Annotated in this window: 48 protein-coding genes and 1 other RNA gene (2 of these 49 cut by a window edge); 23 read left to right on the top strand and 26 right to left on the bottom strand. The window is 35.8% G+C overall.

Features of this window, described 5'->3' with window-relative positions; genetic code table 11:
- Positions 1–1,615, top strand: the 3' portion of a protein-coding gene (locus G9Q29_RS04195) for a PAS domain S-box protein (protein WP_166133656.1). The gene continues 4,427 nt to the left of window position 1, outside the view; only the last 1,615 of its 6,042 coding nucleotides appear in the window; its start codon lies off the left edge, out of view; it ends in the stop codon at positions 1,613–1,615.
- A gap of 119 nt (positions 1,616–1,734) precedes the next feature.
- Here G9Q29_RS04195 and G9Q29_RS04200 read toward each other — a convergent pair whose 3' ends face one another.
- From G9Q29_RS04200 to G9Q29_RS04215, 4 genes are all read right to left on the bottom strand, one after another.
- Positions 1,735–2,346, bottom strand: coding sequence for a methyltransferase domain-containing protein (locus G9Q29_RS04200; protein ID WP_166133658.1), 612 nt, complete (start codon positions 2,344–2,346; stop codon positions 1,735–1,737).
- Between the two features lie 106 nt (positions 2,347–2,452).
- Positions 2,453–3,871, bottom strand: a complete 1,419-nt coding sequence (locus G9Q29_RS04205) for an MBL fold metallo-hydrolase (protein ID WP_166133660.1) — start codon at positions 3,869–3,871, stop codon at positions 2,453–2,455.
- A gap of 79 nt (positions 3,872–3,950) precedes the next feature.
- A complete protein-coding gene (locus G9Q29_RS04210) occupies positions 3,951–4,736 on the bottom strand; it encodes a sulfite exporter TauE/SafE family protein (RefSeq protein ID WP_166133662.1) in 786 nt (261 codons plus the stop codon).
- A gap of 32 nt (positions 4,737–4,768) precedes the next feature.
- Entirely contained in the window at positions 4,769–5,401 is a 633-nt protein-coding gene (locus tag G9Q29_RS04215) for a Crp/Fnr family transcriptional regulator (RefSeq protein WP_166133664.1), read from the bottom strand.
- A gap of 285 nt (positions 5,402–5,686) precedes the next feature.
- Between G9Q29_RS04215 and G9Q29_RS04220 the strand changes: the two genes are divergently transcribed.
- Both G9Q29_RS04220 and G9Q29_RS04225 read left to right on the top strand, forming a co-directional pair.
- Complete coding sequence (locus tag G9Q29_RS04220; protein WP_166133666.1) at positions 5,687–5,998, top strand: rhodanese-like domain-containing protein; 312 nt, start codon at positions 5,687–5,689, stop codon at positions 5,996–5,998.
- 43 nt (positions 5,999–6,041) lie between these two features.
- Positions 6,042–7,622: an NADP-dependent glyceraldehyde-3-phosphate dehydrogenase gene (locus tag G9Q29_RS04225; RefSeq protein ID WP_166133668.1), complete on the top strand. Its 1,581-nt coding sequence runs from the start codon at positions 6,042–6,044 to the stop codon at positions 7,620–7,622.
- Between the two features lie 80 nt (positions 7,623–7,702).
- On the opposite strand, the gene G9Q29_RS04230 is transcribed toward G9Q29_RS04225, so the two are convergent.
- Together G9Q29_RS04230 and G9Q29_RS04235 are read right to left on the bottom strand one after the other, a co-directional pair.
- Positions 7,703–8,764: an AMP-binding protein gene (locus tag G9Q29_RS04230; RefSeq protein WP_166133669.1), complete on the bottom strand. Its 1,062-nt coding sequence runs from the start codon at positions 8,762–8,764 to the stop codon at positions 7,703–7,705.
- 31 nt (positions 8,765–8,795) lie between these two features.
- Positions 8,796–9,716: a CPBP family intramembrane glutamic endopeptidase gene (locus G9Q29_RS04235; protein WP_166133671.1), complete on the bottom strand. Its 921-nt coding sequence runs from the start codon at positions 9,714–9,716 to the stop codon at positions 8,796–8,798.
- Between the two features lie 101 nt (positions 9,717–9,817).
- Here G9Q29_RS04235 and G9Q29_RS04240 point away from each other — a divergent pair, with 101 nt between their 5' ends.
- Positions 9,818–10,165, top strand: coding sequence for an ArsC/Spx/MgsR family protein (locus G9Q29_RS04240; RefSeq protein ID WP_166133673.1), 348 nt, complete (start codon positions 9,818–9,820; stop codon positions 10,163–10,165).
- Positions 10,166–10,259: 94 nt separating this feature from the next.
- The gene (locus G9Q29_RS04245) at positions 10,260–12,716 is read left to right on the top strand and encodes an outer membrane beta-barrel family protein (protein ID WP_166133675.1); all 2,457 of its coding nucleotides are present in this window, start codon (positions 10,260–10,262) and stop codon (positions 12,714–12,716) included.
- Positions 12,717–12,826: 110 nt separating this feature from the next.
- Here the strand turns inward: G9Q29_RS04245 and G9Q29_RS04250 are convergent, their stop codons facing one another.
- Positions 12,827–12,997: a hypothetical protein gene (locus tag G9Q29_RS04250; RefSeq protein WP_166133677.1), complete on the bottom strand. Its 171-nt coding sequence runs from the start codon at positions 12,995–12,997 to the stop codon at positions 12,827–12,829.
- Positions 12,998–13,214: 217 nt separating this feature from the next.
- On the opposite strand from G9Q29_RS04250, the gene fumC reads away from it, so the two are divergent.
- Positions 13,215–14,612, top strand: a complete 1,398-nt coding sequence (fumC, locus tag G9Q29_RS04255) for a class II fumarate hydratase (protein ID WP_166133679.1) — start codon at positions 13,215–13,217, stop codon at positions 14,610–14,612.
- 53 nt (positions 14,613–14,665) lie between these two features.
- On the opposite strand, the gene G9Q29_RS04260 is transcribed toward fumC, so the two are convergent.
- Together G9Q29_RS04260 and G9Q29_RS04265 are read right to left on the bottom strand one after the other, a co-directional pair.
- Complete coding sequence (locus G9Q29_RS04260; RefSeq protein WP_166133681.1) at positions 14,666–15,694, bottom strand: LLM class flavin-dependent oxidoreductase; 1,029 nt, start codon at positions 15,692–15,694, stop codon at positions 14,666–14,668.
- Positions 15,695–15,892: 198 nt separating this feature from the next.
- Positions 15,893–17,095, bottom strand: coding sequence for an NAD(P)-dependent oxidoreductase (locus G9Q29_RS04265; RefSeq protein WP_166133683.1), 1,203 nt, complete (start codon positions 17,093–17,095; stop codon positions 15,893–15,895).
- A gap of 246 nt (positions 17,096–17,341) precedes the next feature.
- On the opposite strand from G9Q29_RS04265, the gene G9Q29_RS04270 reads away from it, so the two are divergent.
- The 6 genes from G9Q29_RS04270 to katG all read left to right on the top strand — a co-directional run bounded on the left by G9Q29_RS04270 (position 17,342) and on the right by katG (position 23,281).
- Positions 17,342–18,541 (top strand): serine hydrolase domain-containing protein, encoded by a 1,200-nt coding sequence (locus G9Q29_RS04270; protein WP_166133685.1) that lies wholly within the window; start codon positions 17,342–17,344, stop codon positions 18,539–18,541.
- A gap of 76 nt (positions 18,542–18,617) precedes the next feature.
- Positions 18,618–19,014, top strand: a transfer-messenger RNA (tmRNA) gene (ssrA, locus tag G9Q29_RS04275).
- A gap of 283 nt (positions 19,015–19,297) precedes the next feature.
- A complete protein-coding gene (locus G9Q29_RS04280) occupies positions 19,298–19,606 on the top strand; it encodes a DUF202 domain-containing protein (RefSeq protein WP_166133687.1) in 309 nt (102 codons plus the stop codon).
- A 138-nt stretch (positions 19,607–19,744) separates the two neighbouring features.
- Positions 19,745–20,308, top strand: coding sequence for a YeeE/YedE family protein (locus G9Q29_RS04285; protein ID WP_166134606.1), 564 nt, complete (start codon positions 19,745–19,747; stop codon positions 20,306–20,308).
- Between the two features lie 10 nt (positions 20,309–20,318).
- Positions 20,319–20,792, top strand: coding sequence for a DUF6691 family protein (locus G9Q29_RS04290; protein ID WP_166133689.1), 474 nt, complete (start codon positions 20,319–20,321; stop codon positions 20,790–20,792).
- 236 nt (positions 20,793–21,028) lie between these two features.
- Positions 21,029–23,281 (top strand): catalase/peroxidase HPI, encoded by a 2,253-nt coding sequence (gene katG, locus G9Q29_RS04295; RefSeq protein ID WP_166133691.1) that lies wholly within the window; start codon positions 21,029–21,031, stop codon positions 23,279–23,281.
- 169 nt (positions 23,282–23,450) lie between these two features.
- Here katG and G9Q29_RS04300 read toward each other — a convergent pair whose 3' ends face one another.
- From G9Q29_RS04300 to prfB, 3 genes are all read right to left on the bottom strand, one after another.
- Positions 23,451–25,079: an acyl-CoA carboxylase subunit beta gene (locus G9Q29_RS04300; RefSeq protein WP_166133694.1), complete on the bottom strand. Its 1,629-nt coding sequence runs from the start codon at positions 25,077–25,079 to the stop codon at positions 23,451–23,453.
- Between the two features lie 162 nt (positions 25,080–25,241).
- On the bottom strand, positions 25,242–26,243 hold the full coding sequence (gene lpxD / locus G9Q29_RS04305; RefSeq protein WP_166133696.1) for a UDP-3-O-(3-hydroxymyristoyl)glucosamine N-acyltransferase: 1,002 nt from the start codon (positions 26,241–26,243) through the stop codon (positions 25,242–25,244).
- Between the two features lie 194 nt (positions 26,244–26,437).
- Positions 26,438–27,533 (bottom strand): peptide chain release factor 2 gene (gene prfB, locus G9Q29_RS04310; RefSeq protein WP_166133698.1). Its coding sequence is split into 2 segments (ribosomal slippage): positions 26,438–27,469 and positions 27,471–27,533, totalling 1,095 coding nucleotides; the frame shifts between segments, so codons are not numbered across the junction.
- Between the two features lie 191 nt (positions 27,534–27,724).
- On the opposite strand from prfB, the gene G9Q29_RS04315 reads away from it, so the two are divergent.
- A complete protein-coding gene (locus G9Q29_RS04315; RefSeq protein WP_166133700.1) occupies positions 27,725–28,747 on the top strand; it encodes a threonine aldolase family protein in 1,023 nt (340 codons plus the stop codon).
- 79 nt (positions 28,748–28,826) lie between these two features.
- On the opposite strand, the gene G9Q29_RS04320 is transcribed toward G9Q29_RS04315, so the two are convergent.
- Complete coding sequence (locus G9Q29_RS04320; protein ID WP_166133702.1) at positions 28,827–29,147, bottom strand: YbaB/EbfC family nucleoid-associated protein; 321 nt, start codon at positions 29,145–29,147, stop codon at positions 28,827–28,829.
- Between the two features lie 70 nt (positions 29,148–29,217).
- On the opposite strand from G9Q29_RS04320, the gene G9Q29_RS04325 reads away from it, so the two are divergent.
- Both G9Q29_RS04325 and G9Q29_RS04330 read left to right on the top strand, forming a co-directional pair.
- Positions 29,218–31,353 (top strand): S9 family peptidase, encoded by a 2,136-nt coding sequence (locus G9Q29_RS04325; protein ID WP_166133704.1) that lies wholly within the window; start codon positions 29,218–29,220, stop codon positions 31,351–31,353.
- 70 nt (positions 31,354–31,423) lie between these two features.
- Positions 31,424–32,464 (top strand): PLP-dependent cysteine synthase family protein, encoded by a 1,041-nt coding sequence (locus G9Q29_RS04330; protein ID WP_166133706.1) that lies wholly within the window; start codon positions 31,424–31,426, stop codon positions 32,462–32,464.
- Between the two features lie 128 nt (positions 32,465–32,592).
- Here the strand turns inward: G9Q29_RS04330 and G9Q29_RS04335 are convergent, their stop codons facing one another.
- From G9Q29_RS04335 to G9Q29_RS04345, 3 genes are read right to left on the bottom strand one after another with little or no spacing between them, the layout of a single operon-like run.
- Entirely contained in the window at positions 32,593–33,303 is a 711-nt protein-coding gene (locus G9Q29_RS04335; RefSeq protein WP_166133708.1) for a YebC/PmpR family DNA-binding transcriptional regulator, read from the bottom strand.
- A 55-nt stretch (positions 33,304–33,358) separates the two neighbouring features.
- Entirely contained in the window at positions 33,359–33,685 is a 327-nt protein-coding gene (locus G9Q29_RS04340) for a DUF2752 domain-containing protein (protein ID WP_166133710.1), read from the bottom strand.
- A 12-nt stretch (positions 33,686–33,697) separates the two neighbouring features.
- Complete coding sequence (locus G9Q29_RS04345) at positions 33,698–34,057, bottom strand: TM2 domain-containing protein (protein ID WP_166133712.1); 360 nt, start codon at positions 34,055–34,057, stop codon at positions 33,698–33,700.
- A gap of 50 nt (positions 34,058–34,107) precedes the next feature.
- Here G9Q29_RS04345 and G9Q29_RS04350 point away from each other — a divergent pair, with 50 nt between their 5' ends.
- The gene (locus G9Q29_RS04350) at positions 34,108–35,010 is read left to right on the top strand and encodes a hypothetical protein (RefSeq protein ID WP_166133714.1); all 903 of its coding nucleotides are present in this window, start codon (positions 34,108–34,110) and stop codon (positions 35,008–35,010) included.
- 79 nt (positions 35,011–35,089) lie between these two features.
- Here G9Q29_RS04350 and gcvT read toward each other — a convergent pair whose 3' ends face one another.
- Positions 35,090–36,172, bottom strand: a complete 1,083-nt coding sequence (gene gcvT, locus G9Q29_RS04355; protein WP_166133716.1) for a glycine cleavage system aminomethyltransferase GcvT — start codon at positions 36,170–36,172, stop codon at positions 35,090–35,092.
- 240 nt (positions 36,173–36,412) lie between these two features.
- Here gcvT and G9Q29_RS04360 point away from each other — a divergent pair, with 240 nt between their 5' ends.
- Together G9Q29_RS04360 and G9Q29_RS04365 are read left to right on the top strand one after the other, a co-directional pair.
- Complete coding sequence (locus G9Q29_RS04360) at positions 36,413–37,207, top strand: HipA family kinase (protein ID WP_166133718.1); 795 nt, start codon at positions 36,413–36,415, stop codon at positions 37,205–37,207.
- Positions 37,185–37,568, top strand: coding sequence for a DUF3037 domain-containing protein (locus G9Q29_RS04365; RefSeq protein ID WP_166133720.1), 384 nt, complete (start codon positions 37,185–37,187; stop codon positions 37,566–37,568). Before G9Q29_RS04360 ends, G9Q29_RS04365 begins: the two co-directional genes overlap by 23 nt.
- A gap of 14 nt (positions 37,569–37,582) precedes the next feature.
- Here the strand turns inward: G9Q29_RS04365 and G9Q29_RS04370 are convergent, their stop codons facing one another.
- The 4 genes from G9Q29_RS04370 to thrA all read right to left on the bottom strand — a co-directional run bounded on the left by G9Q29_RS04370 (position 37,583) and on the right by thrA (position 42,978).
- Complete coding sequence (locus G9Q29_RS04370; protein ID WP_166133722.1) at positions 37,583–38,089, bottom strand: GNAT family N-acetyltransferase; 507 nt, start codon at positions 38,087–38,089, stop codon at positions 37,583–37,585.
- Between the two features lie 91 nt (positions 38,090–38,180).
- Positions 38,181–39,476, bottom strand: a complete 1,296-nt coding sequence (thrC, locus tag G9Q29_RS04375) for a threonine synthase (protein ID WP_166133723.1) — start codon at positions 39,474–39,476, stop codon at positions 38,181–38,183.
- Between the two features lie 72 nt (positions 39,477–39,548).
- Entirely contained in the window at positions 39,549–40,469 is a 921-nt protein-coding gene (locus G9Q29_RS04380) for a homoserine kinase (RefSeq protein WP_166133725.1), read from the bottom strand.
- 61 nt (positions 40,470–40,530) lie between these two features.
- The gene (gene thrA / locus G9Q29_RS04385) at positions 40,531–42,978 is read right to left on the bottom strand and encodes a bifunctional aspartate kinase/homoserine dehydrogenase I (protein WP_166133727.1); all 2,448 of its coding nucleotides are present in this window, start codon (positions 42,976–42,978) and stop codon (positions 40,531–40,533) included.
- 624 nt (positions 42,979–43,602) lie between these two features.
- Between thrA and hutH the strand changes: the two genes are divergently transcribed.
- Genes hutH through G9Q29_RS04400 form a run of 3 tightly spaced genes read left to right on the top strand, consistent with a single transcriptional unit; the run spans position 43,603 to position 47,194 of the window.
- On the top strand, positions 43,603–45,117 hold the full coding sequence (gene hutH / locus G9Q29_RS04390) for a histidine ammonia-lyase (protein WP_166133729.1): 1,515 nt from the start codon (positions 43,603–43,605) through the stop codon (positions 45,115–45,117).
- Positions 45,118–45,166: 49 nt separating this feature from the next.
- Positions 45,167–45,811, top strand: coding sequence for a DUF47 domain-containing protein (locus tag G9Q29_RS04395; RefSeq protein WP_166133731.1), 645 nt, complete (start codon positions 45,167–45,169; stop codon positions 45,809–45,811).
- 30 nt (positions 45,812–45,841) lie between these two features.
- On the top strand, positions 45,842–47,194 hold the full coding sequence (locus G9Q29_RS04400) for an inorganic phosphate transporter (RefSeq protein ID WP_166133733.1): 1,353 nt from the start codon (positions 45,842–45,844) through the stop codon (positions 47,192–47,194).
- A gap of 108 nt (positions 47,195–47,302) precedes the next feature.
- Here the strand turns inward: G9Q29_RS04400 and G9Q29_RS04405 are convergent, their stop codons facing one another.
- The 3 genes from G9Q29_RS04405 to G9Q29_RS04415 form a co-directional block, all read right to left on the bottom strand.
- The gene (locus G9Q29_RS04405; RefSeq protein WP_166133734.1) at positions 47,303–47,806 is read right to left on the bottom strand and encodes a DUF421 domain-containing protein; all 504 of its coding nucleotides are present in this window, start codon (positions 47,804–47,806) and stop codon (positions 47,303–47,305) included.
- Positions 47,807–47,889: 83 nt separating this feature from the next.
- A complete protein-coding gene (rimK, locus tag G9Q29_RS04410) occupies positions 47,890–49,272 on the bottom strand; it encodes a 30S ribosomal protein S6--L-glutamate ligase (RefSeq protein ID WP_166133736.1) in 1,383 nt (460 codons plus the stop codon).
- Positions 49,273–49,405: 133 nt separating this feature from the next.
- Complete coding sequence (locus G9Q29_RS04415) at positions 49,406–51,952, bottom strand: ATP-dependent Clp protease ATP-binding subunit (protein WP_166133738.1); 2,547 nt, start codon at positions 51,950–51,952, stop codon at positions 49,406–49,408.
- A 256-nt stretch (positions 51,953–52,208) separates the two neighbouring features.
- Here G9Q29_RS04415 and gyrA point away from each other — a divergent pair, with 256 nt between their 5' ends.
- Positions 52,209–54,851 carry a DNA gyrase subunit A gene (gene gyrA, locus G9Q29_RS04420; RefSeq protein WP_166133740.1) on the top strand — a complete coding sequence of 881 codons (2,643 nt, stop codon included), beginning with the start codon at positions 52,209–52,211 and terminating at the stop codon, positions 54,849–54,851.
- A gap of 38 nt (positions 54,852–54,889) precedes the next feature.
- Positions 54,890–56,158: a tetratricopeptide repeat protein gene (locus G9Q29_RS04425; protein ID WP_166133742.1), complete on the top strand. Its 1,269-nt coding sequence runs from the start codon at positions 54,890–54,892 to the stop codon at positions 56,156–56,158.
- Positions 56,159–56,231: 73 nt separating this feature from the next.
- On the opposite strand, the gene G9Q29_RS04430 is transcribed toward G9Q29_RS04425, so the two are convergent.
- Positions 56,232–57,320, bottom strand: a complete 1,089-nt coding sequence (locus G9Q29_RS04430) for a PAS domain-containing sensor histidine kinase (RefSeq protein WP_166133744.1) — start codon at positions 57,318–57,320, stop codon at positions 56,232–56,234.
- Positions 57,321–57,540: 220 nt separating this feature from the next.
- Positions 57,541–57,671: the final stretch of a hypothetical protein gene (locus G9Q29_RS04435; protein WP_166133746.1), read on the bottom strand. It continues 715 nt past the right edge of the window; the window shows 131 of its 846 coding nt (coding positions 716–846); the start codon falls outside the window, past its right edge; the stop codon is at positions 57,541–57,543.

The raw sequence follows: 57,671 nt of genomic DNA on the forward strand, positions 1-57,671 counted from the left end.
TACGCAGTCAAAGCAGTCCGATCTTATGCTCTTTAAAAGTGAAGAACGTTACCGCGGACTGATTAGCAATTTAGATGCCGGAATCATTGTTCACGCTCCTGATACTTCAATCATTGTGTGGAATCAAAAGGCAGCTGAGTTATTAGCTTACGATGTAGACTCCTTGAAGGGAATGAAGGCGAGTAGTCCGATTTGGAAGTTTTACGATGAAAACAATGATAAAATGACATTGGAATGGTATCCGGTAAATCAAATTATTGCCTCTAAAAAACCGCTTAAAAACTTTAAAGTCGGCTTAGAACTGTCTGATTCTGGCGCCATAACTTGGTTGCTGGTCAATGGTTTTCCTGATTTTGATATACACGGTAATTTGGTTGAGGTTATTATAAGTTTTATCGATATCACAGAGCAAAAAATACTTGAGATGGAATTGCTGAAGGCCAAAGAACAAGCCGAAGCAGCAAATAAAGCTAAAACAGATTTCTTAGCCAATATGAGCCACGAAATACGGACACCATTGAACGGAATTATAGGATTTACGCACCTATTAATGAAATCTAATTTAAAGAAAAATCAGGCAGAATACATGACAACCGTAAATGAGTCCGCAACCTCACTTATGGATATTGTAAATGACGTTTTGGATTTTTCTAAAATTGAATCTGGAAAATTAGAATTGACCATCGAAGAAGTTAATATTGTTAAGTTAACTACTCAGGTTATTAATTTGTTTAAAATTCAAGCGAGCAGGAAGAACATCCAGTTAATACTAAATATCGATAAATTAGTTCCGCAATATATTTTAGCCGATTCCGTTCGACTGAAACAAATTTTGGTAAATCTCTTGAGTAACGCTATTAAGTTTACCCACTTTGGCGAAATTCGTTTAGACATAAACAAAGTAGAATCTTCGGGGCAAAAGTGGTCTACTATAAAATTTTCCGTGAAGGATACTGGAGTCGGAATTAAAACTGATAACAACAAGAAAATCTTTAAATCTTTTGTACAAGAAGATAATTCGACCAATCGAAAATTTGGAGGTACAGGACTTGGTTTAGCAATTTCAAACCAGCTTCTGGCCTTGATGAATAGCAGGCTTCAGTTGATAAGTACTTTTGGTGAAGGAAGTGATTTCTTTTTCGAAATTAAATTTAAAAAAGCCAAACATAAAAAAAATGAAGCAATAGCAATTCAAAAATCTATTGACGAAAATACAACTATTCCTCAATTTGAATTATCAGATAAAAAGATTCTCATTGTTGAGGATAATAAAATAAATATGATGTTAGCTAAAACGTTAGTGAAACGGATTATTGAAAATTGTCTCGTTTATGAAGCCAAAGACGGTAGCGAGGCGATTGAAATTTCTCGTAATTACAAACCCGATCTTATTTTGATGGACATTCAAATGCCAAACAAAAATGGATATGAGGCTACAGCCGAAATTCGACAAATAGAGGGCTACAAAGATGTTCCAATAATAGCCATTACTGCAGGAATCATGGTTGGTGACAAGGAAAAATGTTTTGAAGCTGGCATGAATGATTATTTACCAAAGCCAATTATACAAGCTGATTTAGAGAAAATGTTGCACTTGTGGTTAACCAAGGAATAATTAAAAAACGGATAAAAACTGTTTACTTGCAGTTCTTATCCGTTTTTTTATCTATTGAGAGTAGAAGTTATAAATGATACTTGCTAGCGAACAATAAACTGATTTTAAAAGTACAAACCTTAATTTTTTCTAAGAAAATGAATAAAAACTTCCGCATTAGCTCTTGGCTGAATTGAATTCTTGGCTTTTTCAAGGCTAATGATATTAAAATCTGATTCAAATAAACCTTGGTATTCCATTTTGCTTCCGCCAAAAGGAGGTCCTGATTCAAATTCTCGGTCAAACAACAATCCAAACAATGCACCGTTTGAAGCAAGTAATTCTTTCATTTTTGAAACATACAAGGGTCTGTTTTGCGGAGGCAACGCACAAAAAAAAGTTTGCTCCAGAATATAATCATAACGGCCTTGATGTTCGAAAAAATCTCCTAAAATTACTTGAATTTCTGGGTCATTTTTGAATTTTTCCTGTAAACTATCGACTAATGTAGGTGCAATATCTATTAATGTAATGGCTGTAAATCCTTGTTCAAGCAAATAAATGGCTTCATAACAATTCCCACAACCCGGAATCAAAATTTTAGCATTTTTTTCAGCAATAGAGTATATAAATTCCTGAATAGGCGGTGCAACTTGACCAATATCCCATTGGGTATTGTTTGTTTGGTAACGATTGTCCCAATAATTTTTGTTTAGTGTTTCATTCAAATCAGTCTCTTTTGATTCACTCATTAAATTCAATTTTAATTTCGTTTTGTAGCGTGATTTCCAAATTACTTAAAATATGAAAATCACACAAATAAGTGTTGAGGTTCATGGCAAAATTACCTTTGCTGAATTAGTTTTGAAGTATTTTACTTTGACAAACAAAATCAGTTTTTGGAACCTCAGTTTTTGCAATAGCGTTAAATCCTCCTTCAATTTCAGTAAAGTTTCTAAATCCTCTTGCTTCTAAAATTGATGCCGCTATCATACTGCGGTATCCGCCTGCACAATGAATAAAAAAGTGTTGTTTTGGGTCAATATCTTCAATCCAATCATTAATAGCGGCGAGTGGTTTGCTGTAGGCGTCTGTTACGTGTTCCGCTGCATATTCTGTTGCTTTTCGAATGTCAATTACTTTGCTTTCGCCTATAATTACTTGCTTTGCAAATGTGTCGGCAGTAATTCTATTGATGGTATCGGTTTCTTTTCCTGCAGTTACCCAAGACTCAAAACCTCCTGCCAACTGGCCTACCAAATTATCAAAACCTACGCGACTCAATCTGGTAACAGTTTCCTCTTCTTGACCCACCTCGCAAATAATTAAAATAGGTTGTTTAACATCGGCAATCATCGATCCTACCCACGGAGCAAAGTCACCATCAATACCAATATTAATCGATTGCGGAATAAAACCTTTGGCAAAATCACCATTTTTACGAGTATCCAGTAGTAAAGCTCCAGTGTCAGAGGCTGCAGTTTCAAACTCATCGGCCGTAAGTGCTCTCATACCTAGGTTTAAAACATTTTCAAAGCTCTCGTAACCTTGCTTGTTCATTGCTACGTTCATACCAAAATAGGCCGGCGGTGGTAACAAACCATCTGTAACTTCTTGAATAAACTCGGCTTCCGTCATGTTCGCACGCAATGCATAATTGGTAGCTTTTTGGTTTCCAATGGTCGATACTGTTTCTTTACTCATATTTTTGCCACAAGCGCTACCTGCACCATGCGCCGGATACACAATCACATCATCAGGCAAAGTCATGATTTTTGAACGTAAAGATTGATATAATGTGGCAGCCAATTGTTCTTGTGTTAAATGCGCCGCTTTTTGGGCCAAATCAGGTCGGCCAACATCGCCAATAAACAATGTATCACCTGAAAAGAGCGCGTGCTCTCTACCGTTTTCATCTAAAAGCAAATAAGAAGTACTCTCCATCGTATGTCCTGGCGTGTGCAATACTTTGATAGTTACATTTCCAAGAGGGAATAATTGCCCGTCAGCAGCTGAAATGGCTTCAAAAGCAGTTACTGCCTGTGGACCGTAAACAATAGGCGCTCCTGTTTGCTTGCTTAAGTCCAAATGTCCCGAAACGAAATCAGCGTGAAAATGGGTTTCAAAAATATATTTTAATGCTACGCCATCTCTTTGCAAACGGTCTAAATACGGTTGCGTTTCACGCAGTGGATCAATGATTGCTGCAACTCCATTTGAGGTGATGTAGTAGGCCCCTTGCGCCAAACATCCGGTATATATTTGTTCAATTTTCATAATAGTATGTTTTATTTGAGTACAAATGTACTTTTGTTTTTTTGTAATAAAAGTGATAATTGTTACAGTTGTATATTTTTTAGAAAAAAAGTTCTCTGGTAATAATGTACGCGCCCATGATTAAAACAAACCAACCAAAAATAGGTTTGAGTTGTGCTCCATTTATCTTTTTTGAAATTTGAATTCCAATCAGCATCCCAACAAAAGCCATCGCGGCAATCACTAATAATAGTCGATAATCAATTGCAGTCCCGATATACAAATCGCCCGCAAACCCGATACTAGAGTTGATAAAAATAATCAGTAAGGAAGTTCCAACAGCTTGTTTCATTGGTAAATTAGCAAAAAATAATAAAGCAGGAATAATCAAAAATCCGCCTCCTGCTCCTAAGAAACCGGTCACGATGCCCACAACAAAACCTATGACGCCTAATTGTATGTAATTTGTTTTTAAACCTTCAGGAATGGGTTTGCTTTTTCGAATCATTGCTATCGCTGCCGCCATCATTAGAATCGAAAAAACAATCATGATTAAATCGTTTTTAGAAACTTGATAAGTTGCTATTGTAAAAAGGGTAGTAGCAATTTGCGGAAAAATCACTTCTCGAATAATTAAAATAGAAAATACAGATGGTATTGCAAAGTACAAAGCTGACTTGAGTTGTAAGTTGCCCAATTTATAATGGCTAATACAGCCTAATAAGGATGTAACCCCTACGATAAATAAGGAGTATGTAGTTGCTAGTTCGGGATCAATTTGAAACAAATAGACCAATATTGGTATTGTTAATATTGATCCGCCACCACCAATTAAACCCAACGAAAGTCCGATAATTATTGATGCTAAATAGCCAAAATATTCCATAATAAGTTAAAAGTGAGAAGAAGCAATGAATGTTATTTTTTAGAAAGCAATTCGATGTTATTGCGATGTAATTTCAGCAAACCTCTTTGTTCCATCTTTTTTAAAAGTCTTGAGATAACTTCTCTTGATGTGTTTAAGTCAGATGCTATTTCTTGATGAGATAATTTTAGCTCATTCCAGCCACAAGAATCTGCATGACGCTGCAAGTAGAATTCCAAACGTTCATCCATGGCTCTAAAGGCAATACTATCAATTACCTCTAAAACTTCTTCAAATCTGTTTCGATAGGTTTCGATCACGAATTCGTACCAAGAGCGGTGCTGCATCATCCATTTGTTCATAACTGCTAGCGGTATAGTGATTAGCTCGACTTCATCAACTACTTTGGCCATTATTTGGCTTTTTTCATTTCTGGTGGCGCAAATCATTGATAACGCACAAGCTTGACCAGGATGTAAATAGTACATAAAAAATTCGCCACCATCTTGGTCTTCACGATAAATTTTTACGGTGCCGCTCACAACCAATACCGTATTTTTAATGTACTGACCAGTTCGCATTAAAATACTACCTGCTTCTTGTGTTTGGTAAGAAGCTTCTTGGTCTACGGCAGCGAGTAAGTCAGGCGAGAATTGCGGAAAAATTGTTTTTAAAGGAACAATCATCTGTTGTTAATTTTAATTTTTGATGATGGTAAAAGTACTTTATAAAATAGAAAATAGTAGATGATTTGGATATATTTTTTAAGCTAACTACTTTATTTTTAAGTAATTAATTTTGTATGTCCTATCGATGAAATAGGGTGTTTTGCTAATTTTAAAACCGATTTCGGCTATAGTATTGATTGTAATACGGTTGCGAAATCGTTTTCTTGTTTTTATTATCTAATTAACAAAAGCCACGATAACTGTTACTTAAAAACGTCGTATTTTTACAAAAAAAACATCATTATGAATTTAACACAAGAAGATTGGGTAGCTCAGTTTGAAGCTGAAGAAAATGCGGTAATACTTGACGTAAGAACTGCTGATGAGTTTAACGAAGGTTTTATCGCAAACGCTATTAATATTGATATTCACAAAGGTCAAGGTTTTATTGACGCTGTTGAAGAATTGGATAAAGATAAAAATTACTATGTTTATTGCCGTTCCGGAATGCGTAGCGCCAAAGCTTGCGAAATCATGAATCAATTAGGTTTTGAAAATGCGTACAATTTACTAGGAGGAATCTTAGATTGGGAAGGCGAAGTGGTAGAGCCTTAAACTACTACAATAGCTAATTAACTAACCACAAAACACCAACTAAATGAATACAATTCCTGAAGAATTTCAGATTAAAGCTTTATTGAATCAAGATACCTATTTGATCAACGGCGAATTAAAAAAGTGGGAAGGACAAACTTCACCTGTTTTTTCTACTATCTCTTCGACCGATGCTTATGGACCCACACTACTTGGTTCTATTCCGTTTATGAGTGAGGCAGAAGCTAACGAGGCAGTGCAAGCTGCAAGTGAAGCTTATAATAACGGACAAGGACTTTGGCCAACGATGAAAGTTGCTGACCGAATTAAGTGTATGGAGCGATTTGTTGAACAAATGAAAACCACTCGTGCCGAAGTTGTAAAATTATTAATGTGGGAAATTGGTAAATCATTGGGCGATTCTGAAAAAGAATTCGATCGAACAGTAGAATATATTTACGATACTATTACAAGTTTAAAAGAGCTCAATACTCGTAGCGCCTTTTTCTCGAAAGTGCAAGGTATTAACGCCATGGTACGCCGTGGTCCTCTCGGGGTAGTATTGTGTCTCGGTCCGTACAATTATCCTTTGAATGAAACATTTTCATTATTGATTCCCGCGTTAATCATGGGAAATCCGGTAATTTTCAAGCCTGCGAAACACGGTGTACTATTAATTTCTCCACTTTTAGAGGCTTTCCGAAATAGTTTTCCAAAAGGAGCTATAAACATTGTTTACGGTCGCGGTCGAGAGGTAGCTTCTCCAATAATGAAATCCGGGAAAGTTGATATTTTAGCTTTGATTGGCAATAGTAAATCAGCGATTGCCTTACAAGATCAACATCCCAATAAAAACAGATTGCGACTTATTTTAGGACTCGAAGCCAAAAATCCAGCGATTGTTTTACCTGATGCCGATTTGGATTTAGCGATTCAAGAATGTATTTCAGGCTCATTATCATTCAACGGACAACGTTGTACCGCACTCAAAATTATTTACGTTCACGAGTCTATTTCAGCAGAATTTAACAAACGCTTTGCAGCAAAAGTAGATGCGCTTGCCTTTGGAAACCCATGGGAAAAAGGAGTGTTTCTGACACCATTACCTGAAAAAGATAAACCTGCTTACATTCAAGAATTAATTGATGATGCTATAGCAAATGGGGCTTCCATCATTAATGAAAAAGGAGGACAAACAACTCCAAATGCGATATTTCCAGCCGTACTTTTTCCTGTAAATAAAGCTATGCGGGTGTATCATGAGGAACAATTTGGTCCTGTAGTTCCAATTATGACTTTTAGTGAAATTCAAGAACCACTTAACGATATGGCCGAATCAAATTACGGTCAGCAAGTAAGTTTATTTGGTAAGGATATTACAACGATAGCACCTTTGATTGATGCATTGGTAAATTTAGTTTGTCGTGTAAACTTAAATAGTTCTTGCCAAAGAGGTCCCGATGTGTTTCCGTTTACCGGCCGCAAAGATTCGGCAGTGGGAACTTTGAGTATCCATGATGCTTTGCGTTCGTTTTCAATACGAACTTTTGTAGCATCAAAAGACAATGCTTACAATAACGAGATCCTTCAAGAATTACTCAATAGTAAGGAATCCAACTTCATCAACACGGATTATATTTTGTAAATCAAGGGTTTTGAATTAAATAACAAAACATCTGAAAAGAAATCAAATAATATCTGGTTTTACTTTCAGATGTTTTTGTTTTATGCATTCTTCTCGTGGAGAATCTGAGTTATAACTTCTTTTCTTTTTACTTTTCCGCTTTCTGTTTCTAGAAATTGTGAAACAAAAAGAAAGTCTTTAGGTTTTTCGTAAGTACTTAAAGTTTCAAAAACATTAAGTGGAATTTCTCTTGATTCACCTTCAATGACAAGAATTAATTTTTCTCCCAAAGTAGCATCAGGGATTCCTGCTACAAAAAAGCGGTCTTTTATTTTTGAGGCGAGCTTTGTTTCAATTTGTTCGGGAATCAATTTAATTCCCCCGCTATTGATAATGTTATCTGCTCGACCTAATAAAATGAATTCTTTTTTATTTAAAATTTCAACCAAATCATTAGTTATCAAAACTTCTGAAGAAACTAGTGGCGCGTCAATCACCAAACAATCTCTTTGATCTTGACTAATAGTAACATTTGGTAAAACGGAGAAAGAAGTAGCGCCCACACGCTTAGCAGCAATATGCGAAACCGTTTCGGTCATTCCGTAAGTTTCAAAAATTTGCGTAGGCAATTTGGCAACCAAACTTTCTAGTTCTTGATTCATTTTGGCGCCACCCACGATTAGTTTTTTTACTTTTCCCAAACTATCTATTGAATTTTGTACCTGTAATGGTACCATAGCCGCAAAATGATAGGTTGTGGTGTTTTTAGCAAGAGGAGTACTGTTTGGTGTTACAAGATCGAGGTCAAGCCCCAAAATAAAACTACGCACCAACATCATTTTTCCAGCAATGTATTGTGTTGGAAGGCAATGCAAGGCTTTATTTCCTGGACTTAAATCAAAATAAGCCCCGGTAGCTAAAGCAGATTGCACCATTGCTGATTTTTGAACTTGTATTAATTTGGGAGTACCTGTTGTGCCAGAAGTACTCACTTCTAAATAAGGTTTCGCATCAAACCAATCTAATATAAAGGAGCCAATTGCTTGTTCATACGGATCACCTTCTTTAATAAAACTATACGCTACTCGGCATAAATCATCTCGATCCAGATGAAATCCATTTAATTTAAAAAGAGGATGTACTTTTTGATAGGTTGCGATCATAGCTTAAGATGGTTTAGGTTCTTTACCAAAGTTAGTCATTTAAAATTTTCCCTGTTAATTTTTCTTTCCAATTGGTCCATTGGTATTTTTTACCAAAAACAAATAATAGTATAGGATAGATAATAAGAATAGGTAAAATCACATCAAAGCCAGCAGAAGGATCAGAGACATCCTTAAAAATGGAGTTGGTTTGAAAGGCTGACCAGTCAGAGGTTACTAACAACGCGCCGATGAGGTTGTTGGCCGCATGAAATCCCAAAGCCAGTTCCATGCCTTCATCCATTAAGGTGATGATCCCCAAGAATAATCCGGTGCCAATGTAGTAAACCATAATAATTGGACCCATCTGCGTTACTTCGGGGTTAAACCAATGCATGCCACCAAATATTATAGAAGTAAGAAGCAGTGGAAACCATTTATTTTTTGATAAAGTAGCAAAGCCTTGCATTAAATAACCTCTAAAAATATACTCTTCGGTGCTGGTTTGAATAGGAATTAGTAGCGCGCCAATAATTACCAAAAAGGCAAACGGTAGAGGATTAAAGTTCCATTTAAAATCTTCAGGGTATAAAAAATAGGAGATTAATGTGGTAACAATGGTAATCGAAGCCCAAACTGTAAATGATAAGGCAACACGTTTCCAATCTACTTTTTTGCGCGAAGTGGTAACTGATAAAAAGGATTGATTATGATAAAAACGAACCAATAAGTAAAGCGCTGCTAGCACAATTGCGAAAGGAATCAAAAGAAAAAATAGTGTTGTATTCGAATCGAAATAATGCATCATTCCTTTTTCAGAAGTAGGAAACGGAAGGTTGTTTGATTGCGAGTCAATAAAAAGCGCTCCTACAAATAACAACTGCCCAATAAATGATACAATTATCAATATCAGAGAACCCAGCATGTAGCCCCAAAATGAATTTTTTTTTTGTATTCCTTGTTCGATGTACATACAATTAAGTTTAATTATTTCTTAAATAAGTTTAACAAATGCTACTTTTGTTACATTAAATAATCAGAATTTTTCCATTAATTATTTTAAAAGTATATCTCATGATAAAAGTTTTTCATAATGTCCGTTGCGGTAAGTCTAGAACATGTTTGGCTGTATTGACATCTAATAATATAGATTTTGAAGTTGTTAATTATTTACAAGAAGCGCCAACTTTTCAAGAATTAGAAGCAATCCTTTTAAAGTTAAATTACAAACCCATTGATTTGATTCGACAAAAAGAGAAAATTTGGATAGAAAACTTCAAAGGAACTGAAATGACTGATGAGGCTATAATTCAAGCAATGGTACAATATCCCATTTTAATCGAACGTCCGATTGTAATTGATCGTAACAAAGCTATTGTGGGACGTAATGAAAAATTGCTCCAAGATTTTTTAGCAATTTAAGTACGTATTTTTTTATTAACATTTTTTTGTGATTCTCCTTATTAAACCATTAATCGGTTTAGTCATCTAAAAAGCGTAACCAAAGTTTTAAAAAATGAAAAAAATCAAATCCGTTTTAATTCTTGTTCTTGTTTTTACATCGCTCTTCACTTTTGCACAACCGGGCGCTGCAGGATCAAAAATTAAAATATCAGGTAAGGTTGTCGAAAAAGTAAGCAAGCAGCCATTAGAGTACGCAACTATTACCTTTATGCTACCCAATGATCCGAAACCAGTAGCTGGTGGAATCACCAATGCAACAGGTCAATTTGACATTGAGGTAAAACCAGGAGTGTATGATATAAAAATTGAATTTATATCTTTCAAATCCAATGACATCAAACAAAAAAATCTTCAAAAAAGTACTAATCTTGGAGTTATTAGCCTTGATGAAGATGCCAATCAGTTGAATGAAGTAGTTATTAGAGCTGAAAAAACAACTGTCGAAATTAAACTTGACAAAAAAGTATACAGTGTAGGGAACGACCTTATGGTAAAAGGAGGTACTGTAAGTGATGTACTTGATAATATTCCATCAGTATCTGTTGATGTAGAAGGAAATGTAAGCTTACGCGGAAACGAAAATGTACGTGTTTTAATTGACGGACGACCTTCGAATGCAATCAATATCTCTGAGGCATTACGTTTGATTCCAGCAGATGCCATCGAAAAAGTTGAGGTCATCACGAACCCATCTGCACGTTATGATGCTGAAGGTGGAGGAGGATTATTAAACATCATCTTGAAAAAGGGAAAAAATCAAGGATTGAACGGAACTGTAATTGCTTCTGTAGGAGATCCTGCTAATTATGGTTTGAGTGGTACTTTAAATTATAAGTCTAAAAACTTTAATCTTTTTACTACACAAGGATACAACGATCGTAATAATCCAGGAAACGCAATCACAAACACGGATTATTTGAACGACAACAACCAAATTACAAATTCTGTAAATGAATCTCGTACTAACGAAAGATTGAGCAAAGGATATAATGGAAATTTTGGTGTAGAATGGTATTTGAACGAAAGCACTTCTTGGACAAATTCATTTAACTACAGAAAAAGCAACGGAGACAACACCGATAATGTATTCCAAGATTATATTAATGGGGATGGATCTTTTAATTACCGCAGAAATCGTATCAACATAGAGGGAAGCGACAATGAAAGTGTTGAATTCTCTTCGAACTTCATTAAGAGATTCAAAAAAGATGGTCACAAATTAACTATTGATGGATCGTTCTCAACGAGTGATGAGTTCAATGATGCTTTGATTACGGATACTGCAACAAATACTAGTGACGTAAAATTTGATACTACATTGAATGATCAAAAACAAAGTAGAAACTTGATCCAAATGGATTATGTTCTTCCCTTGGGAGAAGCTAGTCAATTTGAGGCAGGATATCGTGGCGATTTTTCAGAATTATTGACCGATTATAGTGTGCTTAATGATGGGGTTTCTAATCCGAACTTTACTAACATGTTGCAATACAAAGAAAAAGTAAATGCTTTGTACACGCAATACGGAACCAAGTTTAACAAGTTTTCTGTTTTATTAGGATTGCGTTTTGAAGATTCAAACATCAACATCAATCAGTTGGCTACCGACGATTTTAATACAAAAAAGTACAATAACTTTTTTCCAAGTGCCTTTTTTACTTACGAGATATCGGACAAAAGTAGTGCCTCTGTAAGTTACAGTCGTAGAATTCAAAGACCAAGAGGACGTTTGTTAAATCCGTTTAGCAACTTGTCAAGTAACATCAACATCTTTGTTGGTAATCCTGATTTAGATCCAGCATTTACAGATGCGATTGATTTTGGATACATCAAAAGATGGGAAAAATTGACTTTTAATACTTCTTTGTATTTAAATAAAACAAGTGATGTATTTCAATTTGCAAGAAGAGAATCAGGTGATTTTGTAAATGGTATTCCTGTAACAATAAGCTCACCAATCAATTTAGCCACAGAATACAGAGCAGGTTTTGAATTTACTTTGAATTATTCTCCATACAAATGGTGGAAATTAAATGGGAATTTTAACTTTTTCAGAAATGAAACACAAGGGGTGTTTACTTACACCAGTTTTTCAGGTGATGAGGTTGTACAAGATTTTAACAACGTAGCTACGTCATGGTTTACAAGAATTACTTCAAAAATTACTTTACCATATAAAATCGATTGGCAAACAAATGCAACTTACAATGGTCCTCAAAATAATGCTCAAGGCAGAAGTTTAGGCGTATTTGCAGCTAACTTAGCATTTAGTAAAGATGTTTTAAAAGACAAAGGTACGCTGTCATTTAACGTAAGTGACGTGTTTAATTCTCGAAAAAGAATTATGGAAACTAACTTGCCACAATTTGCAAATTCGTTCAGCGAAATGCAGTGGAGAGTACGTCAAATCAACTTATCATTTACGTATCGTTTCAATAAAGCGAAAAACGAGCGTGATAAGCCAGAGCGCAAAATGCAAGGTGACGGCGAAGGCGATTACCAAGGATAAAACAGAAAGGACTCATGAAAATGAGTCCTTTTTTTTATTCTTGTAAATTAGATTGAAACCCAAAAAAAAAGGACACCCATTGGATGTCCTTTTTTATAATAACAAAAAGCTTATGCTGATTGTTCTTGCTTCTTTTTTGCTCTTTTCTCTTTAAAAGCTTCCCAACTAGCTCCGCCAACCCAATAGGATACGAAACCAACAAGAAAAAACATTAACCAAAAACCTATAGTTAGTATGGTCAAGAAAAGTAAAAAGCCTAAATACTGTGAAAATTCAAACATGTTTTCCGGAATTTTGAATGTTGCTACAAATGTAAGTTTAATTCTTTGTGATAGCAATAATTTTTAATAAAAACTGATGACAATTTTCAACCTTACAATAAATAGCGTAACTTACTTTCTTGAAAAATTAAAACGACTTTGGTTTGTTTTTAATATGCTGAATTGATGAATTTTAACTTTGTTTAAGCTTCAATAACGTAACTAAAAAATAATTGAAATGAAGTACCGAATTGAAAAAGATACCATGGGCGAGGTAAAAGTACCTCATGATAAATACTGGGGTGCCCAAACAGAGCGCTCGAAGAACAATTTTAAAATTGGACCAATTGCCTCAATGCCCATTGAAATTATTGAGGGATTTGCCTATTTGAAAAAGGCGGCAGCTCATGCTAATTTTGACTTGGGGGTTTTATCAGAAGATAAAAAAGAGGCTATCAGTGCTGTTTGCGATGAAATTTTAGCGGGTAGTTTAGCTGACCAATTTCCACTTGTGATTTGGCAAACAGGCTCTGGAACGCAAAGTAATATGAATGTAAACGAAGTAATAGCCAATCGAGCACAAGTCTTGGCGGGTTTACAAATTGGTATTGATGAACCTTTTGTAAAAGCAAATGATGATGTGAACAAATCGCAATCTTCAAATGATACTTTCCCCACGGCAATGCACATAGCAGCTTATAAAATGGTGGTTGAAAAAACAATTCCTGCGGTGCAGCAACTTCGCGATACTTTGCACAATAAAGCCATTGCGTTTCGCGACGTTGTCAAAATAGGTCGAACACACTTAATGGATGCAACACCGCTTACTTTAGGACAAGAACTTTCGGGTTATGTAGCACAATTAAATTTTGGAATTAGAGCCTTAGAAAACACATTGGATCATCTCTCTCAAATAGCACTAGGAGGTACCGCTGTAGGAACGGGCTTGAATGCGCCTGATGGTTATGATATAAAAGTTGCTGATTATATAGCACAATTTACAGGTCATCCGTTTGTAACCGCTACCAATAAGTTCGAAGCTTTGGCTGCACACGATGCGCTGGTAGAAAGCCATGGCTCACTAAAACAATTGGCTGTTTCTCTAAACAAAATTGCAAATGATATCCGATTGTTAGCATCGGGACCGCGATCTGGTATTGGAGAATTATTTATTCCAGAGAATGAGCCTGGTTCCTCAATTATGCCGGGAAAAGTGAATCCAACGCAATGCGAAGCTTTAACATTGGTGTGCGCTCAGGTTTTAGGTAATGATGTTGCTATAGCTATAGGAGGCATGCAGGGGCATTACGAGTTGAATGTTTTTAAACCCATGATTGCTGCTAATTTTTTACAGTCAGCGCGATTGTTAGCCGATGCTTGTGTGTCATTTGATGTGCATTGCGCTCAAGGTATAGAACCTAATTACCAAAGGATTGCTGAGTTGGTTAACAATTCTTTGATGTTGGTAACTGCTTTAAATACTAAAATTGGGTATTACAAATCAGCAGAAATTGCGCAGTTGGCACATAAAAACGGAACTACTCTAAAGGAGGAAGCTGTTCGATTAGGATATGTCACCGCGGAAGAATTTAACGAATGGGTTCGACCAGAAGAAATGGTGGGTAAATTAAAATAGTCTTCTTTATAAGATTTTTTGGCTCAAGAATAAAAAAAGAAAAATCTTGTACGCTACAGTACAAGATTTTCTTTTTTTGAAGTAATTATTGATACTGCAACTGTTTTCATAAGATGCATACTTTTTATTTTTGCATCAAAATCATATATCGGACTCGTAATCATGAGCTCATTTATTTGTGTATATTGTATAAATTGTTGCAGTTCGCGCGCAATTTTCTCAGGACTTCCCACAAAAGAGCAGGCTGTCATTTGATCTACATGAAATTTTTCTACTTCGCTCATTTGATCATTAATACCTTCAACGGGCGGTTGCAAGGGTTTGCGGTCGTTTCGAATTAAGTTCAAAAACATTTGCGTTAAACTTGTGGCAAGTTTTGCCGCTTCTTCGTCTGTATCAGCAGTGACTGCATTAACGCAAGCCATCATTTTGGGTTTTTGTAAATACGCTGAAGGTTCAAAATGGTCTCGGTAATACTGAAAAGCTTGATGCATGAGTTTTGGAGCAAAATGACCTGCAAATGCGTACGGAAGTCCTTTAGATGCTGCTAATGCGGCGCTGTCTAAACTGGAACCTAAAATCCAAATGGGTACAGAAACACCTTCTGCAGGAAACGCTCGTACTTTTGCGGAAGCATTATTTACATTAAAAAAGTCTTGCAAAGCCGTTACGTTTTCTGGGAAACGTTGCGATTGTTCTACAAAATCTTTACGAATGGCCTGCGCTGTTAAACCATCGGTGCCCGGTGCTCTACCTAATCCTAAATCAATACGGTTGGGATACAAAGTGGCTAATGTTCCAAATTGTTCAGCTACAATCAGTGGTGCATGGTTGGGTAACATGATTCCGCCAGAACCTACGCGGATCTTTTGCGTTTGTGAAGCTATATGACCTATTAAAACTACGGTTGCTGAACTGGCTACGTGTGCCATATTGTGATGTTCCGCCAGCCAAAAGCGCTTGTAACCCAATTTATCGGCTGTTTGAGCTAGTAGTTTAGTTCTCTCTAAAGTTGAAGTAGCGTTGCTATCCTCGGCAATAATTGCCAATTCTAAAATCGAAATAGGAAGGGATGCTGACATTGTATTTTTTTACAAAATTAAGCAATACTTCCCTTTGCAAGTCTTTACGGATTGTTAATTGAATGGTAATTGTTACGATAACTATTTGAAAAAAAATAACCTGTAATCAAAGACTACAGGCTAATAAGTATGAATTTTATTATCGATTTTATTTCGAAGCGTATTAAATATGAGTTACCAATATACGTAAGAATCTGTTTATTGACCGTCTACATAATCTTGCAAATAGCTAAATCTCTCGGTCAATTTGCCGTTTTGAGTAATTTGTGCACGTTGTAAAATACCGTCTTTATCTCCATCAAAGAAAGCTGGAATCACATTATCTAGAAACATTTGCCCAAATCCTTCGCTAGCATCTTTTGGCAATTCACAAGGCAAATTATCAACTGCCATAACCACTATCGCACCCGGATGAAAAACATCGACTTCCTTGTTTTCTAGCGGCAAGTAGCCGTACAAAGGTTCCGCTATTGTTGAGGCACGCAAAGTACAAGCAATTGGTCCGTTCACATCGCAGGAAACATCAGCTACAATTTTGATTTTACAATCTTTTGAATTTAACATTTCTTGTGTCAAAATCATTGGAGCTTCATTGGCATGAAAATGTCCTGAAATATAGATGTCAGAAACAGTGGTAAATCGTTCAAAATTGGTTTCGTATTCAGTTGGGTTTTGGTAAAAATCAAAATAATCCAAAACTTGGCCGTCTTTTCGTTTATTGTAATCTAAAACATCAATTTGCGTATAAACAGCTTGAGTGTAATTTTTAGTCAAATAATTTTCTACGGTTACCGATTTGATTTTCATGGCATCGAGTATTTCTTTCGCACCGCTTCCTACTTTTCCGCTACCGGTAATTACAAATTTAATAGGAGGTAAAATCACACGTTTCAGTTGTGCAATCAGCGCTTCTTTTCCCGAAAGGGTTTCTGCTTTAGGTAACTTGAACAATTCAAATTTGATTCCGAAAGCACGAATTCCGTTGTACGCACCAACCATGCCAGCATAGCGACCAAAACCTATTAGCCTTTGGTTTTTAGCATTCACGATAGTTTCGTGGTCAAACAAAGAAATGTTTTCTTTCAATATGGTTTGTAGCAAATTTCTATTGTACGGCTGTTTTTTAATAGTATGCGAAAAAAAGAAATACGATTTATTAGGAATTAGTGCTTCAACAGGAACTTCTTTTACTCCCAACAAAACATCGCAAGTACTAAGATCAGTACCAACTTCGATTCCGGCTTGTTCATAGGCTTCGTCTGTAAAAATGCGACAATCTGAACTTTCAACAAGAATTTCTATGCTTGGATATTGATTTTTTAATTTTACTAATGCCTCTGGAGAAAAAACAACTCTACGATCTGCTGGTTTTTTTCTTTCTTTTATGATTCCAAACTTCATTTTATAAGTTTTTTCTAAATTATAATATAACTTTAATAATTCAATTTGTTACAAATATAACAAATACCCTTTCTCTTTTAATTTTTTTTCGAAAAATTCGATAGTTTTTATTCAAGTATGCACTGATGTACAATTTAGTAGCATTCCAAAAGTCTTTTACTACTGATAAAATACTGTTAAGGTTTAAAAAAAAGAAGGAGCAAAAACAGACTGATTCTATATATTTGTCTTTCTAGTTATACCACAATGAATTTTATTAAAAACGCAAATATACTACATATATCACTCCTTTTTTTGATTTTTGGATCTTGTGCCAAAGAGAAAGTAAAGGTAGAATTACGAGACGATCAATTGCCAAAAAATAGGTTGCCAATAATGAAACCTTTGGCAGCAGCTGAGCCAAAACTTATGGCTTCGTATGTAAATGTGAAGCGTGCTGAAATCGATTCTTTTTACAAAAAAAACTGGCCCAATCAAACTGCAAATGGAAGCTTTTTGGTAGCCAAAAATGGTCAAATCATTTACGAGAAATATGAAGGTTTCTCCAATTTTAGAGATGAAACTGTTATTACAGCAAATACTCCTTTGCATATTGCATCTGTAAGCAAGGTGTTGACGGCCACTGCAGTATTAAAATTGGTTAACGCCAAAAGGTTGAGTTTAGATCAAAAAGTAAATACCATTTTAAAGTCTTTTCCTTATCCAGAAGTGACAGTGCGTACCTTGCTGAATCACCGTAGCGGATTGCGTAACTATGCTTATTTTACCGATCGTGATAAATCGGTTTGGGACAGGCATAATACCTTGACTAATACAGATATTTTGACCATTATGGCAACTAAGGATATCGGTTTAGAGTTTGCAACTGATACTCGTTTTGCGTACTGCAATACCAATTATGCAATGTTAGCGCTAATTATAGAAAACATTACAAAATTGTCTTACGAGGAGGCTATGAAAAAAATTATTTTCGAACCACTAGGTATGAAAAACACTTATGTTTTTGATTACGAGCGTGATAAAGAAACTGCTGTCACTTCGTATAAAGGCAATAAAGTAGAAATAGGAAAGGATTATCTTGATGCAGTGTACGGAGATAAAAATATTTACTCTACGCCACGTGATTTATTGAAATTTGATCGTGCTAGGAGCAGTGCTCAGTTTTTGTCGAAAGACCTAAACAAACAAGTCTATCAACCTTATAGTAATGAGCGAAAGGGAACTAAAAATTACGGACTTGGTATCAGAATGATTAATTGGGAGACGGGACAAAATTTTTATTTTCACAATGGTTGGTGGCACGGGAACACGTCATCTTACATTACTTTAACTAAGGAAGGCGTCACCATCATTGCACTTTCAAATAAGTTTACACGCAAAACGTATGATGTTAGAAAACTGGCTACATTATTCGGAGATTATCCGTTTAATTTTCAGGACGAATAAATAAAAAGGCACTATTTTTGAGATAGAAGATTATAAAAAAGTGTACATTTGCACTCACAAAAAAAATGAGAAAATTGGGGTCGACTGGTTTTGACAGCAAGTCGAATTGATAAGTAAGCACGTCGAGCATTGAGGCCTTGCTCGTAAATATAAGATCTTACACTTTTACACGGCGAAAATAACTACGCTTTAGCTGCATAATCCGAATTATAGTACGATTACGCCACGTTCCTATCAGATAGGAAAGCTGGATTCTCCTTGAAAGCCTTGGTTTGTGGCGTTCAGTACAGGGGAACCGTAAAAATAAACCTAGATTTCCATGAGCTTCGGGTGGATTTCGACATTAAGAAGATAAGTAGGGTGTGGTTGTTTCTGGCCGAGCACACTATCGAAAATTCAATCAGGAAATAAGCGCGTAGAAAGCTTTTTAGTTGCTTGTTTGGACCCGGGTTCGATTCCCGGCGACTCCACAAAAAAAAACCGTAAGAACTTCATTTGAAGTGTTACGGTTTTTTTTATTTGTATTTTCCAGATATCTCACCAGCACTTTTTTTGTCTTGATCTCCTTTTTATGGTATTCTGGGATCAATTTTTGCATCAGTCTTTTCCAAATCCTTCCATTTTTATTTCACAATTATTGCCTCTGTAACATTTGTCACTGTGAGTGTTTTATATGGCTCTTACTTTTGTGTCAGATGAAAAACAGGTTTAATCTCTTGCGAGCAAATTAGCATCCAATTTTAAATAAGTACCACGATGAATTCAGAACAAAAGAAAAATAAAGATCTCATTTTACGAGAAAAACTAGCACTTCAGCGCACAACGTTGGCTAATCAATCTACTTTTTTGTCATTTATGCGAACGGCTATGTATTTTTTAATAGCAGGTTTAAGCCTTAAAAATTTAATTACAGTTCCAAATAGTTTTTATATCGAATTGGGCTTGTTTGCCTGTTCATTGATCATTTTTGTATTCGGAATTGCAAATTATTTTGTTCATCGCAAGTCAATTGCTAACAATAAAAAACATGTAGGTGATTACCAACTTGAATATTTAAAACTTTAAGAATGACTGTAAAGTATTCTTGTGGAAAATTAACCTGAAATGAGTCTTTAAAAAAGGAGTTATGTGACAAAAGTAACAGAACGTTTCTTCTATTAACTCAACCTTTGTCAAAAATAATTTATGATTAACACTATGGAAATTTTAGAATTTATTAAACAACCTTGGCCTTGGTATGTCGCTGGCCCGCTGATAGGCTTAACTGTTCCCGCTTTATTGCTAATTGGAAACAAATCATTCGGAATTAGCTCTTCATTGCGCCATGCATGCGCTATTTGTGTGCCAGCAAATATTCCTTTTTTTAAATACGATTGGAAAAAGGAAATTTGGAATTTGTTTTTTGTGTTGGGAATTGTGCTTGGAGGCGTAATTGCCTTTTTTGGACTTTCAAATCCAGATCCTATTCAAATTTCCTCATCATTACAAACCAATCTAGCGCAATACGGTATTACTGAAATTAGCGGCATGCTTCCTGAGCAATTGTTTTCATGGAATAATTTGTTTACAGTTCCTGGTTTTGTGGTTTTGGTGCTTGGAGGATTTTTTGTTGGTTTTGGTTCGCGCTACGCGGGAGGCTGCACAAGTGGTCATGCTATTTCGGGCTTATCTAATTTGCAAGTAGCGTCTTTAATTGCAACCTGTTGCTTTTTTATCGGTGGTTTGCTGATGGTTCATTTTATTCTGCCTTTTGTTTTAACTCTTTAATTTTAGTAACATGAATAACTTTAAAAATACTACACCTATTTATAAGGAGCAGGACAGCAATCGTGGTAGCTTTTTAAACTCTTTAAAATATTTAATCGTCGGGACACTTTTCGGAATTGTTTTTATCAAAGCCGAAATCATTAGTTGGTACCGCATTCAAGAAATGTTTCGCTTTGAATCTTTTCACATGTACGGTGTAATTGGTAGTGCAGTAGTAGTAGGAATGCTTTCTGTATTTATTATCAAAAAATATGAAATCAAAACATTTTCCGGTCAGCCAATTACATTTCAAGACAAGCCCTTTCACAAAGGTCAAATTATAGGCGGATTACTATTTGGTTGCGGTTGGGCACTTACGGGAGCTTGTCCAGGTCCTTTATTTGCACAAATAGGTAGCGGTGCCACTGTGATGTTAGTTCCTCTTTTAGCTGCTATTTTTGGTACTTGGGTTTATGGACTTTTAAAAGAACGTCTGCATTATTAATTGATATTCTCATGTCAACTGCTTTCTTTAGCATAAAATACAAGCTTCCATAGTTGATTTCGAATTGTAACTAAAATTTAGTTTATCTATTTGATTCAAAGGTAGAAAGAGATGTTTTACATCGGTCTGAAGTATGGTTTTTTTGTTGTGTTATAGTTTTTATCTATTGAAATTTTAATTAAGCTCAAATTTTTTTAGGTAAATTTGAAATTAGAAAATTAAAAATCAAACATATTATGGAAAATAATTCAAGACCTACCTCTTACAATGTCAATGGAGAGAGTAAATGTCCTTTCTCTGCTGGTGCAAATGCGCCTAAGCAAAGCGAACGTAATGGCAAAATCAATCGCGATTGGTGGCCAAATCAATTAAACCTGAATATCCTTCGTCAGAATGGAGTGGCTTCAAACCCGATGGGAGAGCACTTTAATTACGCTGAGGCATTTAAATCAGTTGATTTAGAGGTTTTAAAAAATGATATTAAAGAAGTAATCACAACTTCACAAGATTGGTGGCCTGCTGATTATGGCAGCTACGGTCCGTTCTTCATTCGTTTGGCTTGGCATAGTGCAGGTACCTATCGTATTGCCGATGGTAGAGGTGGAGCAGGTTTTGGTACACAACGTTTTGCACCATTAAACAGCTGGCCAGACAATGCTAACTTGGATAAAGCTAGACTATTATTATGGCCAATCAAACAAAAATACGGGAACAAAGTATCTTGGGCAGATTTAATGGTTTTAGTAGGAAACTGTGCGCTTGAGGTAGCTGGTTTTAAAACTTTCGGTTTTGCAGGAGGTCGTGTTGATGTTTGGGAACCACAAGAAGATATTTATTGGGGACCTGAAAAAGAATGGCTTTCATTAAGTACAGAACCACACAGCCGTTACTCTGGCGATCGTGAACTTGAAAATCCGTTAGCAGCAGTGCAAATGGGATTGATCTACGTGAATCCAGAAGGACCGGATGGAAATCCAGATCCACTGTTGGCAGCTAAAGATATCAGAGAGACTTTTGGTAGAATGGCTATGAATGACGAAGAAACAGTTGCTCTTATTGCGGGTGGACATACTTTAGGAAAAACGCACGGTGCTGCTGATCCAAATAAATATGTTGGAGCAGAGCCTGCAGCTGCCTCTATGGAAGAGCAAAGTTTAGGTTGGAAAAACACTTACGGGACTGGAAACGGTGCGGATACAATTACCAGCGGATTAGAAGGTGCATGGACAACCACTCCTGCAACTTGGAGTAACAATTACCTTGAAAACTTATTTGGTTACGAATGGGAATTAACTAAAAGTCCAGGTGGAGCACACCAATGGAAACCAGTTGGTGATGCAGGAGCAGGTACAGTTCCTGATGCGCACGACCCAAACAAAACGCATCAGCCGTTTATGTTAACTACTGATTTATCTTTAAGAGTAGATCCAGCTTACGAAAAAATTTCAAGACATTTCTTAGCTAATCCAGATGCTTTTAATGATGCTTTTGCAAGAGCTTGGTTCAAATTGACACACCGTGACATGGGACCAAAAGTTCGTTATTTAGGACCAGAAGTTCCTGCTGAAGAGTTAATTTGGCAAGATCCAGTTCCCGCAGTTAATCATGCTTTAATTGATGCTGAAGATGAAGCAACTTTGAAAGCAAAAGTTTTAGCTTCAGGATTGAGTATTTCTGAATTAGTAAGCACGGCATGGGCTTCAGCATCTACATTTAGAGGTTCTGATAAGCGTGGTGGAGCTAACGGAGCACGTATTCGTTTAGAGCCACAAGTAAACTGGAAAGTTAACAATCCAGCACAATTGCAACGTGTTTTACAAACTTTAGAAGGAATTCAAAATGAATTTAACGCGGCGCAAACTACTGGGAAACATTTATCAATTGCTGATTTAATTGTTTTGGCTGGAAATGCCGCAATTGAAAAAGCAGCTGCGAATGCAGGGCACGCAATTACAGTTCCTTTTGCAGCTGGTAGAACAGACGCTTCTCAAGAACAAACAGACGTAGAGTCGTTTGCAGTTTTAGAGCCACAAGCGGACGGATTTAGAAATTATGTGAAAACTAAATACACTGTTTCTGCAGAAGAAATGCTTATTGACAAAGCGCAATTATTGACTTTAACTGCGCCAGAAATGACAGTTTTGGTTGGTGGATTACGTGTATTAAACACTAATTTTGATCAATCTCAAAACGGAGTATTTACTAAAAAAGTAGATGCTTTAACTAATGATTTCTTTGTAAACCTATTGGATTTAGGTACTACTTGGAAAGCGGTTTCTGAGTCTGATGATGCCTTTGTAGGTAGCGATCGTATCGCTGGCGGAATCAAATGGATCGGAACAAGAGTTGATTTGATTTTTGGTTCTAACTCAGAATTAAGAGCACTTGCCGAAGTATATGCATACAGTACAAGTCAAGATAAATTTGTAACTGATTTTGTTGCAGCTTGGACTAAAGTAATGAATCTTGACCGTTTTGATTTGGTTTAGATTTTGAATTTAATTTGTTAGAAAAGTGAGTTGGAAACAACTCACTTTTTTGTTTTAAAAGGATATTTAATCGATTTTTAAATTGTTTAGTTCCATAAAAAAAGCCCGACTGTAAATCGGGCTATTTTGTTTTATGTATTTTTGCTATCAGCAATTAAGTCAATGTGATTTACACTTGAATTACGCCCAAGTTAAACGCTTTTTCAATAGGAGCGTGGTTGGCCGCTTCAATTCCCATAGAAATCCAAGTTCTGGTATCGAGAGGGTCAATGATAGCGTCTGTCCATAAGCGTGAAGCTGCGTAGTAAGGAGAAACTTGTTCGTCATAACGTGCTTTGATGGTGTCGAATAGTTCTTTTTCCTTGGTTTCGTCTACCAATTCACCTTTTGCCTTGAGCGATGAAGATTCAATTTGAGCTAAAACTTTAGCTGCTTGCGTTCCACCCATTACCGCTAGTTCAGCGCTTGGCCAAGCAAAAATTAATCGAGGATCATAAGCTTTACCACACATGGCATAGTTGCCAGCACCGTAGGAGTTACCTACAATCACTGTGAATTTTGGAACAACAGAGTTAGAAACGGCATTAACTAATTTAGCACCGTCTTTGATGATTCCGCCGTGCTCGCTTTTCGAACCCACCATAAAACCGGTAACATCTTGTACAAATACCAACGGAATTTTCTTTTGGTTACAATTAGCAATAAAACGAGTAGCTTTGTCAGCGCTATCAGAGTAAATCACTCCTCCAAACTGCATTTCGCCATTTTTGGTTTTTACTACTTTGCGTTGATTAGCTACAATTCCAACTGCCCAACCGTCAATGCGGGCATAACCTGTGATGATGGTTTGTCCGTAACCATCTTTGTATGTTTCAAATTCAGAGTTATCGACCAAACGGTGAATGATATCCATCATATCGTACTGTTCGCTGCGCGCTTTTGGCAACAAACCGTAAATTTCATTTTCGTCAAATTTTGGTTTTTCTGGAGTAATACGGTTGTAGCCAGCTTTGTCAAAATCACCAATTTTATCGACTATTTTTTTAATTCTATCCAAAGCATCTTTATCGTCTTTGGCTTTATAATCAGTCACACCTGAAATTTCACAATGTGTTGTTGCACCGCCCAAAGTTTCATTATCGATGCTCTCGCCAATGGCAGCTTTTACTAAATAACTGCCTGCCAAAAAGATACTTCCAGTTTTATCAACAATCATAGCTTCGTCACTCATGATTGGTAAGTACGCGCCACCTGCTACACAACTTCCCATAACTGCAGCGATTTGTGTAATACCCATACTGCTCATTTGCGCATTATTTCTGAAAATACGGCCAAAATGTTCTTTATCTGGAAAAATTTCATCTTGTAATGGCAGATAAACACCGGCACTATCTACAAGGTAAATGATTGGTAATCTGTTTTCCATTGCGATTTCTTGTGCGCGAAGATTTTTCTTTGCTGTAATTGGGAACCAAGCACCCGCTTTTACCGTGGCATCATTGGCAACAACCACGCATTGTTTGCCTTTGATATAACCAATTTTTACCACCACACCTCCTGATGGACATCCGCCGTGTTCTTTGTACATTCCTTCGCCTACAAAAGCTCCAATTTCTAAACTTTTTGCTTTCGGGTCTAACAAATAATCAATGCGCTCGCGGGCTGTCATTTTGCCTTCGCTATGTAATTTTTGAATGCGTTTTTCGCCGCCGCCAAGTTTAACAATGCTTAATTTTTGGCGCAAAGCAGATAACAAAAGTTTATTGTGGTCTTCGTTTTTATTGAAGTTCAAATCCATGGTCAATTATAGTTATAAAAGTTTGTGCTAAAATACAAAAAGGAACTTAATTATTAGTATCAATGTCGTGTTCTAGTGAAAAAAATAGCGTGTTTGATTGCTATATAAACAAAAAAACAGAAGCGAACTTCTGTTTTTTTATGGATATGATAAAAAAAATAATTATTTATTTTTAGATTCGTTAACGAGTCTTTTTAAGATGGCCCATTGTTTTAAGGCATCTCTAGCCTCAACCGCAGGGTAACCCAACATTGTTTTGCCGGCAGGAATATCGCCAGTTACACCAGATCCAGCACCAACAATAGCACCATCACCAATAGTTGTATGGTCTTTTATCGATGCGCTTCCTCCAATGATTACGCCGTTTCCTAAGGTTACAGATCCAGCCAATCCGCTGTTTCCGGCCATGATACAAAATTTACCAAGTTTACTGTTATGACCAATTTGTACCAGATTATCAATTTTACATCCATCACCAAGAACGGTAGAGCTAAATTTTCCGCGGTCAACACAAGAGTTGGCGCCAATTTCAACATTATTACCAATGATGACGTTACCAATTTGTGGAATTTTTACCAAACCCCGTTGTGGATCAGGTCGAAAACCAAAACCATCAGCACCAATTGTTGCATTCGGATGAATAATACAGTCGTTACCAATATGACAGCGCTCTCTTACCACCGTACCCGACCAAATTACGGTGTTTTTACCTACAGTTGATTCGTCTAAAATCGTTACGTTTGGATAGATAGTTGAGTTGTCGCCAATTATTACATTAGGTCCTATGTAACATCCAGCGCCAATCTTTGCGCCATTACAAATTTGTGCGGTAGCGTCAATGGTTGCAGTATGATGTATGCTAACTGCAAACACTGGGGTTGGCGGAGCAAAAAGTTCTAAAACTTGTGACATGGCTAAGTCGGCATTTTTTACTTTGATAAAAGCACGATTATCACCTGGTTCGATGCTAATATCTTCATTTACAACAGCAGCACAAGCCTTTGAGGTTGCCCAAAATTTTTCGTATTTTTTGTTTCCTATAAATGAAATCTCCGTAGTGCTGGCAGCTTCTAATTGTTCAGGAGCAGTAATGCTTGTTAGGGTTGACCCAACGATTTCTCCGTTAAGAATTTCGTTTATTTCGTTAATTGTATAGGATTTCATTGAAAAATTGGAAGTTTTTGAGTTAAATATTTTTCAAATAAAAGAATTTACCCGTAGTTATCCTAATTAATCTTAGATTTTACCACGCTAAGCCATTTATTGGATTGTGATTCAAGTTTTATAAATGCATTTTTGATTTTCTTTTTTTAACTAAAAAATCCTATAAAAAAAAGTTTTTTATAGGATTTTAAAATTTATTCTTCTTTTTGTCCCATCATCATGAGATAGGCTTTTAGGAACTCATCAATTTCACCATTCATGACGCCATCCACATTGCTTGTTTCGTAGCCAGTCCTGACGTCTTTGACTAGTTTGTAGGGTTGCATCACGTAGTTTCGGATTTGTGAGCCCCATTCAATTTTCATTTTTCCGGCTTCAATATCTGCACGTTGCGCTTGTTTCTTTTTCAATTCAATTTCATACAATTGAGAACGAAGCATTTGCATGGCTCGTTGTCTGTTATCTTGCTGTGAACGCGTTTCTGAACATTGAATTTGAATACCGGTTGGTTTGTGAAACAGTTGTACTTTCGTCTCTACTTTATTCACGTTTTGCCCACCAGCGCCACTTGAGCGTGAGGTAGTAATTTCAATATCCGCAGGATTGATTTCAATTTCAATACTATCGTCAACAAGCGGGTACACGTAAACGGATACAAATGAAGTATGTCGTTTGGCGTTACTATCAAAAGGCGAAATACGTACTAAACGGTGTACGCCGTTTTCTCCTTTCAGATAACCAAATGAATAATCGCCCTCAAATTCTAAAGTTACTGTCTTGATTCCAGCGGCTTCTCCTTTTTGAAAGTTCAGTTCTCTGATTTTATAACCGTATTTTTCGCCCCACATCATGTACATACGCGTAAGCATTTCGGCCCAATCACAACTTTCAGTTCCACCAGCACCGGCTGTAATTTGAATTACGGCACTTAGTGTATCACCTTCGTCAGACAGCATATTTTTGAATTCGATGGCCTCAATATGTGCCTCTGTTTTGTTGTATTGCTCGTCTAATTCTTCTGTAGAAAGTTCTCCTTCTTTATAAAAATCATAGGCTAACTCTAATTCGTCGGTCATTTCAACCGCTTTATTGTAGTCTTCTATCCATTTTTTTTTGTTTCGAAGATTTTTTACCAAAAGCTCAGCCTCTTTAGGATTGTTCCAAAAATCGGGAGCAAATGTTTTTTCTTCTTCGTTAGATATTTCAATTAGTTTCGCATCAACGTCAAAGATACCTCCTCAACGCACCAAGGCGCTCCACAATACCTTTTATTTGTTCGGTAGTTGTCATAAAAATTAGTGTACTAGGTTGTTATTTAATCATTTTACCTCGCTACGTTTTTGCTGTGTAATATTAGTTCAGATTTAACGGAACTTATTGGAAATAACAATTCGTATTGTGTAAATTTGTGCCACAAAAATAGGAAAATTATGCGACGGTGCAATTGTAAGTGCTGCACCGTGTCTAAATAAAAATATATTATGGAAATAAATTTAATAAGCGATACGATTACAAAACCGTCTCGCGAAATGCTAGTGCACATGTTAAACGCAACTGTGGGAGACGATGTATACAAGCAAGATCCTACAGTTATTGCTCTTGAAGCCAAGGTAGCAGCCATGTTTGGTATGGAGGCTGGTCTTTTTTTTCCTTCGGGAACGATGGCTAACCAAACGGCTATTAAATTACATACGCAACCAGGCGAGCAATTAATTGCCGACAAATATGCACATGTTTATCATTACGAAGGTGGTGGAGTTTCCTTTAATAGCGGTGTATCCTGTTGTTTGCTTGATGGAAAACGCGGAATGATTACAGCAGATCAAGTGGCAGCAGCGATTAATGATCCTGAATTTTACCACAGCCCGTTAACGAGTTTGGTTTGCGTTGAAAACACAACCAATAAAGGGGGTGGAGCTTGTTATGAAATTGAAGATTTACAAAAAATTCAAGCAGTTTGCAAAGCTAATAATTTGAAATTCCATTTAGATGGCGCGCGAATTTGGAATGCATTGGTAGCTAAACGACAAGATCCTAGAGCTTTTGGGCAAATTTTTGATACGATTTCAGTGTGTTTGTCAAAAGGTTTGGGTGCTCCAATTGGTTCAGTGCTTTTGGGTGACAAAGCAACAATTCATCGTGCTTTACGTATCCGTAAAATATTTGGTGGAGGAATGCGCCAAGTAGGTTATTTGGCTGCAGCCGGAATTTATGCTTTAGATAATAATATTGAACGTTTGGCCGAAGACCACCGCAGAGCTAAAGAAATTGCTGAGGTATTAAAAAGGGTAAGTTGGGTAGCTTCTGTAGAGCCAGTAGAAACGAATATTTTGATTTTTACTTTGGTTCCGAATGTAATCGAGAAGAATTTAATCGAACTGCTAAAGCAGAAAAATATTTTAATTAGTTCAATGGGGCATGGTAAACTACGTATCGTAACCCATTTAGATTATAAAGAAGTAATGCATACTTATGTTCTTGAAACACTTCAAAAATTAGTGTAAAGCTAATTCAAGAATTTTTTAAAGTTTAAGGTTTACCGTTTTTATTGATTTCAAAAAATGGTAAACCTTAAACTTTTTTTTACTTAAACAAATTATCCATTCCTGGAATCATCGGCATATCCATTTTTGCCACAGCATCCAATTCGGCTTCATTAACTTGAGAGGCTTTTGCGATAGCTTTGTTTAAAACCAAAATCATATAATCCTCTAGTTGTTCTTTATCCTCCAAAAGTACATCGTCAATACTAATTGATTTGATCGCTCTGTTAGCAGTTAGCGTCACTTTAAGTAATCCATCTGAACTTTGTTCGTCAATCAATACCGTATTAAGTCTCTTTTTTGTGTCTTCTATTTTTTGTTGGGTCTCTTTTAATTTGCCCATCATTCCCATTAAATCCATGTTTAGCTATTTTTAAGTTAATTCAGTTACAAAATTACTATATTGCGTAGTCATTATCAATAAAAGATTCATGAAAAACACACCCTTCCTTAGTGGTGTTTGTCTTATTTTTGCAATTGTAAATAGTAATGTGCAAGCACAAAAAATAGTAACTCCTATGACTCAGCCAAAAGCTAAAATTATACCTAAAACGCTAGAAAAAAACAATCAAAAACGTATCGATAATTATTTTTGGCTAAACGATCGCGAGAATCCAGAAGTAATTGATTATTTGAATCAAGAAAATGCCTACTACGAAGCTGCTACTGCTGGTACGAAAGATTTTCAGAAGGCTTTGTATGAAGAAATGAAAGCTCGTATTAAAGAAGATGACCAGTCCGTTCCTTACTTGTATAATGGTTATTATTATATTACTCGTTACGAAACTGGCAAAGATTATCCGATTTATTCTCGAAAAAAAGGAAGCTTGAGCGCTGCAGAAGAAATTCTTTTTGATTGTAATGAATTAGCCAAAGGGCACTCTTATTTTCAACTTGGCGGAATGAGTATCAGCCCTGATAATAAATTGGTGAGTTTTGGAGTGGATACGGTGGGAAGAAGAATTTACACCATTCAAATCAAAAACCTAGAAACGGGCGAATTATTCTCTGACACTATTGAGAATGCTGATGGAAGTTCAGTTTGGGCAAATGACAATAAAACTATTTTTTACACCCGACAAGATACGGTTACGCTGCGTTCAGACAAGGTTTTTAAACACAAAGTAGGTTCTTCAGCTGATCAAGATGTCGTTGTTTTTTATGAAAAAGACGACACATTTAGTGTTTCTGTGGGAAAAGAAAAGTCTAAAAAATATATTGTAATTAGTTCAGGTAGCACACTTACAACGGAATATCGCATTTTAAACGCGGAGCAGCCTGATGGTGAATTTACTATTTTTCAAAAAAGAGTACGTGGTTTAGAATATAGTATTTCGCATTTTGGAGATTCTTTTTACATTCTAACCAACAAGGATAAGGCGAGCAATTTCAAACTAATGAAAACACCAGAAAATGCTACATCCAAAGAAAATTGGAAAGATGTAATTGCACACCGTGAAGATGTTTTGCTGGAGGACATTGAAATTTTCAAGAGCTATTTAGTTGTAGAAGAACGCTCAAATGGTTTGAATCACATTCGTATTATGCCTTGGAGTGGTGAAGCGGACTACTATCTGCCTTTTGGAAGCGAGACCTACAATGCATTTACTACAACGAATATCGATTTTGATACAGATGTTTTGCGTTACAGTTACCAGTCATTGGCTACACCTTCGTCAGTAATTGATTTTAACATGACAACTAAGGAGAAGACGATTCTAAAAGAGCAACAAGTTTTAGGTGGTAAATTTGATAAAGATAATTATACCGAAGAACGTGTGTGGGCGACTGCAAAGGATGGTACTAAAGTACCGATTTCGATGGTGTACAGAAAAGGCTTAAAAAAAGACGGTAAAAATCCGTTATTACTTTATGCATATGGTTCATATGGTGTAACGATGGATACCTATTTTTCTTCTACACGACTTTCTATCTTAGATCGTGGATTTGTTTTTGCAATTGCACACATCCGCGGAGGCGAAGATTTAGGAAGGCAATGGTACGAAGATGGGAAATTGCTGAAAAAGAAAAACACGTTTACTGATTTTATTGACTGCTCGAAATTTGTAATAGAGCAAGGTTATACCTCTGCTGATCATTTGTACGCTGAAGGAGGTTCAGCAGGTGGATTGTTAATGGGTGCGGTGGTCAATATGGCTCCTGAATTGTATAAAGGCGTAATTGCTCAGGTGCCGTTTGTTGATGTTGTAACAACCATGCTAGATGATACTATACCATTGACAACGGGTGAATACGACGAATGGGGAAATCCAAACGTAAAAAAATACCATGATTATATGTTGTCTTATTCGCCTTATGATAACGTAAAAGCACAAAAATACCCTAATATGCTTATTACAACAGGCCTGCACGATTCGCAGGTGCAGTATTGGGAGCCTGCCAAATGGGTGGCCAAGCTTCGTGCATTTAAAACCGATGATAACGTTTTGTATTTGAATACCAATATGGATGCGGGTCATGGCGGGGCTTCAGGGCGATTTGAAGCATTGAAAGAACTCGCTAAGGAATACAGTTTTTTGTTAGATTTAGAAGAAATTAAAAACTAATTAGATTATTTTTGTTAAATTTGCACCATGCGCGTTCGAATTTATAGTCGGTGCGACTAACTATTTTTTTATGAAAAAAGAAATATCTGCTTATAATAATGTCTTAGAATTAATAGGGAATACACCCCTTATTAAACTAAATAAAGTTACTGAAGATCTAGTTGGAAATTTTTACGCTAAGGTTGAAGCTTTTAATCCAGGACATTCCTCTAAAGATAGAATTGCATTATATATAATTGAAGAAGCTGAAAAACGTGGAATTTTAACTCCTGGTGATACCATTATAGAAACTACGTCAGGGAATACGGGATTTAGTTTGGCTATGGTAAGTATCATTAAAGGGTATAATTGCATTTTAGCAGTAAGTTCAAAGTCATCAAAAGATAAAATTGACATGTTGCGTAGCTTGGGCGCCAAAGTTTATGTTTGCCCAGCGCACGTTTCAGCAGATGATGAGCGATCTTATTATAATGTTGCAAAACGTTTACACGAAGAAACAAAAGGGTCAGTTTACATCAATCAATACTTTAATCAGTTGAATATTGATGCACATTATAACTCTACCGGTCCAGAAATTTGGAAACAAACTAACGGACAGATTACGCATTTAGTTGCTTGCAGCGGAACCGGAGGAACTATTTCTGGTACTGCCAAATATTTGAAAGAGCAAAATCCGAATATCAAAATTTTAGGAGTAGATGCTTTTGGTTCGGTGTTAAAAAAATACCACGAAACAAGAGAGTTTGATAACGAAGAAATTTATCCGTACCGTATTGAAGGTTTAGGTAAAAATTTAATTCCATCAGCAACTGATTTTGACATTATTGACAAGTTCATGAAAGTGACTGATGAGGAAAGTGCTCACACTGCTCGTGAAATCACCAAAAAAGAGGGTTTATTTGTAGGATATACTTCTGGTGCAGTAATGCAAGCCATCAAGCAATATGCTGAAGAAGGAGAGTTTGATGAAAACAGCAACGTAATTGCTATTTTTCCTGATCATGGTTCTCGTTATATGAGCAAAGTATTTAGCGATGATTGGATGAATGAGCAAGGCTTTTTTGATAGCATCAACGAAGAGGAAGTTCAAAAAATCGAATTTATTAAATAATTCAACATTGAATTAAATCCCATATAAAACTCCAGAGCAATCTGGAGTTTTTTTTTGCTTTGTGGTAATTGATAGACATAAAAAAAAGCCCTTGTAGGTCAAGAGCTTTTGGAATTATAAGTAGGAATTTATTCCTCCATTGTGTGATACACGTTCATCACGTCATCATCTTCTTCGATTTTCTCGATCAATTTCTCCACATCCGCCATTTCAGCTTCAGTAAGTTTTTTTGTAATTTGTGGAATTCTTTCAAAACCTGAAGAAAGAATTTCGATTCCGCGACTTTCTAGTTCTTTTTGGATAGTTCCAAAGCTTCCAAAAGGCGCATAAATTAAAATACCATCTTCATCAGCAAAAATTTCTTCTGCACCAAAATCGATAAATTCTAATTCTAGTTCTTCGATATCTTGGTTGTTATTCGGAATACGGAAATTACAAGTATGGTCAAACATGAATTCTACAGATCCTTGTGTTCCAAGAGTACCGTTACATTTGTTAAAGTAACTGCGAATGTTAGCTACTGTACGATTGTTGTTATCTGTTGCTGTTTCAATTAAAATAGCAATTCCGTGTGGAGCGTAACCTTCAAATAATTGTTCTTTGTAGTTAGCCGTATCTTTGTCAGTTGCTTTTTTGATGGCGCGTTCCACATTTTCTTTCGGCATGTTAACTGCCTTCGAGTTTTGGATCACCGCTCTTAGTCTAGAGTTGGCTTCTGGATTTGGTCCACCTTCTTTCACAGCCATCACGATATCCTTACCAATTCTGGTAAACGCTTTGGCCATTGCTGACCAACGTTTCATTTTTCTTCCTTTTCGAAATTCAAACGCTCTTCCCATTTCTATTAATTATTTTGAAGTGCAAATATAAAAAAATAAAGCAAAAAAAAGAGGCCTAAGCCTCTTTTGGATAAGTTAATCTACCTATAATGCCCGGCATTTTTTTACCTTGAATATCGTAAATTGCTTTTAGCCACATGACAAATAGCATCGGCACTACAACAAAGCAAAGTGGGTTGTATTCCCAAGCTTTTACAAAGTCAAAATGAATAAAATGCATCACAGCTCTAGTTAGTCCGCAAGCATAACATTCAATTCCAGCCAAAACTACAGACAAGCAAGTACTTTCTCCTTTATCAAACCAAGTTTTTGGTAAAAAGAGCAAAACAATTGGTGCTAATATCAATACAAGATTCGAAAGATAAAAATAAGCTTTACGCATTTTTAGGTTGTCTTAAAGTGTTGTAGAGTATGAACCTCCTTTTGGTTGTAAATCTCCAGTGATGATGCGAATTAAGTCAATTAAAGCCCAAATTCCGCAACCTCCGAATGTTAACAACTGAACAATTCCTTGCCAAGTGTACCCTAGGTAAAAACGGTGAATACCAATTGCACCAACGAAAAAAGCTAATAATAAAGCTATCAATTGGCTTTTTCCGCTTGCAATAGCGGCTGGAGATGATAACTCATCTTCTTGAGTGTTCACTACTGTAGTGTTTTCACTCGTTGCTCTTTGCACAGGGAAAGACGCGTAGGTTGTTGTCAAAACACCTAAAAATAACAGTACAACTGTAAAAAGTAATTTGATTTTCATAAGAAAAAGTTTAAGTTTGTGCCAAATATAAATAAAAAACTAAAATACCGATGTATATTTTTATTAAAAAAAGAACAATTTTTTTTCTGTGCCTCCTAGGATACTTCCTAACAGCAGAAAAAGCATTTTCACAAAATAATTATGAGTTTCTTGGAGCATTAAAACTGAATGGAAATGAAAAAAGTGTTATCACATACCGTTTGGTTTTCGAGGAATTGAACGGAAAATTAAAGGGCTATTCAATTACTGATTTAGCAGGTAAGCATGAAACCAAAAATTTAATAGAAGGTAGCTATAATAAAAAACTAAAGTTGTTCGAGTTCCGCGAAACAAATATTGTGTACACCAAATCAAAGTTTGAACAGAGTGCATTCTGTTTTGTTAATTTCTCAGGAAAATTAAAGTTGGTGCAAAGTACTAGTAAATTAGAAGGAGCATTTAAAGGTTTGTACAAAAATAAACAGAAGTGTATTGATGGTACACTTGTTTTAATAGGAAGTACTAAACTTTATAATTTGGTCAATAAGGTAAATAATCGCATTCAAAAATCGAATAAGGTTGATGTGAAAACTAAAGAGAATATTAATCCTTTGAAAGTCTTGGACAGTTTAAAAACAAATCGATTGAGTAACGATGAAAATTTAAATGTTTTTTGGGGATCGAATAAATTTAAAATGGAGATTTACGACATTGGTAAAGAAGATGGCGATGTGGTAAATATTTATCAAAATAATAAATTAATTCTGACCAAGCATAAATTAACCAATGCTAAAAGAATTATCGAAGTAATTCTGGATGGGACTAAAAATGAGTTTAAAATTGAAGCAATTAACGAAGGTACAATTGCTCCTAATACCGCCAAAATTACTTTATTTGATGGAGATACTTCTTTTGACTTGATGTCGAATTTAAAGAAAGGGGAGAAAGCAAGCATCACAATTCATAAAAAATAAAAAAGACATCGTGAATCTCGAGATAAAAAAAACCGGAAGCTACTGCTTACCGGTTTTTTGTTTAAGATCCTTTAAAGGATTATTTTTTGTAAAAAGGTAGCTTAACTACTTTTGCAGGAACATCATTTTTTCTGATTCGGATAAAAATATCACGATCAATATTACTGTTTTCTGTAGTAACGTATCCTAGTCCAATTCCTTTGTTCATAGAAGGTGACATAGTTCCTGAAGTTACAATTCCAATTACGGTTCCTTCGGCATTAACTATTTCGTAATCGTGTCTTGGTACGGCACGTTCTTGCATTTCGAAAGCTACTAATTTGCGGCTAACTCCTTTTTCTTTTTGTTCTTTTAAGTTTGCGGCATTCACAAAATCTTTGTTGAACTTTGTAATCCAGCCTAAACCAGCTTCTAATGGCGAGGTCGTATCGTTAATGTCGTTTCCGTACAAACAGAATCCCATTTCCAATCGTAAAGTATCACGAGCTGCCAAGCCAATTGGTTTGATTCCAAATGAAGCGCCTGCTTCAAAAACTTTGTTCCAAATTTGCTCTACTTCATCATTTTTACAATAAATTTCAAAGCCGCCTGAACCTGTGTATCCCGTTGCTGAAATAATAACATTTTCAATCCCTGCAAAGTCACTTACTTCGAAATGATAATAGGCAATAGACGCTAAATCAACAGAAGTTAATGATTGCATTGCCTCAACTGCTTTTGGCCCTTGAATAGCTAAAAGTGAATAGTCGTCTGATAGGTTTTTCATATCCACACCTAAATCATTGTGGCTAGAAATCCATTCCCAATCTTTGTCAATGTTTGATGCGTTTACAACTAAAAGATATTGATCTTCTTTCATTTTGTAAACCAATAAATCGTCTACAATTCCGCCATCAGCGTTTGGTAAACATGAATATTGCGCTCTTCCAATAGTTAAGGTAGCGGCATCATTCGATGTTACTTTTTGGATTAAAGCTAAAGCATTTGGTCCCGTAAGCAAAAATTCGCCCATGTGCGAAACATCAAAAACACCTACCGCGTTACGTACGGTTTCGTGTTCAGTATTTACTCCTTCGTATAAAATAGGCATGTTAAAGCCTGCAAATGGTAACATTTTTGCTCCTAAACTTTCATGTATGTGCGTTAGCGCAGTATTTTTCATTTTGTTGAATCTAAAATTTTAAGTGGCTAATTTATTGATTTTATTCGGTGTGACAAAGGTTCTTTGAGGGATTATTTCAATCGTTTTCGGTACTCTGTTTTTTAATTAGAGGTTAGGAAAATGAATAGCGATTCAGTCGATTAGCAATGCTTATTAAATAGTAATGGTGCCAATTCCGAAATTTTACAGCACTTATTTGTAAATTTGCAAATAGGTAAAAATGCCTTAGCCAATTAAATTATGGATAAAACACTGCATCTGAGAACAGTAAACGTGACGCGTTACATTACGCCTTTACGCGAAGGAGGATCGTTGCCCGCATTAGCTGAAGCCGATGATGATTTTAAATATGTTTTAAAATTTAAAGGAGCAGGGCATGGTGTTAAAGCACTTATTGCCGAATTAATAGGTGGCGAAATTGCCCGTTTTTTGGGTCTGAAAATGCCTGAATTGGTTTTTGCACACCTTGACGAAGCTTTTGGTCGCTCGGAGGCAGATGAAGAAATTCAGGATTTACTGCAAGGAAGTCAAGGCCTTAACTTGGCGCTGCATTACTTGTCTGGTGCTATTAATTTTGACCCCGTGGTTACGCAAGTCGGTGCTAAATTAGCTTCTCAAATTGTTTGGTTAGATGCTTTTATTACCAACGTAGACCGCACGTTTAGAAATACTAACATGTTGCTGTGGAAAAAAGAATTGTGGTTGATTGACCACGGTGCAAGTTTGTACTTTCATCATTCTTGGACTACATGGGAGAAGCATGCACAAAGCCCGTTTGGGTTGATTAAAGATCATGTGCTTTTGCCGCAAGCTACGGTACTTGATGAAGTAGATGCTGCTAGTAAAGCTCTTTTAACGCCTGCTGTTTTACAAGAAATTGTCAATTTAATTCCTGAAGTTTGGTTGCATTGGGAAGATACAGATGAAACTCCTGAACAAATCCGCCAAGTGTATTTCAACTTTTTAACGACCCGATTACAACATTCTGAAATTTTTATAAAAGAAGCGCAAAATGCAAGAAAAACACTTATATGAGTACGCGGTAATAAGAGTGGTACCTCAAGTTGAGCGCGAAGAATTTCTCAATGTTGGTGTCATTCTGTTTTGTAAAAAAGCCAAATTTATCAAAGTTCTTTGTACCATTAACGCTTTAAAATTGCAACTATTTTCGAAAGAATTAGACATTGAACAACTGCAATTAAATGTCGAGGCTTTGGCAAAAATTGCGCATGGCGAAAAACAAGCAGGCCCAATAGCGCAGTTTGATATTCCTTCTCGTTTTAGATGGTTAACCGCCTTGCGCAGCTCTGTGATACAAACTTCGCGTCCGCATGCGGGACTGTGCGATGATTTAGATTTAACTGCCCAACGCCTATTTGAAGAAATGGTTTTGTAGCCAAAATGATTTTTTTAAAGAACTTTTTCGAGAACTAAAAATTCTAGTGGCTCAGCTGCAATTGGAATATGAACTTCACTTGCGGGGAAAGGCTCGCGCGCTCCTGTTTCTGAATAGCCATTGCGTTTGTACCATGCTATAAGTTCCTCTCGAACAGATATTACTGTCATTACAATTTTTGGTAATGAAAGTGACTTGGCATGAATTTCAGCTTCTTGAAGTAGTTTTTTACCAACACCTCCATTTTGTAATTCGGGTGATACTGTTAGCATTCCTAAATACAGTTGATTTTCCTTTTGAACTAACAAAACACAACCAATAATTTGCTCTTGCTCAGTGTATTTTAAGATAGTGTTTTTTGAATCATTTAAGGTTTCTGCTAATTCAGTTTCGGTAGTACGCAAACCTTCTAAAATGTTGGCTTCTGTAGTCCAGCCTTTTTTAGAGGATTCGCCGCGATAAGCCGAATTTATCAATGTGTTGAGTGCCGTGATATCAGATGCGGTTGCTTTGGTAATCATTATTTTTTGCTTGTTTGAACGTCAAAGATATAAAAAAGTCACCTCGTAAAACACACATTTGAAATCCTGATATAATTTTGTTTCTAGTGGATTAATTCTGTATTAAATAGTTCTTTAAATCCTCGTAATTACGTACTGAAACACTCCATTTTTCTTTGTTTAATATAGGTTCAATTTGCATCGGAATTGGGAGTTTTATCTTCAAAGCAGGCTCAACAGTATCTAAAAACTTGATGGGATGGGCTGTTTCTAAAAATATACCAATAGCCTCAGGATGGTTTTGTAATTCTTGTTTTAAACCAAGGTAGCCAACCGCGCCGTGAGGTTCAGCAACATAGCCTGATTTTTCAAATATATTTTTCATTGCAACCAAGGTTTCCTCGTCAGTGAATGAAAACGAACTAAAATCTTTTTTAAATTCTGCTAAATCATTTTGGTAAAGCTCCTGAATACGGATAAAGTTACTCGGATTTCCTACGTCCATAGCATTTGATAGGGTTGCTTTTGAGGATTGAGGATTGTATTTTCCCTCTTTTAAAAAGCGTGGAACGGTATCATTTATATTTGTAGCTGCAATAAAATGTTGAATAGGTACCCCCATTTTTTTGGCTACAATTCCCGCGCAAATGTTTCCGAAGTTTCCACTTGGGCACGAAAAAACTAGAGGTTTGTTATATTTTTTTAAAGCTTTGTAGGTAAAGAAAAAGTAAAACATTTGCGGCAACCATCGCGCAATATTAATTGAATTAGCCGAAGTAAGATTTTTGTGTTGCAATGATTCGTCTAAAAATGCTTTTTTAACCATATCTTGGCAATCGTCAAAAAAACCGTCAACTTCAAGTGCTGTTATATTTTGTCCCAAGGTTGTCAATTGACGTTCTTGAATGTCGCTTACTTTTCCTGAAGGATATAAAATTACAACGTCAACGCTAGGAACTCCCAAAAAACCACTTGCAACTGCACCACCTGTGTCGCCAGATGTGGCTACTAAAACGGTATTATAGCTGTTATTTTTATCAGAATTAAAATAGCCTAAGCAGCGCGACATGAATCTTGCCCCGACATCTTTAAACGCCATAGTTGGACCATGAAATAATTCAAGCGAAAAAACACCGCTCTCTATTTCAACAACAGGAAAATCAAAACAAAGTGTTTCTGCAATGATTTGTTTTAAAATTGCTTCCGGAATTTCGTCGCCTACGAATTGTTTTATGGCTTCGAAAGCAATTTCTTCATGGCTCATTTTTTCAATATTTTCGAAAAAACTATCAGGAAGTCGGGTAATTGATCCTGGGAAATACAAACCTTTGTCGCTGGCTAATCCTTGCTCAACGGCCTCTTGAAAAGTAACGTTTGGGGCATTGTGGTTTAAACTATAGTATTGCATGCTTAATGTTGTAAGTAGTTGTGTTATTTTATTAATTTAAATTATTGCTTTGTAAGCAACTGAAATTATCGTTTAGATAATTTTAATTCCTTCATCATTTACTTTTGAAACATGTATTTCGTAAGGTAGGTTCATTTCATCGTATACTTTGCTCATGCCTTTTGCAACAGCATTAGCAGTTTCTAGTCCTTTGCTCAAGGCAAAAATCGAAGGCCCAGAACCTGAAATTCCAGAGCCGAGCGCGCCATTTGTATAAGCACTTTTTTTAATAAGATCAAAACCAGGAATCAGAACAGAGCGAAGTGGTTCAACAATTTCATCGTGTAACGAGCGACCAATCAATTCGTAATCCTGCGTGTACAAGCCAGCAACCAAGCCGCCTACATTTCCCCATTGTGTGATGGCGCTTTTTAACGAAACGGTTTGCTTTAAAACGGAGCGGGCATCAGAAGTTTTGAGTTCAATTTGAGGATGAACAACGGTTGCATATAAATCGATTGGACTTGGAATTTTTACTATATCAAGCGGACTCGAACTCCTAACGAGTGTAAATCCACCGAGTAGGGCAGGCGCCACGTTATCAGCATGTGCATTTCCACTTGCTAACTTTTCGCCTTGCATGGCAAATAATACCAATTCTTTCCTAGTAAAAGGATTATCCAATAATTCGTTAATACCGAAAACTGCCCCTGCTGAACTAGCTGCGCTACTTCCAATACCACTGCCAGCTTTGATGCGTTTGTATATTTCAATTTCGAATCCAAATGGGGAATCAATTTGCTCCAACATTGCGAGAGCTGCAACACCGGCCACATTTTTTTCGGTTTCCAAAGGTAAATCAGCACCGTCTATTTTGATGATTCGAACTCCTTTTTCAGTAGATTTTCTAACAATCATCTCATCGCCTGCGGTTTCTAAGCAAAGGCCTAGCACATCGAATCCGCAGGATAAATTGGCAATTGTTGCAGGGCAAAATAACTTTATTTCGTTCATGATTTTTTGTTTCAGGTTTAAAGTTGTTTTCAGTTGTTAAAATTGAAACTTTAAACTATTTCTATATATTTCCAATTCGAATCACATCAGCAAAAATTCCGGAAGCGGTTACTGCAGCTCCTGCACCAGCTCCTTTAATTAGCAACGGTTGATCAGAGTAACGGTCTGTGAAAAAGAGCACGATATTGTCTTTTCCTTCCAAATTATAAAAAGGATGGTCTTTCGGGATGAAACGCAAGCCAACATTAGCTTTTCCATTTTCAAACTGAGCTACATATTTTAATCGCGAATCTTTGGCAATTGCCTCTTGAAATATGGTGTTAAAATGATCAGCATGCGTAATTAATGATGTAAAAAAGGCTTCATTGTCAGATGTTTCCAAACAAGCTGATGGCAGAAAAGATTCATTTGATATTTCGTCAATTTCCATTTTGTAGCCGCTTTCGCGAATCAAAATTAAAATTTTACGCGCTACATCAATTCCGCTTAAATCTATTTTCGGATCGGGCTCGGTAAATCCTTGAACACCTGCTTCTTTAACTACATCATGAAAACTGCTGCTTTCATTAAAATTATTGAAAATAAAGTTTAAACTACCCGATAAAACGGCTTGAATTTTATTGACTTTATCACCAGATGCAACCAAATTTTTTACGGTATCAATAATTGGTAAGCCCGCTCCAACATTGGTTTCAAATAAAAATGGCGCATTGTATTGGCGAGATAATTTTTTCAATTTTTTATAATTGTCAAATTCAGATGCACAAGCAATTTTGTTACAAGTTACTACAGCAATATTTTGTTTTAAATAATGTTCATAGGTTTGTGAAACGCTTTCATTTGCAGTAATGTCAACAAATATACTGTTACGTAAATTGAGTTCTTTGGCTGTTTTAAAAAACAAAGAAGCATCAGCTGCATCGCCTGTGTCTAGCAAAAATTGCCATTCTTTTAAAGAAATTCCATCTTCGTCAAAATACATTTTACGTGAATTTGATAAAGCGATAACACGTAAGTTGATTTTTAATTTTTCTTTTAGGAATTTTTTCTGTTGGTGAATTTGTTCAATGAATTTTTCACCTACATTACCCACACCCATCACAAAAAGGTTCAATTGCTTGGTGTTTTCTTCAAAAAAGTTTTCATGGAGTGTGTTCAAAGCCTTTTTTACATCACGTTCATTTATTACTGCTGATATGTTTCGTTCTGAAGCCCCTTGAGCAATGGCTCGAATATTGACATTGTTTTTACCCAAAGTACTAAACATTCGGCCACTCAAACCTTGATGGTTTTTCATGTTTTCACCAACCAAAGCGATGATGCATAAGTTTTTTTCAACGATGCAAGGTTGAATTTTATTTTGCGAAATTTCTACTTCAAAGGCTTTGTTAATGGCATTTTCAGCTGTGTCAGCATCTGAATTTAAAATTCCAATGCAAATAGAATGTTCCGATGAAGCTTGTGTGATAAAAATTACGTTTATGTTTTTTTGCGAAAGCACTTCAAAAAGACGTTTTGATGATCCAGAAACACCAATCATTCCTGAACCTTCCAAAGTTACCAATGTAATGGAATCGATGTGCGTAATTCCTTTTACGGGATTATTTTGCGTAAAAATGTCATTCGAAATATAAGTGCCAATTGCAGTGGGTTCGAAAGTGTTTTTAATCAAAATAGGAATGCTCTCGCGTAAAACAGGTTGAATTGTTGGTGGATAAAGTACTTTGGCTCCAAAATGAGACAATTCCATAGCCTCTTGATACGACAAGTTTGCAATAGGTTTGGCTTGCTTTACAATTTTAGGATTTGCAGTAAACATCCCGTTTACATCCGTCCAAATTTCTAATTGATGCGCTCGCAAGGCTGCTGCAAGTATTGCTGCCGTATAATCTGAACCTCCACGCCCCAAAGTTGTAGTAATACCCTCTGTTGAAGCAGCTATAAATCCAGGCATAACAATAACTTCCTGACTGTTTGTTTGAAAGTATTCTTGAATGAGAGCATTTGTTACCTCAAAATTTACGCTTGCCTTTCCGAAATTACTATCAGTTTTAATAAGTTCGCGACTATCTTTGTAACCGCTGTTTTTTATTTTTTGCTGTAAAGCTTCAGAAATAATGTATGCTGAAAGTAATTCACCAAAACTCAGAATCGTGTCTAATGTTCTGGCAGATAGTTCGCCCAGCAAGAAACAGCCATCCAATAAAGTTTCAAGATGATTGATGATACGTTTAATATGACTCAACAAGGCACTTTGCTCGCTCACAGGAATCAAAGCTTTAAGTGCTTCTAGGTGTTTGGTTTCTATTTCGGCTACTATTTCTTTGAATCTATCATCGCCTTGTGCTGCCTTTTGCGATGCGAGTTGTAGTAAATCAGTGACTTTACTAAAAGCAGAAACAATTACGACTAAGCGTTCTCCTGATCTTGATTCTTCAATTATTTCTAAAACTAATTTTATGTTTTGTGCATTGGCTACCGATGTGCCACCAAATTTTAAGACTTTCATGTGTTGTAATGTGTAAAGTTGTGTGCTGTATTTGCATGAATGAGATCGTATTTTATTGTTGTAAATACCTTTTTACAACTGTAGTTTGGTCTCTTTGTAAATAGGAGACAAATAAAAATACTTGGTTATATGTAGATTGTTTACCCCAAAGGGGTAGTGGTAGTTGTAGTAAACGTCATGGTAGAAACCGCCTCAGTTGAGATCGATTTAGAAGAAACTTGTATGTAATTTTTTTGTTCCATGATTGTTTTTCAAAAATAAGGTTTTTTGTAGAAATGAAAGTCTAAAGTGCTCTTTTTGTGAATATTTGATTATTGTAGTTTTAAATTAAGAATTGCTGAATATTGGTTGTTTTATGTACAGTCAAATCTAAGTATTCGTATTTATATTCCATTTTTAATCAGGAAAAATTAGGAAATAAATCCTAGTTTTTAGCTGAAACAATATTCAAAAATGAGAGTTTGATTCGGATTCTAGTTGTGAACTACATTAAAAGCTATGTATCTCACTTACAGTTTTCACCAGAATCATTAAGATTTGTTGAAGCTTTTTTTGAAATAAAATGCTACTGGTATTGTGTAATCCTAAAGAATTAATCACTTTTACTTTCCAAATAGAAAACCGATGAATTCAACGCATTATATTACAAGTAAAACTCTTGATTTTGATTTGTTACATGAAATATTCACTCAAGATAAAAAACTGTGCTTATCAGAGGAGAGCAAGGACAAAATTTTAAGTTGTAGAAATTACTTAAACAAAAAAATGGAGTTGCATGCAGCACCCATTTATGGTATTAATACAGGTTTTGGATCACTATGTAATGTCAAAATTTCCAACGATAACTTAGCGCAATTACAAGAAAATTTAGTCAAGTCGCACTCTTGTGGTACCGGAAATAAGGTTCCTGTTGCCATTGTGCAGCTTATGCTACTTTTAAAAATTCAATCATTAAGTTATGGATATTCAGGTGTACAACTCGAAACGGTTGAGCGCTTGATTGCTATGTACAATAACAAAATTTGGCCAGTAGTCTATGAGCAAGGCTCTTTAGGAGCATCGGGCGATTTGGCTCCGCTTGCACATTTGTCATTGCCTTTACTAGGAGAAGGAGAGGTGTATTTTGAGGGCAAAATAGTTTCGACTGAACAGGTAATGCGTTTTTTTAATTGGGAACCTATTGTTTTACAATCAAAAGAAGGATTGGCTTTATTGAACGGAACTCAGTTTATGAGTGCTTACGGAGCTTATGTAAGTTTAAAAGCAGCTAAAATTTCGTATTTGTCAGATTTAATTGGAGCCATTTCATTAGAGGGTTTTGATGGTAGGATAGAACCGTTTGATGTGTTAATTCATCAAATCAGACCTCACAAAGGACAATTGGCAACAGCTGAAAGAATCAAAGAATTTTTAGAAGGTAGTGCAATTATTTCGCAGCCCAAAGTTCAGGTTCAAGATCCGTATTCTTTTCGATGCATGCCTCAAGTTCACGGTGCTTCAAAAGATGCAATAGCTTATGTACAGCAAGTTTTCAAGATAGAAATAAACTCGGTAACCGACAATCCAAATATTTTTGTCGACGAAGATCAGATTATTTCTGGAGGTAATTTTCACGGACAGCCATTGGCTTTAGCGCTAGATTTTATGGCTATTGCATTAGCTGAGTTGGGCAGTATTTCAGAACGCAGAACCTTTCAGCTTATTTCAGGAACGCGCAATTTGCCTCCATTTTTAGTTGATAATCCTGGATTGAATTCGGGTTTAATGATTCCGCAATACACCGCAGCGAGTATTGCAAGTCAAAACAAACAATTGGCAACTCCTGCAAGCGTTGATAGCATTGTATCTAGTAATGGTCAAGAAGATCACGTGAGTATGGGTGCAAATGCAGCGACAAAAGCCTTACGAGTTCTTGAAAATGTTGAACGCATTTTAGCTATTGAACTGCTCACAGGAGCTCAAGCAATAGCTTATCGAAGGCCTCTGCAGTCTAGTCCATTTATAGAAAGTTTTTTGACAGTTTTCCGTGGCGAAGTACCATTTGTTAAAGAAGACAGAATATTGCATTATGACATCGAAAAGACAATTACTTTTTTGAACTCTTTCGATATTGAAAGCGATTTGTTAATGTTAACTTAACATTCGCGCTGAATAATGAAGTAATTTTGCCAAACTAAATTTAAATGAAATGAACATTAATAATTTTTTCCAATTTTTGGTTCCAAAAGACAAAAAGTTCTTCCCTCTTTTTGAAGAAGCTTCAAGCAATTTGATTGAAATTGCTGAAAATTTACACGAAGCAGTTAATTTACCTTTGAAAGAGCGTGAAATTCTTTTTCAAAAAATTGATGTGTTGGAACAAAAAGGAGAGGACATTGCCCGTCAAACTAACTTAGAATTGAGTAGAAATTTCATTACTCCGTTTGATAGAGAGGATATTCACTCGTTAATTACTGCTATTGATAACGTTGCAGGTAACCTTCACGGTGCAGCAAGTAGAATGCGTTTGTATCAAGTTGACAAAATCACGAAATCAATTCGTAAGTTGACTGAAATCAATTTAGAAGCATGTCAAAATATTGATGTTGCTATTCGCGAATTGAGAGATTTGAAAAAAATGAAAAATATTACAGATGCTTGTGCTCGCATCAATAAATTAGAAAACAAATCGGATAACGTTTATGACAAAGCGGTTTTAGATTTGTTTGAAAATGAAACAGATGCAAAAAACATCATCAAGTACAAAGAAGTATTATCTGTTTTAGAAACGGCAACTGATAAATGCAAAAGTGTTGCAGGTGTTTTAGAATCAATTTCTGTGAAGCACTCTTAATCCAATCCGTTTTATTCTGAAATTATAAATATGGAATTTACTCTTTTAATAGTAATCATAGTCTTAGCATTAATTTTTGATTACATCAATGGTTTTCATGATGCTGCTAATGCGATTGCGACTGTAGTTGCTACAAAGGTTTTAACGCCTTTTCAAGCCGTTGTATGGGCCGCTTTTTTTAACTTTTTAGCATACTGGGTTTTTGGTTTTGGTGTTGCAGATACTGTTGCAAAAACAGCCAACACCATGGAAATTGATTTGGTAGTAATTCTAGCCGGTGTTATTGCAGCCATTATTTGGAACTTATTTACATGGTGGCAAGGTATTCCTTCTAGTTCGTCACATACTTTAATTGGTGGTTTTGCTGGAGCAGCAATTGCTCATGCCTTAATGGTGCACGGTTTTTCTTCGTATACAACAGGTACAGGTACCGAAATGGAGACAGCCTATTGGTACGACACTATAAACTGGTACACAGCCGGTAAAGATGGAGGTTTCCCTTCTGGAGTTCTTGTTATTATTGCTTTTATCGTTTTAGCGCCTTTATTGGGTGCTTTAATGTCTTATTTAATTTCTATTTGGTTGCTTAATGCTTCCAAAAGAGAAATTGGACCAAAAATATTTACTGTTTTTGTAATCTTATTGACAATTTGGTTTGTAGAAAGTCAAATGATCTATTACGATGCTATTGAAGAACCTCGTTTTGAATCGCATTTTTGGAGTGTGGTTTTTGAAACACACAACATCAAATGGTTTTTAGTAGCTTTCATAGTACTTTCAATAAGTGGATTTTGTCTAATCTTTAGTAGCTTAAATTTACATCAATCAACAGAATGGTTAAAGAAGATGCAATTACTGTCTTCTGCAGCCTTTAGTTTGGGACATGGTGGAAATGATTCTCAAAAAGTAATGGGAATTATAGCCGCTGCTGTGACGGTGTATATTCAAACAAGTGGAATTTCACAAGATATGATGCCAGAATGGTTAAATGTTGTTCTTCCTAATGATGCTCTGGGAATCAAGAGTGATATGCCAGAGTGGATTCCGCTTGCATGTTACTCTGCAATTGCAGCAGGAACTTTGAGTGGTGGATGGAAAATTGTGAAAACAATGGGATCTAAAATTACAAAAGTAACTTCTTTTGAAGGTGTCGCTGCAGAAACTGCAGGAGCATTAACATTGTATTTTACAGAGCATTTTAAAGTTCCTGTTAGTACGACCCATACAATCACTGGTTCTATTATTGGTGTAGGTTTAACAAAACGTGTTTCAGCTGTTCGATGGGGAATGACAGTAAGTTTAATGTGGGCGTGGGTGCTTACAATTCCAATTTCAGCAATTTTAGCTGCACTTGTTTATTACTTGTTTCGCATTTTTATTTAAACAAAATATGATAAAACAAAAAAACCATTCTCAGAATGGTTTTTTTTATGGCTATTTTTTTCTGACTTTGTACTATATAATATCATTATAGATCTGTAAAACTGTCGGCTATTTCGAATGATGAGTATTTTTTCGTTTGTGGAAGGTTTGTCTAATGTTTTCTTGGCCTGAAATGATACTTATATTACCATCAATTTCTAACATTGCAAGTTTTACATCTTTAAAATGTTCGACTCCGTGTTCGCGCATAGCTTCTTTTAACTCGTCCGACGTGATGTTCAATTTGCTTAAGGATTTGAAATCGAGATTACCATTATGGATCAATACTTCTGGTTTTTCTTGCATGAAATTACTAAAACTAGGGTATTTGTACATTAGTTTTTTTAAAGTAAAATTAATCGTAAAAAGAACCGAAGCTGCAGCTAGTCCGCCCCACAAACTGGTATTGTCTCCCACCATTGCATTTTGGACTGAATTGCTGATGAGTAAAATTAATATCACATCGGCTGTGTTCAACTGAGATAGTTCTTTCTTTCCAAAGAGCCGTAATGCAACCACCATAAAAAAATAAACGGCACTACTTCTAAGAATTATAGTTAAGTACTCGTTCATTTATTTAGGTTTATTATTTTATTTTTTTCTTCAGGCAGATCAAAGTTTAAATCATTTATTGGCATGAAATGTCAATCAGAAATTTATTTAAGCTCTATTTTTTGTCTAAAGTTTTTTTCAATTGCCTTAATCATTTCGCCAGCAATATCTTTATTTGTGGCTCCTTCAATACCTTCCAGTCCCGGAGAAGAATTTACCTCAAGTAACAAGGGGCCTTTTGAAGATCGAATAATATCAACACCCGCCACTTTTAAGTCCATTGCTTTAGTTGCACGAATGGCGATCTTCTTTTCTTCTGGAGTTACTTTAATAACGGATGCAGTTCCACCTAAGTGAATATTAGCTCTAAATTCTCCCGGCATTGCTTCACGTTGAATAGCAGCAACTACTTTTCCGTCAATTACAAAGCATCGGATATCTTTTCCATTAGCTTCTTTTATAAATTCTTGAACTAAAATGTTGGCATTTAAACTTTTGAAGGCGTTAATAACACTTTCCGCTGCTTTTTTAGTTTCTGCCAAAACGACACCTTTTCCTTGGGTACCTTCAAGTAATTTTACAATTAAAGGAGATCCGCCCACCATTTTAATTAAATCATCTGTATCCAAAGGTGAATTGGCAAATCCTGTTGTAGGAATAGCAACACCATGATTGAGTAACAATTGTAACGAGTATAATTTGTCACGCGACTGTGTAATAGCGTTAGATGAGTTCAAGCAATATACTTTTAAAGCTTCGAATTGTCGTGTTAATGCGCAGCCATAAAAAGTGATACTTGGTCTTATTCTCGGAATTATCGCGTCAAATTGATTTAGAATCTTACCACCACGATAGTGAATTTCAGGAGTTTTGGCATCCAATTTCATGTAGCACTCCTTTATGTTGAGAAAGTGCATTTCGTGACCGCGCATTTCGCCAGCTTCCATGATACGTTTGTTGCTGTATAATTCTGGGTTACTGGCCAAAAGTCCGATGCGTAATCCTGAACTTGCCTTTTCTGAATTTTTGTATAATTCTTTTAAAGTATCGCTCGTAGGTTGTCCTAGTAAATATTTTTGCTCTGGGTCAACTAATACTCTTCCGCTCATAGCTTCACGACCCAATAACATACGGAAACCCATGGAATCACGATTGGTCAAAGTCATTTCTATAGGCCATTGCCCGCTACCAAGTTGAACATTAGTTTGGATTACATAGCGGTGTTCTCTAAAACCACTTGAACTTTTTACAATACGTTTGTCTATTAGTGGAGCTTCGCAATGAATTACTGTCTTTAAGTTATTTTGAATGGGATTAATGTCAAATTTTACCCAGTTACTATCGTTTTTGATAAAGGGTGCGATGTTAATAGCATGCAATGCTGATGTTTTAGCACCTGAATCGACACGGGCTTTTATGGTAGGAATGCCTAATTCTGGAAAAGAACACCATTCTTCGCTACCTAAAATTACTTTATTATCTGACATAAATTGCGGATTTAATCTTATTTTAAAATTCAAATGTAGCTATTTGTTTTCACAAAATGTTGGTTTACTGTAAAGAATAAACCCGTTATGTTATAAAAACGTAACGGGTTTATTATCAATTAAAAAGTGGTTTTTACAAGTTACTTGCTTCGCCAGCTTTGTGCACTTTTACAGTTAATTCCTGAGCTCCTTCTTCGATATCCATGAAAATTTCGTCACCTACTAGAATTTTTGAAGTAATTATTTCTTCGGCGAGTGTGTCTTCTACATATTTCTGTATCGCTCTTTTTAGTGGTCTAGCACCAAATTGTTTGTCAAAACCTTTGTCAGCAATAAATGCTTTTGCAGTATCTGAAAGGTTTAAATTGTAACCCAATTCAGCCACACGAGCATATAGTTTTTTCAGTTCGATTTCAATGATCAAATCAATATCATGTTTTTCAAGTGCGTTGAATACAATTACATCATCAATGCGGTTTAAAAATTCAGGAGCAAATGTTTTCTTCAAAGCATTTTCAATAATACTTTTCGAATTGTCATCTGCTTGGGCCACTTTTGCAGCTGTACCAAATCCAACGCCTTGACCAAAGTCTTTTAATTGTCTGGCACCCACATTAGAGGTCATGATTATAATTGTATTTTTAAAATCAATTTTTCTACCTAAACTGTCCGTTAAAAATCCGTCATCAAGAACCTGAAGTAACATATTAAATACATCAGGATGTGCTTTTTCGATTTCGTCTAATAATACTACACAATAAGGTTTTCTTCTTACTTTTTCAGTAAGTTGTCCGCCTTCTTCATAGCCTACGTATCCTGGAGGCGCACCCACTAATCTTGAAATGGCAAATTTCTCCATGTATTCGCTCATGTCAATACGGATTAACGCATCTTCTGAGTCAAATAATTCTTTTGCTAAAACTTTAGCCAATTGTGTTTTACCAACTCCTGTTTGACCAAGGAAGATAAACGATCCAATTGGTCTATTTGGGTCTTTTAATCCTGCACGGTTACGCTGAATAGAGCGTGCTATTTTAACAACGGCTTCTTTTTGACCAATAACTTTGTTCTCAATTAGCTCTGGTAATTTTGCAAGTTTGTTACTTTCTGTTTGTGCAATACGGTTTACGGGAATGCCACTCATCATTGAAACAACATCGGCTACATTATCCTCAGTTACTTCAATGCGGTTGTTTTTAGCATCTTCTTCCCATTGTTCTTGAGCAATAGCAAGATCTTTCTCGATGCGTTTTTCATCGTCTCTCAGTTTGGCAGCTTCCTCGTATTTTTGTTTTTTAACCACTACATTTTTCATCTCGCGAACTTCTTCTAATTGACGCTCAAGATCTAAAATTTGCTTCGGTACTTCGATATTGGTAATGTGTACACGTGAACCTGCTTCGTCAAGTGCATCAATTGCTTTGTCTGGTAAAAATCGATCAGACATATATCTGTCGGTCAATTTTACACAGGCTTCAATTGCCTCAGGTGTAAAAGTCACGTTGTGGTGATCTTCGTATTTGTTTTTAATGTTGTTCAAAATCGTAATTGTTTCCTCAACTGAAGTCGGTTCAACAATGATTTTTTGAAAGCGTCTTTCCAATGCGCCATCTTTTTCGATGTATTGACGGTATTCATCCAAAGTTGTAGCTCCAATACATTGAATTTCGCCACGAGCCAGAGCCGGCTTAAACATGTTAGATGCATCCAATGAGCCTGTAGCGCCACCAGCCCCAACGATTGTATGGATTTCATCAATGAACAAAATAATGTCATCGTTTTTTTCAAGTTCGTTCATGACCGCTTTCATACGCTCTTCGAACTGTCCTCGGTATTTTGTTCCAGCAACTAAACTTGCTAAATCTAAAGTTACCACTCGCTTGTTAAAAAGTGTACGCGAAACCTTTTTTTGTATAATACGAAGCGCTAAACCTTCTGCAATTGCTGATTTTCCAACTCCTGGTTCGCCAATAAGTAAAGGATTGTTTTTTTTGCGACGGCTTAAAATTTGCGATACGCGTTCTATTTCTTTCTCGCGTCCTACGACAGGATCTAGCTTGCCCTCTTCGGCCATTTCGGTTAAGTCACGACCAAAATTGTCCAGAACTGGAGTTTTTGATTTTTTATTGGATTTGTTTGTCGGATTGTTGAAAGTTCCTTCTTTCAAACTGTCATCTTGTCCTGAATCGTCATTGTAAGACTCATTGCGTGGCAAGTTTTCTCTGAAATCTTCGTCGTTTGGCGTCATATTAATGTATTGTTCTTTGGCTATATCATAATCTATTTTTAGCTTATTCAATAGCTTGGTTGTAGGATCGTTCTCGTTTCTTAAGATGCATAGCAGTAAATGTGCGGTACTTATTGAGGTACTTTGGAATACTTTTGCTTCTAAAAAAGTAGTTTTTAAGGCGCGCTCTGCCTGCCTAGTCAAATGTAAATTTTTCTTTTCTACATTGACCTCTAGGGTAGGGCTTGCAGGACTTAATATTTCTACTTTTCGACGCAAATGTTCTAGATCAATATCTAGGTTGTTCAATATCTGAATCGCTTTTCCGCTGCCATCTCTCAAAATACCTAACATTAAATGCTCAGTACCTATAAAGTCATGACCCAAACGCAAGGCTTCTTCCTTACTGTAGGTTATAACGTCTTTTACTCTTGGTGAAAAATTATCATCCATATTATATATTTGATCTCGTAAATTTAATGAATTGCATTTTGAAAAACAAAAACCGTTCCTCTTGTTGCGCATGTCAGCTAAGAGACAAAAAATATCACGATTTAAGAGTTAAATTTACCTTAAATTATCAACTAAAAGCAGGTTTGATTTTGTTAATAAATCATTGAAATATGTTGCTGTAAATTGGTAAAAAAAAATCTAAAAAGTGTATCTTGGCACGTTTTGAAACTAATATAATATTTTAATATAACAACTTATGTCTGAAGGAGAAAAGTTAATTCCTATTAACATAGAAGATGAAATGAAGTCAGCTTACATTGATTATTCAATGTCTGTAATTGTATCTCGAGCGCTTCCAGATGTTAGAGATGGTTTAAAGCCTGTACATCGAAGAGTTCTTTATGGTATGTATGATTTAGGAGTTTTTTCAAATAAAGCCCATAAAAAATCCGCCAGAATTGTAGGAGAGGTTCTTGGTAAGTACCATCCGCACGGTGATACTTCTGTATACGATGCCATGGTGCGTATGGCTCAGGAATGGAGCATGCGTTATTTATTAATTGACGGTCAAGGTAACTTTGGGTCTGTTGATGGTGATAGTCCTGCAGCAATGCGTTATACTGAGGCTAGAATGCGCAAGATTTCTGAAGAAATCATGGCAGATATCGAAAAAGAAACAGTCGATTTTCAATTGAATTTTGACGATACTTTATATGAACCTAAAGTAATGCCCACGCGTGTTCCGACTTTATTAATAAACGGCGCAACAGGAATTGCAGTAGGTATGGCTACTAACATGCCACCACACAACCTTACCGAAGTAATTAATGGAACATTAGCTTATATCGACAATAACGATATTGAGATTGACGAGTTGATGACACATATTAAAGCACCTGATTTTCCAACAGGAGGTATTATCTATGGGTACGAAGGAGTTCGTGAAGCTTTCAAAACTGGAAGAGGACGTATTGTCATGCGTGCTAAAGTTGGTTTTGAAGAAGTAGATGGAAGGGAGTGTATCATTGTTACTGAAATTCCATACCAAGTCAATAAAGCAGACATGATTAAGCGTACTGCTGATTTGGTAAACGATAAAAAAATCGATGGTATTGCTAATATTCGTGATGAATCGGATAGAAACGGAATGCGTATTGTGTACATCTTAAAACGTGATGCTACTCCAAACGTAGTTTTAAATACACTTTATAAGTTTACACAATTACAGTCTTCATTTAGTGTAAACAACATCGCCTTGGTAAAAGGACGTCCGCAAATGTTGAATCTGAAAGATATGATTCATTATTTTGTAGAGCACCGTCATGATGTGGTTATTCGTAGAACACAATTTGATTTACGCAAAGCCGAAGAAAGAGCTCATATTTTAGAAGGTTTGATTATTGCTTCAGATAATATTGACGAAGTAATAGCATTAATTAAGGCGTCTAAAAATACTGAGGAAGCTCGTAATAAATTGATGGAGAGATTTCAGTTATCTGATATTCAATCTCGTGCCATTGTCGAAATGCGTTTACGTCAATTAACAGGTCTGGAGCAAGACAAGTTAAGAGCGGAGTACGAAGAGATCATGAAATTGATTGATCATTTAAGAGCATTATTAGCTGATATTAATTTGAGAACGGCTTTGATAAAAGAAGAACTTGAAGAAATTCGTGATAAGTACGGTGATGAGCGTCGTTCTACCATTCAATATTCTGGTGGAGACGTTAGTATTGAGGATTTGATTGCCGATGAAAATGTTGTAATTACAATTTCGCATGCAGGTTACATCAAACGTACCAACTTAACAGAATACAAAACTCAAAATAGAGGTGGAGTTGGACAAAAAAGCGCAGGAACTCGCGATCAAGATTTCTTAGAACACATGTTTGTGGCTACAAACCATCAATATATGATGTTCTTTACTCAAAAAGGAAAATGTTTCTGGATGCGTGTGTACGAAATTCCAGAAGGAAGTAAAACAGCTAAGGGTAGAGCCATTCAAAACTTAGTGAACATTGAAAGCGATGACAAAGTTAAAGCTTTCATTTGTACCCAAGACCTTAAGGACAAAGATTATATCAATAGTCACAACTTAATCATGGTTACAAAACAAGGTCAGGTAAAGAAAACTTCATTAGAGAAATACTCAAAACCGCGTGTAAATGGGGTGGCGGCTATTACAATTAAAGAAGGTGATGAGTTACTTGAAGCAAAATTAACTGATGGCGAAAGTCAAATTATTTTGGCAGTTAAATCAGGTAAACTTGTTCGTTTTGAGGAAACTAAAACACGACCAATGGGTAGAACAGCGTCTGGGGTTCGCGGAATTAGCTTGAAAGACGAGTCGGATGAAGTAATTGGCATGGTTACTGTAGCCAAAGATAATATCAACGATTCACAAATTCTTGTTGTAACTGAAAACGGATACGGAAAACGTACCAAATTAGTTGACGAGGATGGAGAAGATGTGTACCGTATTACTAATCGTGGTGGTAAAGGTGTCAAAACACTTAATATTACCGAGAAAACAGGAAACTTAATATCGATTAATGCAGTTACTGATGCTGATGATTTAATGATTATTAATAAATCAGGACTTACAATCAGAATGGCAATTGAAGATTTACGTGTAATGGGGCGCGCAACTCAAGGAGTGAAATTGATCAATTTGAAAGGTAAAGACTCAATCGCTGCGGTAACTAAAGTAATGAAAGACGATGTTGCCGAGGTTGTTGTTGACGAAGATGGAAATGTTTTAGAAACAGTTGCTATCGAAAGAGTTAAACCTGTATTGGAAGTGTTAGAAGAAGAAGTTGTTGAAGAGGATGAAGACGACGAAGATGAAGTTATCGAGGACGACGAAGATGTTGAAGACGAAGAAGAATCTGAAGAATAAACATAAATTAAAACAATTATAAATTAAATTAGAATACCATGAACAGTAAATATGTAGTATTAGCATCAGCGTTATTGATATCAGTAACTACTTTTGCTCAAAAAGACCAAATTAAAGCTGCTGAAAAGGCTTTAAAAGGTGGTAAATCTCAAGAGGCGGCCACATTTTTAACTGAGGCGGAGTCATTAATTGCTAATGCAGCAGATGCTGAAAAGGCACAATTCTTTTTTGTTAAAGGAAATACATACCTAGATTTAGCTAATAAAAATGTAAATACCGATGCTAGTCTTTCAACCGCTGCCAAAGCTTTTCAAGATTTGCTTGATGCTGAAAAAGCGTCAGGGAAATCAAAATTTTCTGCACAAGCAACAAAATCAGTAACTGATATCAAAATTAAATTGATCAATAGTGCTATTGCAGATTCTAAAATTGAAAAACATGCAGAAAGTTCTAAAAAGTTATACGATGCCTACTTGTTAGATAAAAAAGATACCATCAATTTGTACTATGCAGCTTCAACTTATGTAAATGCTAAAGATTACGACAAAGCTTTGGAACTTTATGGGACTCTGAAAACTTTGAATTATTCTGGTAAGGGCACCAGTTTTTTTGCTGTAAATAAGTTAACTTCTCAGGAGGACTTCTTTACAACTGCACAAGAAAGAGACCGTATGGTGAAACTTGGTACACATGAAAAACCAAGAACAGAGGTTGTACCTTCAAAAAGAGGAGAGATTATTAAAAACATGGCTTTAATCTTGGTTGAAAAAGGAAGAGTTGAGGAGGCTAAAAAAGCAATTTCAGAGGCACGTAAAGCAAATCCAGAAGATGGGTCTTTGGCTTTGACCGAAGCTAATTTGTACCTAGAAACGAAAGACTATGACACTTACAAAAAACTAGTTTCTGAAATTTTAGAAAAGAATCCGAATGATGCCGAGCTAATTTTTAATTTGGGTGTTCTTAGCGCTAATGCGAAAAACGTAGTTGATGCTGAGAAATATTATAAAAGAGTAATCGATATCAATCCTCAATACGTGAATGCTTACATTAATCTTGCTGCCATGAAATTGGAAGATGAGAAGGTAATCATTGATGAGATGAATAAATTAGGAAATTCTACTAAAGATCAAAAACGTTACGATGAATTGAAAAAGAAAAGAGAAGATTTGTTCAAAGCAATGATTCCATTCTTAGCAAAAGCAGTTGAATTAAATCCAACAAATCAAGATGTATCTAAAACATTATTAGGTGTTTATAATGCTCTTGAAATGACTGCTGAGGCAAAAGCTTTGAAAGCAAAAATGTAATTCAAAATTGTATTTAAATAAAAAACCTGTCTTGAAAGAGACAGGTTTTTTTATGTTTTGTAGGTTTTTAAAATTATTTGAACGAAATGGTAAAAGTGGTTCCTTCATTCGTTTTACTATTAACCGAAATATTGCCGCCCAAACTGCTGATATGATTGTAAACCAGATACAATCCGATGCCACTACTGTCTGAATTATCATGAAATTTTTCATAGAGGCCAAAGACTTTATCTTTTACTTTTTCTAAATCAAAACCAATTCCCTGGTCGCTAAAAATTAATTGTTTGATACCATTATTATATTTTGTAGTTATAAAAATATTTGGTGAACTATCAGCTTTACTATATTTAATGGCATTGCTTAACAGGTTTAAAAAGATACTTTGCAAATAGCCTTTATTAAAATCTATTTCGTCAAAAGCAGTAAAATCAGTTGCTATAGTAGCTTTAGAGTTTAAAACCAATGATTTGATTGAAGCTGTTACTAACGCCAAAGTTTCGGGAATATTTAGGGTTTCAATTTGGGCGTGTAAATTTTCATTAACAAGTAGTTGATCAAGTGAATCATTGAGTGTATTTCTTAAATTTTGACTTGTTTCCTGTAAAATGTTTATTAATTCTAGAGTTTCGCTATCGTCAATTTTCGAACTGTCTATCAAGTTGAAAACAGCAAGCATATTATTCAGTGGCGATTTTAAATCATGCGAAGTTTTATGTGAAAGTACTGTAAGTTCCTTATTGATTTGAGTTAGTTTTGCTAGTAAAATATTGCGTTCTTCTTCCCTTTTTTTTGTATGAGTAATATTTTTTGCAATAGCATATACTAACTTTTCTTCCATTACAGGCATTGAAGTCCACGACAACCAAATGATTTCTCCACTTTTTGTTAAGTATCGATTTTCAAAATTAAGAAGTGGTTTGTTTTTGTAGACCTGCTCCCTGGTTTCAATTGTATTTTTTAAATCAGCTTCATGCACAAAACTACTTATAGGTCTAGCATAAAGTTCTGCTTCTGTGTATCCTAATGTTCGAGACACAGCTGGATTTATTCTTTTAAAATAACCGTCAAAACCTGCAATACAAATAAAGTCTGCAGATATTTTAAAGAAATTATCAAAATGATAAATTCCCTCAGAATCAGGATTTTCTTTGTTTTTAGTCATGATTATTTCACCTAATGATACTGTTTCTAAGCTAAATAAAAAATTAAGAAATGTTTATATTTTGTTTTGACGATTAAACAGTTCGTTTCCAAATCTAGTCAATATTTGTCTATTACACGGGTAATTTTATCACAATGTTTTTAACATTAAATCTTAAACAAAAAAACAGACTCTTTGTTGTAGAATCTGTTTTTTTGTACTTTGAATTATTGTGATAGTGTTATAGTTTAAATATCCCACCAAAAGCTATGATTCTTTGCAAAAAGAAAAAATCTTGTGAAGCACTATCCGCGGTGCTTTGCGTGGTGCGAATGTCTGGCATGTTGATGTAACCGCCTTTGATTTCTCCTT

The sequence above is a fragment of the Flavobacterium turcicum genome, from assembly GCF_011365745.1.
GTDB lineage: Bacteria > Bacteroidota > Bacteroidia > Flavobacteriales > Flavobacteriaceae > Flavobacterium > Flavobacterium turcicum.

What these genes read in the sequence shown, in the direction of transcription:
- thrA (WP_166133727.1), bottom strand. Translation starts at nt 42,978, where the DNA reads ATGAAAGTCTTAAAATTTGGTGGCACATCGGTAGCCAATGCACAAAAC.
- G9Q29_RS04240 (WP_166133673.1), top strand. Translation starts at nt 9,818, where the DNA reads ATGATAAAAGTTTTTCATAATGTCCGTTGCGGTAAGTCTAGAACATGT.
- G9Q29_RS04350 (WP_166133714.1), top strand. Translation starts at nt 34,108, where the DNA reads ATGTATATTTTTATTAAAAAAAGAACAATTTTTTTTCTGTGCCTCCTA.
- G9Q29_RS04250 (WP_166133677.1), bottom strand. Translation starts at nt 12,997, where the DNA reads ATGTTTGAATTTTCACAGTATTTAGGCTTTTTACTTTTCTTGACCATA.
- rimK (WP_166133736.1), bottom strand. Translation starts at nt 49,272, where the DNA reads ATGTCAGATAATAAAGTAATTTTAGGTAGCGAAGAATGGTGTTCTTTT.
- G9Q29_RS04210 (WP_166133662.1), bottom strand. Translation starts at nt 4,736, where the DNA reads ATGGAATATTTTGGCTATTTAGCATCAATAATTATCGGACTTTCGTTG.
- G9Q29_RS04270 (WP_166133685.1), top strand. Translation starts at nt 17,342, where the DNA reads ATGAATTTTATTAAAAACGCAAATATACTACATATATCACTCCTTTTT.
- gcvT (WP_166133716.1), bottom strand. Translation starts at nt 36,172, where the DNA reads ATGAAAAATACTGCGCTAACGCACATACATGAAAGTTTAGGAGCAAAA.
- lpxD (WP_166133696.1), bottom strand. Translation starts at nt 26,243, where the DNA reads ATGAAATCCTATACAATTAACGAAATAAACGAAATTCTTAACGGAGAA.
- G9Q29_RS04300 (WP_166133694.1), bottom strand. Translation starts at nt 25,079, where the DNA reads ATGGATTTGAACTTCAATAAAAACGAAGACCACAATAAACTTTTGTTA.
- G9Q29_RS04340 (WP_166133710.1), bottom strand. Translation starts at nt 33,685, where the DNA reads ATGCGTAAAGCTTATTTTTATCTTTCGAATCTTGTATTGATATTAGCA.
- G9Q29_RS04280 (WP_166133687.1), top strand. Translation starts at nt 19,298, where the DNA reads ATGAATTCAGAACAAAAGAAAAATAAAGATCTCATTTTACGAGAAAAA.
- G9Q29_RS04320 (WP_166133702.1), bottom strand. Translation starts at nt 29,147, where the DNA reads ATGGATTTAATGGGAATGATGGGCAAATTAAAAGAGACCCAACAAAAA.
- hutH (WP_166133729.1), top strand. Translation starts at nt 43,603, where the DNA reads ATGAATTCAACGCATTATATTACAAGTAAAACTCTTGATTTTGATTTG.
- G9Q29_RS04205 (WP_166133660.1), bottom strand. Translation starts at nt 3,871, where the DNA reads ATGAAAATTGAACAAATATATACCGGATGTTTGGCGCAAGGGGCCTAC.
- G9Q29_RS04405 (WP_166133734.1), bottom strand. Translation starts at nt 47,806, where the DNA reads ATGAACGAGTACTTAACTATAATTCTTAGAAGTAGTGCCGTTTATTTT.
- G9Q29_RS04290 (WP_166133689.1), top strand. Translation starts at nt 20,319, where the DNA reads ATGAATAACTTTAAAAATACTACACCTATTTATAAGGAGCAGGACAGC.
- G9Q29_RS04245 (WP_166133675.1), top strand. Translation starts at nt 10,260, where the DNA reads ATGAAAAAAATCAAATCCGTTTTAATTCTTGTTCTTGTTTTTACATCG.
- G9Q29_RS04415 (WP_166133738.1), bottom strand. Translation starts at nt 51,952, where the DNA reads ATGGATGATAATTTTTCACCAAGAGTAAAAGACGTTATAACCTACAGT.
- thrC (WP_166133723.1), bottom strand. Translation starts at nt 39,476, where the DNA reads ATGCAATACTATAGTTTAAACCACAATGCCCCAAACGTTACTTTTCAA.
- G9Q29_RS04395 (WP_166133731.1), top strand. Translation starts at nt 45,167, where the DNA reads ATGAACATTAATAATTTTTTCCAATTTTTGGTTCCAAAAGACAAAAAG.
- gyrA (WP_166133740.1), top strand. Translation starts at nt 52,209, where the DNA reads ATGTCTGAAGGAGAAAAGTTAATTCCTATTAACATAGAAGATGAAATG.
- G9Q29_RS04330 (WP_166133706.1), top strand. Translation starts at nt 31,424, where the DNA reads ATGAAAAAAGAAATATCTGCTTATAATAATGTCTTAGAATTAATAGGG.
- G9Q29_RS04315 (WP_166133700.1), top strand. Translation starts at nt 27,725, where the DNA reads ATGGAAATAAATTTAATAAGCGATACGATTACAAAACCGTCTCGCGAA.
- katG (WP_166133691.1), top strand. Translation starts at nt 21,029, where the DNA reads ATGGAAAATAATTCAAGACCTACCTCTTACAATGTCAATGGAGAGAGT.
- fumC (WP_166133679.1), top strand. Translation starts at nt 13,215, where the DNA reads ATGAAGTACCGAATTGAAAAAGATACCATGGGCGAGGTAAAAGTACCT.
- G9Q29_RS04425 (WP_166133742.1), top strand. Translation starts at nt 54,890, where the DNA reads ATGAACAGTAAATATGTAGTATTAGCATCAGCGTTATTGATATCAGTA.
- G9Q29_RS04260 (WP_166133681.1), bottom strand. Translation starts at nt 15,694, where the DNA reads ATGTCAGCATCCCTTCCTATTTCGATTTTAGAATTGGCAATTATTGCC.
- G9Q29_RS04360 (WP_166133718.1), top strand. Translation starts at nt 36,413, where the DNA reads ATGGATAAAACACTGCATCTGAGAACAGTAAACGTGACGCGTTACATT.
- G9Q29_RS04335 (WP_166133708.1), bottom strand. Translation starts at nt 33,303, where the DNA reads ATGGGAAGAGCGTTTGAATTTCGAAAAGGAAGAAAAATGAAACGTTGG.
- G9Q29_RS04220 (WP_166133666.1), top strand. Translation starts at nt 5,687, where the DNA reads ATGAATTTAACACAAGAAGATTGGGTAGCTCAGTTTGAAGCTGAAGAA.
- G9Q29_RS04370 (WP_166133722.1), bottom strand. Translation starts at nt 38,089, where the DNA reads ATGATTACCAAAGCAACCGCATCTGATATCACGGCACTCAACACATTG.
- G9Q29_RS04380 (WP_166133725.1), bottom strand. Translation starts at nt 40,469, where the DNA reads ATGAACGAAATAAAGTTATTTTGCCCTGCAACAATTGCCAATTTATCC.
- G9Q29_RS04430 (WP_166133744.1), bottom strand. Translation starts at nt 57,320, where the DNA reads ATGACTAAAAACAAAGAAAATCCTGATTCTGAGGGAATTTATCATTTT.
- G9Q29_RS04230 (WP_166133669.1), bottom strand. Translation starts at nt 8,764, where the DNA reads ATGATCGCAACCTATCAAAAAGTACATCCTCTTTTTAAATTAAATGGA.
- G9Q29_RS04325 (WP_166133704.1), top strand. Translation starts at nt 29,218, where the DNA reads ATGAAAAACACACCCTTCCTTAGTGGTGTTTGTCTTATTTTTGCAATT.
- G9Q29_RS04235 (WP_166133671.1), bottom strand. Translation starts at nt 9,716, where the DNA reads ATGTACATCGAACAAGGAATACAAAAAAAAAATTCATTTTGGGGCTAC.
- G9Q29_RS04200 (WP_166133658.1), bottom strand. Translation starts at nt 2,346, where the DNA reads ATGAGTGAATCAAAAGAGACTGATTTGAATGAAACACTAAACAAAAAT.
- G9Q29_RS04225 (WP_166133668.1), top strand. Translation starts at nt 6,042, where the DNA reads ATGAATACAATTCCTGAAGAATTTCAGATTAAAGCTTTATTGAATCAA.
- G9Q29_RS04400 (WP_166133733.1), top strand. Translation starts at nt 45,842, where the DNA reads ATGGAATTTACTCTTTTAATAGTAATCATAGTCTTAGCATTAATTTTT.
- G9Q29_RS04265 (WP_166133683.1), bottom strand. Translation starts at nt 17,095, where the DNA reads ATGAAGTTTGGAATCATAAAAGAAAGAAAAAAACCAGCAGATCGTAGA.
- G9Q29_RS04365 (WP_166133720.1), top strand. Translation starts at nt 37,185, where the DNA reads ATGCAAGAAAAACACTTATATGAGTACGCGGTAATAAGAGTGGTACCT.
- G9Q29_RS04215 (WP_166133664.1), bottom strand. Translation starts at nt 5,401, where the DNA reads ATGATTGTTCCTTTAAAAACAATTTTTCCGCAATTCTCGCCTGACTTA.
- G9Q29_RS04345 (WP_166133712.1), bottom strand. Translation starts at nt 34,057, where the DNA reads ATGAAAATCAAATTACTTTTTACAGTTGTACTGTTATTTTTAGGTGTT.